Here is a 57,671-nt window from a genome sequence, read left to right on the forward strand (position 1 = left end):
TAAATACGGAGTTTTGGGTGATGCGAACCGGCAGCCCTCTGATTCTTTTATTATGGCAGGGTTGTTAAACAGGATTACCTATCCAACAGGAGGGTATACTACATTGAAATTTGAACCCAATAAATATATAAAGTCCTGGACGAATACTGTAGATACCTCATTAGGGATATTCAAAATATATGGAGGGGGCAGACTTGCTACAACCACTCAGACGATCAATTTTAAAACGGTTTCACCTACCGGTGCGTCAACGGCCTGGGCTACTATTCATTTTACGCTTTCTCCTTTTTCTGCAAATCCAGTATCAACAGCACAGTTGGTGACCTTTAAGGATTCAACGACAGGTACAATTATACAATCATGGAGTTCGGATACTTATTCTGATTATCAGAATGCGCATGTTATCGAATATCAATATGAATGTAATACAAGTCATGTATACCAATTAACCGCAACGGTAAAGGATCTGGTTACGACTTATATTGATGCATATGTAAAGGGTACTACAATTGAGTCATCCATGCAATTAAATTCCGGGGGAGGAATAAGAATACAAACAATTTCATCTTACAATACAGATAGCACACTTCAGAAACAGGAAGTGTATAAATATGCAGCCGGAGAAACCGGTATGGGTAGTATGCCTTTCAGCCCGGAGGAGATAATCTATGGCAACTTTTATGGACATGCTACTGCTGAAGCTAAGCCGGGGCCAACAGCATGTACAATTCAGACTGGTCAGAAAATTACATTTGTTGGCCCGCCGGTTTATTCTAATATCAACTTCCAGGGAGCCAATGTATTATATCCATACGTGACTAAATATGAGTACGGAAATAATGTATCTAACGGTAAGACGATCTATCAATATAATCTTCCTAATGATTATGTTGTTATTCCAACTCCGGGTAGTCTGGGAGGAAAGGAAAGGATTAATAATACACTGTTTGATGAGCAGTTGTATACAGTACATACTTATAAATACAATGTTGGGGATAGTTCATATCGCCTGTTAAAACAGGTGACCAATAGTTACGGTTTATACAATTTCAATACAGAGAAGGGATACCAACTATGGAGTATACTAGAGTGGCTGACTTTAGAACATTGCAATGCTGAACAGGCTACTGATTTTAATTATATGATGTATAATATAAAAAGTGGGGGATATCGTCTGACTGCTACGAAACAACAGGAATATGATGATAATGGTATAGTCCTGGAAGATAGTATTGGTTATACCTATAATAATTATGCGTTGCCCTCAAAAATATGGCACATGAACAGCAAAAAGGATTCTGTATATGATATCATGTATTATCCAGGTAATCATGCGCTGAATGATCCTAATGCGGGTATACTAAATCAGATGGTCCGCAGAAATATGATCCGGCAGCCATATTGGAAAGGCAATTATAAAAATGGCATATTACTGAGTTATCAACGTACAATGTATGATAACCTGTGGGGAACAAATGATAGCCTTATAGCCCCTAAAACAGACAGTATATGGGGATATGGGGGGAATGATGGAGTACCGGTAAGTACAGTTTCATACCAGGCGTATGGAAAGTATGGTAACATCATGCAGATGACTGATCCAAAAGGAGTTCCTTCAAGCTATACCTGGACAACTGACGGTACTTATCCTGTATCACAATCTATAGGAGCCAATATTAATGAGGTATTATATAATGGCTTTGAAGAGGCAAGTAACTGGACAGGTGTTACAAGTGATGCAACACAAGTATATTCGGGTCGTTATGCTGGTATGATAACAAATGCAGGTACTGCAACCTATCCGGGCTGGATTAATGTTTCTCTTGCAGCAGCTACGAAGTTTAGGTTTTCCGGCTGGATATATAGCAATGGCCCCGGTGCCACTATCAACCTGATGATGAAAAAGAGTGGTGAAACTGCTGCTTATTCCTACATAGACAACATCTCTACCGCCCAAACAGGCAAGTGGGTATATGTGGAGAAAGAGTACGCTGTTCCCATCGATGTAAAAATGCTAAGTATTCGTGTTGATAATAATGGTACTGGTAAAGTATGGTTTGATGATATAAAATTGCGCCCTTCTGTAGCTCAGATGAGTACCTATACGTATACTCCATTGGTAGGAATGACCAGTAAGAATGATGAGGGGAACCATATTGTTTATTATGAGTATGATGGATTGGGCAGATTAAAAGTGATCAGAGACAAGGACAGAAACATTTTAAAAACCTTTTCCTATAACTATACCATTCAATAATATAACGATGAAAACTAAATATATGAAAGGGTTTTTATTCATACTGTGTATATGCCTGTCTGGTATTTATACGGATATTATGGCACAGGTGCCCACGACAGGAGCAAGAGTTGCTGCTACTCCTGGGGCCTTGCCTGCTGTGGTTTCCTCGAACAATTTTGTTCGTACTTGGGAGCCAAGCATGCCTTCTGCAGATCAGAATACGGTGCAGAATGCTGTCCGTACTGTAAGTGAAGTAAAACAGACTACTATTTACCTGGATGGATTAGGACGTCCTTTACAGACTGTTACCAAAAGGATCAGTCCCGAAGGGAAGGACCAGGTTTCTCCTGTTGTATATGACGCCTATGGGCGTGAGCAATATAAATATCTACCCTATGTGCAGCATACAGATAGCATGGATAATGGGAATTTAAAAACCAATCCTTTTTTAGGACAAAAGAGTTTCTATGGAGATGCTAACTATAATCCGGGTATTGCCGGCGAGCATATTTATTATAGTCAGACAGTGTATGAAGCATCCCCACTTAACAGGGTGTTAAAGACATATGCTCCTGGAGACAGTTGGGCCAGTGAAGGTGGCAATCATCCTGTGCAATATCAATATCTTATTAATACAGTAGCCGATTCTGTTCGCATCTGGAATATCAGTACATCACTTCCAACCAGTACTGGTACGTACGCTGCCGGAACACTACGGAAAAATATTGTAATAGATGAGAATGGTAATCAGAGTGTAGAGTATAAAGATAAGGATGGTCGCGTTGTTTTAAAGAAGGTTCAGTCAGCAGCTACTGCGGGTACTGCTCATATAGGCTGGTTGTGTACTTATTATGTGTATGATAATCTGGATAATCTGCGTTTTGTAATACCACCCTTGGCAGTTGAGAAAAGCATGATAGCTGCATGGAATGTAAGTGCTGTTGCTGATGAGTTATGTTTTCAGTATCAGTATGACAGTCGCAAACGAATGACTGCAAAGAAAGTACCTGGTGCAGGGCTGGTATATCTTGTTTATGATACGAGAGACAGGCCTGTATTTACACAGGATGCCAATCAACGCTTAAAATCTCCGCAGGAATGGCTGGTGACTTTTTATGATGGTATTAACCGTCCGACTATGACTGCTATTTATAAAGCAAATACAACCCAGGCGGCTCTCCAGACAAGTTTGAATAGTATAACCACTACGCAATCCATAAATTATGTATTCCCTGGTATTGCAGATCTGGTAGTAACTGATTACGATGGCAGTAGTAGTTATACTGCTACCAATACTGTTTCTTTAGTGGATAACTTTGATTCAGGTGTTGGGGCTGATTTCATTGCAACGATTGATCCAGCACTGACAGGTGGGTCGACTACTATCAATGCGACTAATCCTTTGCCTGCAATTTCTGCAGCAGCACTAACTCCTCTTACTTATACATTTTATGATGATTATAGTTATGCGGGAGCTTCTGCTTATCAGACAGGGGATTTAGCTAAACTCCTGCCGGGTATAAATCCTTATCAGGAAGCATTATCTAATACTCCCAGTACCTTAACTAATGGAATGGTAACTGGTACTAAAGTAAGGGTACTTGATACAGAGCAATGGTTAACAACTTCTACTTATTATAATGATAAAGGACGTGTAATTCAAACTATTGCTGATAATGTAACAGGAGGGAAGGATATTGTTACCAACCTCTATGATTTTAGCGGTAAGGTATTAAGCAATTATCTCCGGCATAGCAATCCACGTAGTGAACAAACCCGAAAGACAACAGTACTTACAATGATGGAGTATGATGCTGCGGGACGGTTAACCAGTATTAAGAAGAGGTTGAATGATGATAGTAGTCAGGATAGAATTATTGCAGTTAACAGCTATGATGAATTGGGAAAGCTCAAGCGCAAGCGATTGGGCGTAACAGGTGCTTCATCTCAGTTGGATACCCTGACTTATACTTATAATATCCGCGGATGGTTACAGGGTGTGAATAAATCTTTTGTAAATACATCCAGCAGTGATAACTGGTTTGGCGAGGAATTGAATTATGATTACGGATTCAGTGTTAACCAGTACAATGGTAACATTGCGGGTACCAAATGGAAAAGCAAGTCTGATGGTACACCTCGTGCATATGGGTACAGCTATGACAAAGTGAACCGTTTGACAGGAGCCGATTTTACCCAACAGAATACTACTGGTGCAGCATGGACGATTGATAAAGTAGATTTCTCTGTCAGTAACCTGGCTTATGATGCAAATGGGAATATTAAAACCATGACACAAAAGGGGATGGCTGGAACTGCCATCAGTACAATAGATCAGATGATTTATTCGTACACTTCTTCAGGAAGTAATAAATTATTGGGTGTATCAGATACCTGTAAGACGGCTTCTGCCAAACTGGGTGATTTTATCAATGGGACGAATGCCGGAGATGATTATAGGTATGATATCAATGGCAACTTGACAAAAGATCTAAATAAAGGCATTGATACGATTAACTATAATCACCTGAATTTGCCTTCGCTGGTTAAGATCAGAAGTAAAGGAACTATTACTTATCAGTATGATGCTGCTGGTAATAAATTGAAGAAAACAGTTGTAGACAGTACAATAAGTACACCTAAAACAACGGTCACAGATTATGTTGGTGGTTTGGTTTATGAACAGGATACTTTGCAGTTTTTATCTCATGAAGAGGGACGAATCAGGCCTGTATACAAAACTGGTCAGGCGCTAAGTTTTACCTATGATTATTTTGAAAAGGATCATCTGGGTAATGTAAGAGTAGTTTTGGGTACACAGAGTGATACCAGCAAATATGCAGCTACTATGGAAACTGCTGTTATTGCTTATGAAAATGCGTTATTCAGTAATATTGATAATACACGTACCCTCATATCTTCTATAGCCGGTTATCCCGCGGATAATACCACTAACCCGAATGCTTATGTCGCCAAGCTGAATGCTGTAAACGGGCAGAAGATAGGGCCTTCATTGGTATTGCGTGTAATGGCTGGTGATACTATCCAATTGGGTGTAAAAGCTTTTTACAAAAGCACAGGAACCAGTACATCAAGTACTACATCCACTAATATGCTGGCGGCTTTATTACAGGCCTTCAGTGGAGGTAGTGTAAGTGATGGGGCGCATAATGCAACAGGTACTGGTTCTCCTCTTTCTACCAGCTTTAGCACAACAGATTATGATGCGTTAAAACAGAAAGATCCTACTCAAAACCTGACAGACAAACCTAAATCCTACCTGAACTATGCCTTGTTTGATGATAGATTCAGCGTGGTAAATGAAAACAGTGGTGTGAAGCAGGTCCAGGGCAGTCCTGATCAGTTGCAGACGTTGGGTACAGACAGAATGGTAATTAAGAAAACAGGATTTCTGTATATTTATACCAGTAATGAGAGTGGAGAGGATGTGTTCTTTGATAATCTGGTGGTTGTGCATAATGGTGGGCCTTTATTGGAGGAAACGCATTATTATCCATTTGGGTTGACGATGGCGGGAATTTCGTCCAAAGCACTAAAAGGGATGAATTATGCAGAGAACAGATTAAAGTATAATGGGAAAGAGTTACAGAGTGGCGAGTTTAAGGATGGCAGTGGATTAGAGTTGTATGATTATGGCGCCAGAATGTATGATGCTCAGATAGGAAGGTGGGGAGTGATTGATCCATTAAGCGAAAAAGGTAGGAGGTGGAGTCCTTATGTGTATACATTTAATAACCCTATCCGGTTTACTGATCCGGATGGAATGTGGCCTGACCTTGGAGAATATCTGAATAAATTGGTGAGTTCAGCTATGACTTCTGCAAAGAATTATGCAGTTAAAAGGATGAAACAAATGGCAGTAAATGCAGTTAATACCTTAGTTCAAAGTGGGAAGGATGAAGCTAGGGAAGTTGTTAAAAATACTTCAGTAGATATAAAGGGATCAATGACTGTTTCAGTAGGTGCGCAAGGAGGTTTTGAAGTTAAAAATGCACATGGAGGAATGGTGAATTTCCTTAGTACAGATTTATTTTCAATAAAAGTAGGAACTCAAAAGCCAATCGGTGAATTAAGGCTAAAAGATGCTTCTGGTCTGACCTACATTGGAGAGGATGGCAAAGCGAATCTTAAAAGCTCACTTAGTTATAATTATATGTCACCTATGGGGTTGGGTGCAGGTGCAGAGGTCTCAAAAGAAGTAGGCTTTCAATATAAAGAAGGTAAAGTAGACATACAATCGGATGTGAGTTCAGTGTCAGGTGGTCCTTCGGTTGGGGCTTTTAACATAAATGCCGGTCAGGAAACTGATAAGATAAGTGGTGATACTTATCGCAAGGCATCTATTGGTTTTGGGACTGAACGCGCTTATTTATTGGGTATAAAACTAGAAGTAAACGCAGAAATTAAATATAAAAAACATGGAGATGATTAAGTATATATATGGATCTGTAATAATTATTTTTTGCACTTTAAGTTGTAATTACAAAAAAGAAGTGAAAGAATATTATGAAGGCGGGGAGATTAAGAGTCGGGTGATAGCTGATAAAGCTCATGTCAAATGGATTGGATACTATAAAAATGGTCAGATTGAAAGCGAGGGAGAATTACTGAATGGAAGTCGTGTAGGAAACTGGACTTATTATTATGAGAATAAGACTTTGAAGGCCCAGGGATATTATGATGATGGACTAAAAAAAGGACCATGGCATTACAATATTAAGGATAGTACTTATCAGATAGAGTGGGATGTCTTTTATAACAGGTTACTAAAAATAAATGTACCTGCCGATTGGGTAAAAAAGGAACAACTTGGTGATAATGTACCTCTGGCTGCATTTAATACTGATAGCAATGGTGATGCTAATTTTAATATTATGATTTTCAGTTATGATCATAGAAATCTTGATAGCGTCATCAATGAAAACATCAGAAAGTCGAGATCTAATCTGGGATACAAAATAGAAGTCTTATCTTTAAAGGAGGTGGATGTAAATAATATAAAGGGGAAGGAGGTTATGCAGCATGTCCTTGCTGAGGGTAAGGATCTAACCGTATTGCAGTATAATCTCGTACATACAGACTCATTATATCTTATATCGTTTTTTATAAATAAAAATAAGTATCCTATTTATGAAAATTTAGTTAATGAAGTTATATCCAGTTTTGCATTGAAGTAATATTTTAAAGTTGATTTAATTTCACTTGAAAATAAATGTTATAGTGAAAGAAAGAGGAATTTATTGCGACCAGACTTTTTACTATTTCTTTTTCAGATGTACTAAAATGAACTTCCATATAATCAAACTGTTTAGCAGCCATCGCGAGAGACATACGGCCTATAAAAACATGTTTTTTCCAGGAAGGAACCGGTGGGAGCCCTAAAGGCGTAAATTGATCATCAGTATCTTCCAATGAAATGAACTTGTAATTGTATTTTGCCAATTCCTTACGGATGTTTTTTGTTATGAGAGCTTCATCGACACCAATCTTGGCAATACCAAGAAATAAGAAAAACAGAAAGGGAACAATGATAAAAGCAACACCCATTTGACGTTATTATTTTATTAAAAGGAACTATGAAAATTAATGAAATTTATCCAGAGTTGATAATTTCAATAGCAGAGGGTTTAAATATGGAATTTAATTATTAGTTAAGGATAATGAGCACATTTACATTTTTTGAAATAGGCTTTTCCTTATAATGGTGATAATCAGTTTCTATTATGCATTAAGAAATAGAATTGTATTAATATTTTCTTAGCAAAAGCCGCAGGATTTATCCTGCGGCTTTTTACTTTACTTACGACAAACCCTCATCGCATACCCCACTACTACCACCGCAGCCCCTGTATTATTCTTTCCATTCACATCTCCTTTCTGAATTTTCACAAACCCATAATTCCCGCCGCCTTCAACAAATATGCTGCTATTCTTTAAATGATAAGCAACCCCTATATGCCCGTCAACACCCGCATTAACAGAATGCAAATCTTTCTTGATATTCTCCGTTCTATCAAAAGATTGTTCTCCTATAGGAAGAGGTTGTGTGTGTTGTTCATCGAGGTAAATAGTGCTGCTGCCACTGGTGATATTTTTAGCATTCAGTACGAAACTTACAAAAGGGCCGGCCGCCGCATATACATCCCAATGATTACGTAATAAGAAATGATATTTCGCCAGGATAGGGATCATGAGGTAGTTGAATTTAGCAGTGCTTTTGTAATCAGCATAGAGGTAGGGGGGAACCTGACCATCCGGGAACATAGCGGCTAATTCAGGTGGAGTAGAGAAAGCCTGGTTGCCATTCTTCTTGCCACCCTGAGAACTGTACTGTACTTCAGGCTGGATGGAAAAACGTCTGGTAAGATGGAACTCTGCCTGTAAAGAAGCATCCGGACCAAGCCGCGAGCCATAACCTTTATTAATGGGGTTTGCAGAATTACCGGAAGTGAGATTGGGAATACTTAGACCAGCTTTGATTCCGATATCGGTCTGCGCTATGGCGTTTATAGAAGCCACCAGAAGCAGGAGAATACATGAGTATCTTTTCATGATGTGAAAGTTGTGTTGGATAGAAGAAATGGGATAAACAAGGGCTACCTTATAAAGTTACGATTATCAGCATATAATAAAACATATGAATGCAGGATAATGTTGTCTTCTTTATTGATATGATGTTCACAATGTCTGGTAGATTATTGTTGAGTGGATTTCATTTTAGCATTACATTGCTTATTTTACCCACTTAATCAATGTTACAGGGACAATGAGAAAAATGTTAATCATGAGCGCTGTCGCTTTGCTTTGCTGTATAGTCATGGTACAGGGGCAGGCTAAACACTCCTTTGCGCTGGGGAAAACAGCTTTTTTACTGGACGGGAAACCTTACCAGATCATCAGCGGGGAAATGCATCCTGCACGTATCCCGAAAGAATACTGGAAACACCGTATCCAGATGGCGAAAGCGATGGGATGTAATACCATCGCTGTATACGTATTCTGGAACTATCACGAACAGGACCCCGGTCAGTTTGATTTTACGTCGGAGAACCGGGATATAGCAGCGTTTATTAAGCTGATACAGGCAGAAGGGATGTGGGTATTGTTACGCCCCGGGCCATATGTATGCGGAGAATGGGATTTCGGTGGATTACCACCTTACCTGCTACGCACCCCGGATATTAAAGTGCGTTGCCTTGATCCCCGTTATATGGAAGCCGTAACACGCTACGCCAAAGCCCTCAGCGAACAGGTGAAGCCATTACTGGTCACCAACGGCGGACCAATCCTCATGATGCAGGTGGAAAATGAATACGGCAGCTTCGGCAACGATAAACAATACCTCTATAAGCTGAAACAGATCTGGGAAGAGGATGGCATTAATATCCCCTTCTACACCGCAGACGGCCCCGTAGCAGCTTTACTGGAAGCCGGTGGCGTACCAGGAGCCGCAGTAGGTCTCGATTCCGGTAGCTCTGAAGGCGACTTCACCGCTGCTCACAACTACAACCCCGATGTTCCCAGCTTCAGCAGTGAATCCTATCCAGGCTGGTTAACACACTGGGGGGAGAAATGGGCCCGTCCTGATAAAGCCGGCATCCTGAAAGAAGTGAAATTCCTGATGGACACCAAACGTTCTTTCAACCTCTACGTAATTCATGGTGGTACTAACTTTGGCTTTACTGCTGGTGCCAACTCCGGAGGTAAGGGGTATGAGCCGGATCTCACCAGCTATGATTATGATGCACCTGTAAATGAACAGGGTTGTGCTACTGAAAAGTATATAGCATTACGTGAACTGATCGGTTCTTACACTAAAAAGAAATTACCCGCTATTCCGGCACCAATACCAACCATCACTATTCCGTCTATACAGTTAACTCCATTCACCAGTATATGGGCACATTTGCCTGCTGCCATGCAGAGTATACAGCCTAAGCCTTTTGAGGCTTACGGACAGGATTATGGCTTTATGGTTTATAAAACCGTACTGATAGGACATAAAAGCGGAAAACTGGACATTACTTCCTTGCATGATTACGGCACTGTATTTTTAAATGGACAATACATTGGTAAAATCGATCGTCGTCTTGGTGAACACAGCATTGAATTACCTAAGTCAGACGTAAAAGATCCTGTATTGGAAATATTAGTGGAAGGTATGGGCCGTATCAATTTTGCACAGGAATTGATAGACCGTAAAGGCATCACTGATAGGGTTACACTGAATGGTATGACCCTCATGAATTGGGAAGTATATGGTTTACCCATGAAGAACGATTTCATTACACAACTGAAAGGAAGCGATAAAACGGACAGACCTGGTCAGTTCTTTAAAGCCAGCTTTAACCTGACAGCTACAGGAGATACTTATTTAGACCTTTCTGCCTTTAAAAAAGGGATAGTATGGGTGAATGGGCATAATTTAGGCAGGTACTGGGAAATAGGCCCGCAGAAGCGTTTATACTGCCCTGCTACCTGGTTGAATAAAGGGGAAAATACAATTGTAGTATTTGATCTGCATCAACTGGATGTGGCATCTGTGACAGGAAATAATTTACCGGAGTAAGATGAGAAAGGTAGATTTACGTGGGCTTATAAATGAGACTTTGTGAAATTATTAACTAATTGCATTTTTCTATTTTTCCTGGTCCCCTGTGTTTATGGACAGAAGATCGACTATTCTGCTATAGATGCGCGGGTATGGGCAATGAAGAACGATCCTTCGATTGATCTGAAAAAGCAGGTAAGTGAACTTACAAACGGCCTTGCGAATAATTTTTTAAAGACAAGAGCTATTTTCGATTGGGTTGCACTAAATATTAAATACGATTGGGAAACTTATAATAACAAAGAAAATGAACAACCCGGTTATGTATTTAAGTCACCTGCAATGGTCTTAAACCAAAGAATAGGTATTTGTTCAGAGATCAGTGGTCTGGTGAAAGAAATGTTCACTACCGCAGGAATTGAATGTGTAATAGTGGAAGGAACAGCTTCCGGAATGCGTCCAGGTGACATAGATGCACATGCCTGGAATGCGGTTAAGTTAAATAATAAATGGTATTTAATGGATTGTACATGGGCAAGAACGATGCCGATGAAAAATGCGGAGGTAGAGTTTTTTTATTTCCTCACACCTCCAGAACAATTCATTGCATCTCATCGTCCACAGGATAAAAAATGGAGTTTACTTGATCAGATGATTTCAGTTGACGGGTTTTCTGCTTTACCTATTATCGATCCATACTTTTTTAAGTATTCCAGTAAATCATATCCATTAAAATCCACGCTTAATGTAAAGAATGGCAAACTGGTTGTTGATAATTATGTAAAAGCAGATAGTAAACAATATATTCAGATAGAAAGCGGAAATGACATTATCTCTGATTACATGGGTACGAGTCAGTCAACTAGTGCTGACAATACTACTGTTTCGTATGATTTAAAAGAAATACCCAAAGGAGAATATTTATTGAATGTTGGAGTATACGTTCCGGCGGAAGGTGAAGATGGTTTAGATGAGATAAAAACAATGTTGGTATTTAATCTGATCATTGAGTAGATAAATTAATCAGGAAGAGGCTGAAAATCTCTTCCTGATTAATTCCTTTTTCTTCAGGCATGTATGCCGGAAAACATCCCCAAAAAAGAAAACAGCACATAGTGCTGTTTTGCTAAAAATCTTTATCAGTCGTAGAATTTGTCAGGTTATTAATTAGACAGCAATGCAGTAGCACACCATAATATCGGTGCCTGTCCCTGCAGATCACCTACAACACGGTTACGGTTGAGGTAGTATTGTTTATCGTTTTTCTTGGTAGTCGCTTCACTTACTTCTTTGATATCACCGGCTTCATTGATATATTTTACCAGGGCAATCCAGGCGTTCCTTGCTGCAGGGCCATATTCTTTTTCGTCCAGCCAGCCTTTCTTCACACCTACTATCAGTGCATAGGTGAACATACCGGAAGCAGATGTTTCTGCCCAGGCATCCGGTTCATCCAGCAGCTGATGCCACATAAAGTTTTTGTCCTGTGTTGCTTTCAGGCCAGCCATCATCTTTTTATAAGCATCCAGTATACGTGGTCTGTTTGAATTGTCGATAGATAATTCGAGCAGTAATTCGGTCATACCGGCAGCTACCCAGCCATTACCTCTGCCCCAGAGGAAAGGAGCATCCTGTGCGTGGTAGAAAAGGCCGTTCGACTGCTGCAGACCCAGGTAAGCTACCATTTCATTGGCAGCGTTCTCCATGTATTTTTTATTGGCAGTAGCGCGGAATGCCTGTACCTGTAACAGGGTGATCAGGTATGTGTCTTCTATCCACATACGGCTCTGCCAGGATAAGCCCTGGTTGCTGTATTTCTGTTGTTCCGGACGGATGGTCTCAGGCTGTTCCCATTGCTGGTCGGCAAAAGGTTGTCCAAGCGCCAGGTACCTGTTCTGGTTGGTTTGCAGGTATAGTTCCATGGGTACAACACCAAATACGCTGTGGTCCACATTGTCTGCTTTAGGTACCAGACTCTGGGATTGTGCCAGCAGCGGGTCAAAACGTCCAACCAGTTTTTCCAGCAGGTTTTTGTTGCGGGCAACTTTGGCAAATCTCAATGCCCCGTACCAGGTGCATACTTCGGGATAGGTGATACTTTCCGTAGGCGTGGAAGCTCCAAAGTTGTCGAATTGGGAGGTCGCATAGTGGTTAGCTACGTAACTCCCAATAGCAGCAGGATCTGTGCCGAGAGGCCAGTCTTTAAAAATTTTCTGCGATTTCACAGCTCCAAATGGAAGCAATATCGCTACAGCAGCAGTTATTACAGATTTCATTGCCCGTTTATTCGTCCTCATGAAAATAATTTAGAGTGCCTACATTGTACCTTTTATGTAAACTATTGCGTAAAGTAATATATAAAAATACGTTATGCAAGATTTCTTATAGAAATTAATAATGATTTGTGCCTGGATTTCTCCTTTTTTATCCGGTTTTAATATCTTAACTTAGGAAACACGGTAATCTATTCTTCATTTTTAAAGTCCTCGTTATGGGAACAGTACGTGATATCCTGCAGGTTAAGGGCCATGCAGTCTACTCTGTCCATCCGGACAACACCGTTTATGAAGCTTTAAGCGTATTGGTGGAAAAAAATGTGGGCGCCCTCATGGTGCTAAACGACAATGATGAGGTAGTAGGCATTTTTTCAGAACGTGACTATGCCCGAAGAGTAATCGTTAAAGGACGCGCATCCAAAGACACCCTGATCAGCGAAATTATGACAGAAAACCCCTTTACTGTCACTGAAAAGGATTCCATTGAAGATTGCATGGTGAAAATGACGGACAAACATATCCGTCACTTACCAGTTACAGACGAACGAAACCGGCTGCTCGGTATGATCTCTATCGGCGACGTGGTAAAACACATTATAGACGAGCAACGCTTCATCATTAACAACCTCGAAGGATACATCAAAGGTACCCGCTAGTTACCCGTCCTGCGTTGTTCTTCAGACGTGCCCGTCTGCCGTTCCCTTGCGCCTTTTACTGCGCTGTTGCCAAAGTTCCAGGTAACACTGAAATTCACTCTCCGGCTTTGCCAGCGATTGTGGATATTGATATCCAGTGAGTTGTACCTGGCAGTTCCTCTGAACTGCTCTCCATAAAAGATATCGCTCACATTCAGCTTAAAGATGGCTCTTTTGTTAAACAGCGATTTTTGTACACCGGCACCAATGTTAAAATTGGAACGGCCTTTGAAAATCCCCCATACGAAAGGGGAATTGTAGTAGCCATTCAGCTCCAGCTTCCAGTTATCCGGAAGAGTAAACGTATGGGTAGACTGATAATTAAACGCTACAATAGAACTGGCGAGATTGATGGATGTATCCTTAATATGATACTTGTTATAATTAAGGTTGATGTTATTGGTGATGCTCCACCATTTTGTGGGATCCAGGGGTAAAATGATGGTAGCATAGTAACCATTACTGCGTTCAAAATTCTTTTCATAACTGGTGGTTACTTTGGTCACATCATCCTGGTCCAGGTATTCCAGTATGACATGGTTGGTAACGTTGTATCCAAGAGTGGCTATATACTTTTGTTTAAAAGTATAACTCAGCTCTGCCGTATTGGTATACTCAGGGTTCAGATAAGGATTACCCTTGCCATAGGTATATTTATCAAGGAAATAAACAAAGGGATTGAGATTATCATAATCCGGCCGGTTGATACGCCTGGAATAGGAGATCCCCATTTTGTGTGATTCATTAAAAGTATAATCGGCAGACATGCTGGGAAAGAAATCGAGATAACTTCTTTTTACCCTGCTTTGCAAAGTAACAGATTCTCCATCCGAATTTGTTTGCTCCATTCTCAAACCTAGCTGTACATCTGTTCCTTTAAAACTCTTTTTGATAGTAGCATAAGCCGCCAGTACATTTTCTTTGTAAATAAACTGGTTACTCTGTGATAATGCCGGCTCATATTTTCCCTGTCGCAAAGAGTCGTATAGCAGTGTGTTATCAGTCGTTACAAAACTACCTTTTACTCCTGCTTCCAGTTTTAGTGTTTTATTAAATGGCAGTACCAGGTCCGCTTTGATACTTTTTATCGTGATGTCTGTAAAAGTATTATTACGGATAGCATGGGGATCATAATTAGAAGGATCTTCAGGATGATACATACTATCATTCAGGTGTACATTCCTGTGGTAATGAAATTTTGCCAGATCTGCATCCATACTGATTTCCGTTCCCATCGTATCCAGTTGTCCCTTGTAATTCAGGTTAATGGTGGTGTTACGGAAACGGTCATTATTATTAGTATGGGTTTGTAAAGCAGAATCCAGTTTTTCACCGGTACCCGTAATCGATGTTTTGTTCCATAAGTTACTATAAAAAGCATTCCGGAAACCATTTACCAGTACACCAACCGTATGTTTCGGGGTAATGAAATAATCCAGTCCTGCTTTGAAACTGTTACTCGTAAAATTCCTTCGTGCAAATATATCAGAGGTAAAAGTCTGTGGAATATCTCCGGTTATATTTCTAATAAACTTACGGTTATTAAAGAACTTCCTGTTACTGTAATCATAGCTGCCAAACAGATTAAATTTCTCTGTACGCCAGTTGAAATTCGTTCCGGTATTATAGAGGGGATAACGTCCGGCACCCACACCGGCAGTAACAGAACCGTTGATACCTGTAACAATCCCTTTTTTAGTTTTTATATTGATGATCCCGCTGTTACCTGCAGCATCGTATTTGGCAGAAGGACTGGTAATAATTTCTATCTGGGAAATGGTTTCTGCGGGCATGCTTTTCAGCAGATTGGCCAGCTGTTCTCCTGTCAAATACGTGAGTTTCCCGTCCAGCATAATGGTGACACCTTTTTTGCCTTTCAGTAATACATTATCGTCCTGATCTACCTGTACTCCAGGGGCTCTTTGTAAGATATCCAGGGCTGTACCGCCGGAAGCAGCCACACTGCTTTCCACGTTTAGGATAGTGGCCCCGTTTCGTCTTTCAATAAAAGGCTTCTGTGCAGATACAGTAACGCCCTGGAGGCTTTTAGAAGCCTGCTGTAATACCAGCTGGGAAAGTTTAATATTCTTATGTTCCGCGTCAACAGAAAAAGCAGGTGTAGATGTTGTTGTATACCCCATCAGGGAAGCCTGGATAAAATAACGACCATCGCTGATCTTATCGAAATTACAGATGCCTGATGCATCACTTAATTCTCCTTTTACCAGAGAGGAATCTTTTACGTGTCTTAACAGTACACTGGTGTAGGGTAATGGTTGTCCCTTACTATCAGCAATACTAATATTTATCTTCTGCGCATAAGTGATCCCTGTACTTACAAATGCAAGCAGTACGAGTAAAATTATCTTCTCCATAAGCAAAACCTTCGACGGGTTATAGAAGTTAGTTGTTGGCTACTTTAATTCAAAGACGGTTCGAAGGTAAAAAGGTTGCAGATGAAAACGGAATTATTTTAGCAGTCGCTGTATAGTGACAGGAGAACGTTGTTCCAGCAGTACGGTTCGGTCTTTACTCAGCTCTTCCAGTAATCCGTCTTTATTATAACGGACCGTGAGCAGTTCCAGTCCTTCGAAATAAGCCACCTTAAAGTCATTATGCAATGCTTTCATCAGCAGTTCTATCTTCTCAGAGCTGTTATCGATACAGCAGGAGAAACTGATAGCGGCATTCTGCATCAGGTTGATCTTTATTTTATGCTTATGGAACATCTCATAAATATCACTGATCCTATCCTCTGTTATAAAGGAGAAATCCCTGGAAGTTATCGTGAGTAATACCTGGTTCTTTTTGAGAACGATAATAGGGGGGAGTTGTTTTACATCAATATCTTCCCGGATAACCGTACCCGGCAGGTCTTTATTAAGGAAGCTCTTTACATACAGTGGTATCTGCTTGAGATAGAGCGGTTTAATGGTTTTAGGATGGATTACCTGTGCGCCATAATAAGCCATTTCTATCACTTCGCTGAAACTGATCTCAGGAATATTGATAGTATTAGGGAAGAGTTTGGGATCTGCGTTTTTCAGTCCTTCCACATCTTTCCAGATGGTCTGGCTTTCGGCGTTCAGTAAATTGGCAAATACAGCGGCAGAGTAGTCACTGCCTTCACGGCCCAGGGTTACGCTTTCGTTCTGGTCTGTGCTGCCAATAAAACCCTGTGCTATAACGATGTTGGTATGTTTAAACAGGGGGAGTACCTGCCCGGTTACATTGCGCTGGGTCCAGTCCCAGTCTATATTTGCATCCCGGAAGGTATCGTCTGTGCGGAATATATCACGTACGTCCAGCCAGGTATTGGATACCCCGGCCAGATTAAAGTAAGCGCTCATAATAGCGGTACTGAGCAGTTCTCCCAGACTTACCAGCTGATCATAGTAATAATCGTACTGGCGCAGGGGTTTCTCTCCCAGGGTCCATTCAGCCTCTGTAAAGAATTGCTGTAACTGTTCAAATACAGGGTTTTCGCGGTTGCCCAGCAGTTTTTCTGCAATGTCCAGGTGCTGTTGTTCTATGTTATGGAGTAGCTGGGCGGCTATTTCACGTTTGCGCATATAGAAATTCTGCGCTACCTTTTCCAGTTCATTGGTGGTTTTCCCCATGGCTGATATAACGATCAGCAGTTGCTGGTCGGGGAATGACTGTATAATCGCTGTTACCTGTTGTATGCGTTCAATACTTTCTAAACTTGCACCACCAAATTTGAAAACCTTCATATGAAATAATCTTCCGTTAAAAAAATACGGAGCAAAGTAAGTTAACTTTGAATTCGTTTTAAAATTTGTTTAGAATAAAATGACAGTTCTATTAAAATAACCCGATTTCCGGTAAATTAGCTTACGGTTCCATTTGGAAAACTAATCCATTATATATGAATAATAAAAGAAGAGTAATGACGCTGGATGAATTTACTATCCAGGAGCTAAGGAATTACCCGGGCGCAACAGGCCAGTTATCAGGTTTGTTAAGGGACATTGGACTGGCATCCAAAAGAGTGAATGTGGAGGTGAATAAGGCCGGCATAGCCGATATCCTGGGTGATGCCGGGAGAATCAATGTACAGGGAGAGTCTGTAAAGAAGCTGGATGAGTTTGCAAATGACCAGTTCATCGGGTCGCTGCAAAGCAGTATTTACTGTTGTGGGGTAGCTTCTGAAGAAAACGAGGACTTTATTGCTTTTGATGATGAGCATTCCCGTAACTCCAAGTACGTGGTATTGCTGGACCCACTGGATGGTTCAGGAAATATTGACGTGAATGTATCAATTGGTACCATCTTTTCCGTTTATAAGAGACTGACGCCTATCGGTAGTCCCTGCGAGCTGGAAGATTTCCTGCAGCCGGGCTATGAACAGATTGCGGCAGGGTATATCATTTATGGGTCTTCTACTATGCTGGTATATGCTACCAGACGTAGTGTACAGGGCTTTACACTGGACCCGTCCATAGGGGAGTTCTGTTTATCGCATCCTAACCTGAAATGCCCTACCGAAAGTGATATTTTCTCTGTAAACATTGGTTATTACCACTTATACGAAGAAAAAGTGCGCAAGGCCATCGATTATTTCCTGGCTAAAGACGAATATGGTAAGATCTACCGCCATCGTTTTGTGGGTTGTATGGTGGCAGAGGTACATCGTACGCTTATCCAGGGTGGAATTTTTATGTATCCGTCTTTTGGAAAATATGCTGGGGGGCGTTTACGTTTATGTTACGAGTGCAACCCAATGTCGTTTATCATGGAAAAAGCCGGTGGGGTGGCAATGGCTACAGGCCGTCAACGTCTGCTGGAGCTGAAACCATCCAAATTACACCAGCGTATTCCTGTCTTCCTCGGTTCTAAGAACATGATGGATGTATGGCAGCGGATAGTAAATAGTTAAGCAGAAAAGTCATATAAAAGGTTTTTGGTATAACTCTTGCTAATCTTGTACTAGTGCTTTCAATCTAATTTTAAATTATTTATTATTAAATACACTATGACTCGCAAGCTTACTTTATTACTACTAACCTGTTTTACGACTTTTCAGATAATGGCTTGTACCCGTACTGCTGTTCCTAAAAAGGATTCTGTAGCGGCGGCCAGGGTATCGGGGCCTGTAGCAGGAACTGCATCCGGGAACATGAATGACCAGATCCTGTATTACACTAACCAGTTCCGTGCATCCAAAGGATTACCGCCTTTAAAAATGGAGATCAATTGCAGCTTACTTGCGGAAAAACATAGCCAGGACATGGCTTCCGGTCGAACGGGATTTGGTCATGAAGGCTTCGAAGTACGTGCTGCTGCTATAGGCAAAGTGCTGGGGGGAATGTCCGGAGCTGCTGAGAATGTAGCTTATGGTACCCTGGATGCAAAAGGAGTGGTGGATGGATGGATCAACAGCCCCGGTCACCGGAAAAACATGCTGGGGAATTTTAACCTGATCGGTATCGGATATGCCCAGGGCAAAGGACGGATCATCTATTTTACACAGCTATTTATTAAACATTAGATACTGAAAAAGCCGGCTTCCACAGAAGCCGGCTTTTTTATTTGCTTAAAACTTTATCCGTTTTGTGTAATTTAGTCCTATGGAAAAGAGGAAGATAATCGAAGTCAGGGACCTGGTAAAGAAATACGGAGATTTTACGGCGGTTAAAGGCATCAGTTTTGATGTATATGAAAATGAGATCTTTGGCCTGTTAGGCCCCAATGGTGCAGGGAAATCCACTACGCTGGAGATCATAGAGACATTGAGAGAGAAAACATCCGGGACAGTGATTGTAGATGGCATAGACCTCGACAAAGACCCGGAAGCCATTAAGAAATTAATAGGTGTACAGTTACAGAGTTCCGGTTATTATCCGGGATTAAACCTCACAGAACTGATAGACCTCTTCTGCGGATTATATAACCAGAAAGCAGATGCCAAAAAACTACTGGCAGTATTTAACCTGGAAGATAAAGCCAAAGCTAAGTTCAAAGAACTTTCCGGCGGACAAAAACAACGTTTTTCCATCGCTACTACGCTTATCAACAAGCCTAAAATTATATTCCTGGATGAACCCACTACAGGGCTTGATCCACAGGCACGCCGTAACCTCTGGGATTTGATTCAGGAGGTACGTTCCCAGGGTACTACCGTGGTCATCACCACACATTACATGGACGAAGCAGAGTTTTTATGTGATCGCTGCGCGATAGTAGACAGTGGTAAGATCATTGCCCTGGAATCTCCGGATACACTGATCGATCAGTTAGTGGCGGGTGGATTTGAGAGAAAGAAAGAAGTGAAGAAAGCCAATCTGGAAGATGTATTCATTCATATGACAGGAAAAGAACTCAGAGAAAACTAAGCATAATGGATGATCTTGAACAACTGAAATATCCGATAGGACGCTTCACTCCACCAGAGAATGTTTCTGCTGCACAACTGGACAAATACATCAACGATATCCGGTATTTACCGACCTCGGTAGAACTGGCTGTGCAGAAGCTTGACCAACATCAGCTGGAAACACCTTACCGCCCCGGTGGCTGGACAATCAACCAGGTAGTACATCATCTGGCCGATAGCCATATGAACGCCTTAACGCGCTTTAAACTGGCGCTTACAGAGGATAGTCCTACCATCAAACCTTATGAGGAAAATTTATGGGCAGAATTACCTGATGTAAAGAACACGCCCATCAATGTATCCATCACTTTGTTATTTGCACTGCATACACGCTGGGTAAACCTGTTAGACAATCTGACAGAAGAACAATGGGCGCGTACATATACACACCCTGCCAATAAAACCACTCCTACGCTGAAAGTTGTAGCAGCTAACTACTCCTGGCATTCGAGACACCATCTGGCTCATATAGAAAATCTGATAGAAAGGAATAATTGGTAATTTAAACCGGATAGTATGTCATCATTAGACTGGAAAACACTTGAATCAGAATACCTTTTCAAAGACAACTGGTTAACTGCACGTAGAGACAAATGCGTCACCCCACAGGGTAAGATCGTATCTCCTTATTACGTGCTGGAATATAACGACTGGGTCAACTGCGTAGCTATTGCAGATGATGGCCGTGTGATCATGATCCGGCAGTACCGTCAGGGAATAGGTAAAACAATATTAGAGATTCCCGGTGGTACAATGGATAATACAGATCCTGATCCGGAGTTTGCCATGCGCCGTGAGTTACTGGAAGAAACAGGATATGCTTTTGAGAAACTAATTCCTTTAGGGGCAGTAGCACCTAACCCGGCATCGAGTAATAACCTTACTCATATGTTCCTGGCAACAGGGGGAAAGAAAGTGCAGGAGCAGCACTTAGATGATAATGAAGAGATAGAAATAGTGATGATGGAGATGGAAGATGTGGAAGAGTTACTGAAAGAGAATAAGCTGTTACAGAGCTTACACGTAACCTGCTTATTTTATGCATTGCTTAAATTGAAAGAACTACAGATACTATAGGGTGCAGGGCGAAGCCCTGCAAAACCCCTTTTAAATTTTGTGATGGTGCGAAGCACCATCACAAAATTTTACATCGCCTCCGCTACTATAAAGAAACTACCACACACCAGCACAATATCTTCTTCATGCGCCTGCTGTTTCGCAGCCATAAATGCCAGTTGCACACTGCTATACGTATGTCCCCGTAATCCTTTGGCAGCAGCCATCTCCGCCAATACATGCTCATCGAGCGCGCGGGGGATCTGTGCCTTACAGAAATAATAAGTAGCAGCAGGAGGGAAGATAGATAACACTTTATCTACCTCTTTATCTTTTACAAAACCTGTTACAATATGTAAGTGCCGGTATACCATATGCCGCAGCTGTTCTACAATTTCTGTAATACCCGCTTCATTATGTCCGACATCTAAAATAGTGACAGGATGTTTACTGATCACTTCCCAGCGCCCGCGTAATCCTGTTAGTTTTTTAACATGAGATAATGCTTCCACCACACCTGCATCCGGTAGTTTCCAATCCTGCTGTTGCAGTACTTTTACGGCACTTAACACCCCCATGATATTTTTCACCTGGTATTGTCCGCTGAGGTCTAGGGAAAGGCGTTTCATATAGCCACCTTTGTGAGGAAGAATACCTAATTGCAAATGACCTGCTGATAATTCATTTTCCTGTATGATCCATTCCTGGTCTGCGAAGTGAATAGGTGCATGTAATGAAGCTGCTTTATCAGTAAAAACAGATTCAATTTCAGATTGAGTTTGTGATATTACTACAGGAATACCTGCTTTAATAATCCCGGCTTTTTCTGATGCAATTTCAGGTAAAGTATTACCCAGTATATTCATGTGATCATAACTGATATTCGTAATCACAGAGAGTTCTGGAGTGATGATGTTAGTACTGTCCAAACGCCCGCCCAGTCCTACTTCTATGATAGCGATATCCACCTGTTCCAAAGCAAAATACTGGAACGCCATTGCTACGGTAAGTTCGAAAAAAGAAGGGTCCAGTTCTTCTATGGAAGACTGCATCTGTTCCACGAATTCCGTTACAAAAGTAGTGGATACCATCTCTCCGTTTATCCTTATCCGTTCGCGGAAATCTTTGAGATGAGGAGAGGTGTACAATCCTGTTTTATAACCGGCCTGCTGGAAGATAGCTGCCAGCATATGACTGGTAGAACCTTTCCCGTTAGTACCGGCAATATGTATTGATTTGAACTTATGCTGAGGGTTGCCCAGCTGTTCACAGAGCGCTATGGTATTATGCAGGTCTTTTCTGAAAGCGGAGGCGCCCACCCGGGTAAACATGGGGAGACGCTCGTATAGATAGTCCAGAGTTTGTTGGTAGTCCATATACATTGAATGCGGGACAAATATAGGTAGAAAAGAGAAAGGGAGAAAAGGCATTGCCCTTTCTCCCTTTACTATCAGTATTTTGTATTTGTTTAGAATTGTGCAGCAGGGCATCCCAGTTTGGTCTGACCAAAGCGGATAGGTACAATGCGCAGGGCAATGAATCCATCCATGCGGTTCTTGTTCTTCTGGAACAGGTTGGATAACATGGTAGAAGAACCAATTACCAGCGGTCCGGCCCGGAAGCCTACACCTGCATCAAACTGGCCATGAGCATTGATTTCCAGTGGCAGATAAGCCCCGAAATGCTGACCATCGATACGCGGAGTTATCTGTAACTGCGTCATTGCGTATGTTTTGCTGGGGTCAGATTTGCCGGAAGTTAAGGCCATCACACCTTTAGCATTCACGAAGATGCGGCCATCTACGTTATAATCCAGCATTACATTCAATGCAGCTGGCGTATTCATGGTGAACTTATCACTAGAAGCAATAGGAGTGAAGTACTGACTGATACGACGGTAATACTGTTGCCAGCCTTCGCCTTTCTTTATGCCAATATTTGAAGGATCTATACCGGTAACACGGAGATCCAGATCTTTACTGTTTGGGTTTTTCTTATAGGTAATACCTCCCAGGTCGGTGATAGACACGCCTAAACGCATTCTGTAATCGTCTGCTTCAGGATTCCACTGGTCGTCATCATATCCCTGTAAACCATCTACTTCGTCGCGCCATTCGTACACGATACCCAGGTCCATACCAAAGCCCAGGTTCCCGAACATCTTGTAGTTGCTGAGGGTAGGCTTTTCCCAGTCGTTCAGACCCTGGCTGTAACCCATTTTCATGGTACCACGGGTGATGTCTGCGGAGTGGGCGGCGTTCATTACAAAAGAAGAACCTTCTACCTGTGCATAACCGGCAGCGATACCGGAGAGCAGTTTAAGGGTCACACCCCCTTTCAGGCGGTGTTCACCATCATCCTTGATCACAGAGGCATAGGTAAAGCCAAACTCATTCCACCAGTGAAAGCTGCCATTTGCCAGCTCCATATCATAATTCTGACCTATCAGTTGTTTGTTAGGGAAATCCAGTCCGAAGAAGTTGGCAACATCTGTCTTTACATTCCCTACATTACCCATTGCACGTACCCGCCATGTGAAGGCAATAGATTGATTTTCATCTATTGAGTACAATACAGAAGGCATCATTACATCCATATTACCCCAGCCAAACTGTTTCTTGTTTGGATTAGCAGCGGAATCAAGGAAATAATTCACATTACGTTTCATCCCCCCTGTTGAATCAGGAGGATGTAAAAAGGTAGAACGGGGAAAGCGTGCATATGTATTACCAATCGACCCATCCAGGCCAGCGATATTCACATCCCATTTGTAATGAGTGGCTGCTGCTGATGCCGGATTGGAAGGTACACCGTGAATACCGGCGTAGTTGCTGTTCGCATATCCTCCAAAGGGCAACTGCGCCTGCACCTTATGGGGCTGCAGTATAGACATGGCAATAATACATAGGAAGCCTGCGGCTCTTGATAGCATTACTCTAAAAGGCATAACTCTGATTAGTTGGCAATTCGGTTTCTCCCCCCTATAACGCAATAAGTTGCCATATATTGGCGGGCACTACAAAAGAATAACAAGTGCAAATATATTCAAATATATTATTTACTTTAGAATAATATATAATAAGTGGGGCTTATCTTATTGAAATACTGGATTTACTGTACTTTGAAATAGAATCTTATCAGTGCGAACTGCACTTCGGGAGCATCGCCGTTTACATTATATTTAAGTTCTCTGGCAGCTTTTTTAGCGATTTCTATGAGACGGGAGTTATTAAGGGTAGATCCTTTTAAAGAGTGGGTAGCTTCTATTACATTTCCCTGTCTGTCAACTTTTATATTGACAGCAATATAACCGGATTCATCTCCGTCATATGTGAGGGAAGGACGACTTAACAGCGAACGTCCGTTCAGGCGGAAATCAGATTTACCGCCGCCTAATCCGCTGCCTGTATAACCACTGGCGTTAGGATCACCATTGATGGAACCACGGTCGCCGGGTTTGCCGGTATTACCTTCTCCTGTAGAAGTATTGGAACCATTTGCACTGTTACCACTGGCGCTGCTGTTGGAAGTACCACCTGTGAAAACCGCTTTGGGTTTAGGCGCAGGAGGGACCGGAGCAGGTGGTGCTTCAGTTGGTTTCTTTGGTGTTTTGGCCGGTTTAGGCTCTATTGTTTTAGGAAATTCTTTAGGTTCTACTACCGGTTTTGTGGGCTTGGTAACTTCAGGAGCATCTTCTTCATCCTGTGTGGCAATATCCTGCTGGGGAGCATTGGTATTGGCAACGACAGGCTCCGCCTGTGGCGTGGAAGCCGTAGCAGCGCCGCTGCTTGGCGGATTCGGGTTCATCGGTTGTTCATTACCCATGCCTTCATCCGAAGTACCTAAATTCACTTCCATTCCCAGGTCCTGGTTCGGTAATGGTGGCGGTGCAGAGAAGCCAACAAGGAACAGTACTACTAACACTAAAGCATGTACGGCAATAGTCACCCCCAAGGCTTTGATCTGTTTATCTGTATTATTCTCTTTTTTCTGCATACTTCAAAATTAAGATTTATTTTTGTCTTTTGAAATCTGAGACCCATATCATGAACTTCCCGCTCGTTTCCTTGTACAAAAAAGCTTATACCGGATTGTCTGCTTCTACCTGGCTATTATCTGTTGTGTTATTAATTAACCGTAGTGGTACTATGGTGATCCCGTTTATGACGGTATATCTTACACAACGGTTACATTTTACTATAGAACAGGCAGGATGGGTGATGGCCTGTTTTGGTGCAGGCTCCGTAATAGGCGCTTTTATCGGCGGAAGATTATCTGATAAGATCGGGTTTTACCAGGTGCAGTTCTGGAGTTTATTTCTGCAGGGATTGTTATTTATGGTGCTGGGGCAGATGGAAACGATGGCCCAGATCAGTATCTGTATTTTTATATTAAGCTCTGTGGGAGAGGCTTTCAGACCTGCTAACTCCGCCGCAACGGCACATTACAGCTCAGAAAGCAACCGTACCCGCTCTTATGCGTTAAACAGGCTGGCCGTGAACCTGGGATGGTCTGTAGGCCCCGCTATCGGAGGTATCCTGGCCAGTTACAGTTATCATTTATTGTTCTGGGCAGATGGAGCTACCTGCATCCTCGCTGTATTGATCATGCGTATTTTCCTGCCACCCATGAAGGCATATAAAGGAGAAAAACATGTAGCGCCGGTAAAAGTAAAAGGAGAGAGTGTGTATAAAGATGGCGTTTATCTCATTTTCATTGTACTGACAACAATATTCGCCATTGGCTTTTTCCAGTTATCCAATATTGTACCGCTGTACTTTGCCAAAGTACTGCACATGAAGGAAGCAAGGATAGGTATCACACTGGGAATGAACGGGTTGATCATTGCTTTCCTGGAAATGGTGATGGTATATAAACTGGAAGGGAAAAGACACCCATTAGAGTTTATTACATGGGGGGTATTGCTGGGCGGACTCTCTTATCTCTGCCTTAACCTGTTCCCCTCTGCCTTGCTGGGGCCTGCTATATTTATACTGGTATGTACAGGCGGAGAAATGCTTTGCCTGCCATTCATGAACTCTTTCTGGATCAGCCGCAGTAAAACACATAACCGCGGGCAATACGCTTCCCTGTACACCATTGCTTATGCGCTTTGCACCATCATAGGGCCCACCTTAGGCGGGTATATGGTAGAGCATTTTGGATTTACCACCTGGTGGTATATGACAGCCGCGATATGTGCATCAACAGGGATTGGGTTTTACCTGTTATTCAGGAAACTTACAGATGCGCAAAATCCTGTGCATAATCCCCTTTAATCCTTTCAATAGGTGGATTGAAATAGCCATATTTCAGGTGAGGGAATTCTTCATGGATCAGGTCCTGTAATTGTTTAATGCCCAGGCATTCTCCGGAATCAGTGATACCAAGACGACCCATGTACCAGTCGGGATCAATATTGAAATTGCGCCACTGTATCATGTTGAGGTCTGTATCACGGATCAGCTTACGCAGTGCTTCATATTCTTCCACACTGTCTGTCATTCCCGGGAACACGAAGTAGTTGATGGACGTCCATCCACCAAATTCACGTACTACTTTCAGGCTTTCAACGATGTCATCAAAAGTGTAGTTATTGGGACGATAGTAAGGAGTGTAGATCTTTTCACGGGCAGAGTTGGTACTTACACGGATACTGTTAAGACCTGCTTTGCACAGTTCTCTTACCGCATCGGGTTTACTGCCGTTCGTATTAATATTGATACTGCCTTTAGGCGTATGCTTGCGTATTTCTATAATAGATTCGCGGATGGTTTCCCACATTAACAGTGGTTCCCCTTCACAGCCCTGACCAAAACTCACGATCGGGAAAGGCGCTGTTTCCAGGTGAGGCACGGTATATTCCACGATCTCCTGTGCAGTAGGCTTAAAACGCAGACGGTCCTGGGTAGATACAATGCTTTCTTCTTCCGGCTGGAAAGAGATACAACCAATACAATTGGCATTACAGGCCGGAGAGGAAGGGATCGGGCATTCCCAGCGTCCCATAAAATAGTTACGGGCAGCAGGGCAGTGGTAAGTAAGTGCGCAGTTGTCTGCCAGATGTTGCACCAGGCGGTTATGCGGATATGCTTCCACCAAGGTTTTCACACCTTCCTTTACCTTCTTATCGTCAAAACCACCACATTCCTGGCGGATATCGGCTTCAATACGGGTAGCAGGCACATAAAACTTACCATCTAACCAACCCACTGCTGTATAACAGAACAGCGGCAGGGTAGGTGCATCCGGCATGGTTTCGTAGGCTGCCAGGTAAAACCCTGTATGAGCAGGCGGGATGAAGGCCGCTACAGCCCATCCTTTATCGCACAGTTCCATTTCGCCGGTTAAGGCGTTCAAACCAATCCCACGACGGCCGGGTAATTCATAGAGAGAACCACCTTCAGGCAGTTCTATCCATTCATCCGGATCAATAGGCCATGCATCCCAGCCACTACGGCCGGTGGTGTGCATAGTAAGGTCTTCGAAAATATTCCCTTTCCCGTCTGAGTATAGTATGTATGGAGACTGTTTCAAAATGAGTTGATTCGTTTAATGTTATCAGAGCCTGCTTTTGAAGAACGCATTCATTTCTTCCGCTGTTACCAGCCCTGTTTCATCCAGGACTTCCAGCTGCATTACTTTGTTGTTCTTAAAGTCCAGCGTTAGCAGGTCATCCCGCAAAATTACGTTATTCAGTTGGTTCCAGCCAATCAGGCGCTCCGAAAAAGTAGTTGGCAGGGTAATACCCATCATATCTATCCTGGCAAAAGCAGGCTGGAAGATCTTATATTCTGCATAACCGATATAGGCCGATGCAGCGCCTGTAAGCAGCAGCAGTAAGCCTATAAGAGGTTCTTTGTTCTCTAAAAAGTAAAGACATCCGGTAAAACAGGTAAAGGCCTGTATCATACGGGTAAGGCTGTTGGCCGCCTGTATATTACTGAACCTTTTCATGAAAAAGGGGAATGCGATGCTGGCAAATCCCAGTATCAGGAAAAACACGGCCATGCTCCAGTTGGGGGTAGGGCTCTTATAGATACCTATCCCGTTTAACAGGAACAGGATGCCTATCAGCATATGCATTACCGGTTGCAGGCGCAGCCTGGTAAGCGTGTTTGGATGAAGTATACGTAATTTGTACTGTTTCATTATTTATTAGAATATACAAGCAGATTACACAGTTTAAAAAGCACTCTTGCGCCCACGTTGGCATCCCATTCATCATGGGAAGTGCTTACCTCCATCAGATCGAACCCGATGAGTTTGCGACCACTGTCTATCACTTTTTTGAACAGGTAGAACATCTGTTCTGCTTCAAAACCGCCGGCTACCGGGGTACCGGTACGGGGGCAGAGTTTAGGATCTAATCCATCAATATCAAAACTGATATATACCTGTTCCGGCAGGCCGGAAATGATATCGTCGCAGATGGCTTTCCAGGTTTCGCCTTCGTACTGACGGGCTTTAATATCTTTATCGAAGAAGGTCTTTACCTTCCCGTTGCTGCTTTTTACGTAATCCAGCTCTTCCTCACAGTAGTCGCGCACACCTACCTGTACCAGCTTTGTCAGCTGAGGCACTTCATTCAGTGCATTATACATAATGGAGGCGTGAGAGTACTGGAATCCTTCATATCCGTTACGAAGATCGCAATGGGCATCTATCTGTAAAATTCCGAAATTACCTTTCTTTTCACCAATAGCCTTGAAGAAACCCAGAGGAGTACTGTGATCTCCGCCAACCAGTCCAACCAGTTTTCCTTTGTTCAGCAGTTCAATTGTCTGGCCATACACCCATTCGTTCATGAGCTTAGTACCGGTATTTACATCTACCAGTGTTTTCTTCAGGAATACATTTTCGGAGATATTCCCGCCTTCTGTCAGAAATTTGAGATATAACTCAGCTTCTTTCCTCAGGTAATCGCTGCGCAGCAGCATATGTTTATCCTGTTCCCGCATATAAAAGCCGCTTTTCCAGCCGTCTTTTACATCCGCATCATACAGGTCTACCTGCAGAGAGGCCCTGAAAATCTGTTCCGGACCCCTTGCCGTTCCGTGGGTATAAGAAACAGTAACTTCCCAGGGAACCGGCACCAGTACGAGTGCCGCATCTTCTTCAGAAAAAGGTAAACCAAAGACGTTATTGGATACCAGGCTTACCGAATTGGGATCGAATTGAGTTAAATCAGCCATGATATTGTTGTTCTATTCAATATTTCGGCGGCAAAGATAGTACTTTATAGGTTCAACACCTTGCTTTTCGGGTTCCGCAAGAGGCTGTCATATATTAAATGATAAGAATCATGTTTCCTTTTATATAAAAAATGACTTCCGAAGGTCATTTTGAGTTAATTTTGCGCTGCGAAAGATAAGAAGCTTAATATTTTTACGATATGAAGAAATCAAACATTGTTTTGCTGGTGTTGATTGCTGTAGCCATAGGAGTGATTGTGACGGTGGCTGGAGATTTCAGTACTTATGAAACATTTGCTACGGCACGACAGAAAGAAGGAAAGGAGTTCCAGATCATCGGGAAGCTGGATACAACACAGACTATGCACTATGATCCCATCAAGGATGCTAATCTGTTTAGCTTTTATGTAAAAGATAAAACGGGAGAAACCCGTCGCGTAATATTCTATGGTACCAAACCTACTGACTTTGAAAAGGCAGAAAGTGTGGTACTGACCGGCAAAATGGCCGAAAACGGTGAGTTCAAATGCAGTAAAATCCTGATGAAGTGTCCTTCTAAGTATAAGAACGATCAGGTAGTAACAGGCAATAAAGTATAATCAGCCTGTAAAATCACCCATATTTTAACTTATTAGTGACTTCGTATTGGAAACAAAATACATAGGGGAACATTTATTACCCGGACAACTTGGACATTTTTTCTCCGTGCTGGCATTCGTTGCCTCCATGGTAGCAACTGTGAGCTTTGTAGCAAGTGTGCAGAGCAAAGACATCGCTTCACAAACCTCCTGGAAAAAACTGGGCCGCTGGGCTTTCGTTATCCAGGCAGCTTCTGTATTTGCTGTATTCACCAGCTTATACTTTGCCCTTTATAATCACTACTTCGAATATAAATATGTATGGCGTAACTCTTCCCGCAGCCTGCCGGTAAGTTACCTGTTGTCCAGTTTCTGGGCCGACCAGGAAGGTAGTTTCACCTTATGGTCTATCTGGCAGAGTATCCTCGGACTGATAGTGATGCGTACCGCCAAAAAATTCGAAGCACCGGTAATGGCTGTGCTGTCTTTGGCACAGGTTTGCCTGTCCAGCATGATCATCGGGATCTTCATCCTCGGATACAAAGTAGGTAGCAACCCTTTCCTGCTGCTGCGTTTTGCAGAAGAGAACCAGGGTCTGCCATGGGTATCCCGTCCGGATTACCTCACCTTTGTAAAAGACGGTAATGGCTTAAACCTCTCCCTGCAGAACTACTGGATGGTAATCCATCCACCTATATTATTCTTAGGTTTTGCTTCTACTATTATGCCATTCGCCTTTGCTTTCGCTGGCTTATGGACAAGAGAATATAAAGAATGGATCAAAGCGGCCCTGCCATGGTCACTGTTCTCTGCTATGATGCTGGGTACGGGTATTATGATGGGTGCAGCCTGGGCATATGAATCACTGACCTTTGGCGGTTACTGGACATGGGACCCTGTAGAGAACGGCTCTCTGGTACCCTGGCTGACGCTGGTAGCAGGTATCCATACCCTGCTGGCTTTCCGGGCTACCGGTCAGGCTTTAAAAGCAACTTTCTTTTTCTTCTTTATCTCCTTCATCCTCATATTATACTCTACCTTCCTTACCCGTAGCGGTATCCTGGGAGATACTTCCGTACACTCCTTTACAGATTTGGGAATGAGCGGACAGCTGCTGGTATATATGGCGATATTCGTAATCCCTGCTTTCGGTCTGATGTTCATCAGACGTAAAGAGATCCCGACTATCGTAAAGGAAGAAAGTACCTATTCAAGAGAATTCTGGTTGTTTATCGGCGCACTGATATTACTGGTAGCCGCTATCCAGATCAGCTTTACTACTTCTATTCCTGTATGGAATACACTGCTTAAAATCACCGGTCTTAAGAAGTTATTCAATATAGATCATGATATTGCTCCTCCTTCCGATCCTTTATTCCATTATAATAAGATCCAGATCTGGATCGCTATTGTACTGGGCCTGCTCACCGCTGTGGTGCAGTACCTGAAATATAAGGATACGCCAAGAGGAGAGATGACTAAAAAATTAGCCATTCCTACTATCATCAGCCTGGTAGCTACAGGATTGATCGGCTGGCTTGGACATATCACCTATGATACATATGGTGCCGGTTTCCTGGTGGCTATTTATCTCATGCTGTTTGCCAGTGTGTATTCAGTGATCGCTAATGTGGGGTATATCTTTATTGTGCATAAAGGGAAACTGAAAGTAGCGGGTGCTTCTGTGGCACATATCGGTTTCGGACTGGTATTACTGGGTATCCTCATCACCTCTTCCAAAAAAGAAGTGATTTCTATAGACAGGATGAAGATGCTGGACGGTGGTTTCTTCGGCAAAGACAGCAAGGAGAATCCCCGGGAGAACCTGATGCTGCCTACGCACTTCCCTGTACAGATGGGCGATTACCATGTTACCTATGCAGGTGACTCTACGGCTGAAGGGGATGCCAAAACCTATTACCTGGTACGTTACGAGCGCCGGGAACCATCCAGCGGTAAAGTGATTGAAAGCTTTACGCTGCATCCGGATGCCTTCCTCAGCAACAGGGGAGAACAGGCGCTGACGCCTAACCCGGATTCGAAACATTATCTTACTAAAGATATCTTTACCTATATCACGGCTGTACCTATTAAAGATGATGCCAGCGATACTGCGCAGTATACATCGCATGAAATACAGCCGGGTGACTCCGTATTTTTCTCCAACGGGTTCTTTATTCTGGAATCCCTGGTGCCTCAGCCGGGCAATCATAACTATGTTGCTGAAAAGGGCGACCTGGCTGTGGGGGCAAGACTGAAAGTCTATACCAAGAACAACGAGCAATATACCATGGAACCGGTGTATTATATCCGTGACAGCAGTTATCAGTACAATGTACCTGATACGGTATCTCCGCTGTCGCTGTACGTGCGTTTCAACAAAATACTGCCTAAAGACAATAAGATCGAGTTGCAGGTGAAAGAATCTGCCACATTTAAAGATTATATTGTAATGAAAGCATTTGTTTTTCCGTTTATCAATGTATTGTGGATAGGAGTGCTGGTAATGATCGCAGGTTTCCTGATGAGCATTTATCAGAAAGTGAAGGCGTTAAGGAAGAAATAACGTTTTTCAAATATATCCCCTATGAAACGTAAATGGCCCAGTATATTATTGATGGTGGTGTCGGTCCTGGTAATTATCTATTACCTTGGTCCCCGCCCCAAAGTACCGGTGTATGACTCTATTCTTCCTGTTGTACCACAGGAAGCTGGTTTGCTGGAACAATATGTTAGCAGCAAAGAAGCGCAGCACAAGCTGAAACCGGACAATGAAGCTCATATTGTGTGGTACGATTCCGTTCCCCGCAAAACAAAGTACAGTGTAGTGTACCTGCATGGGTTCTCTGCCAGTCAGAAGGAAGGTGATCCCGTTCACCTGAACTTTGCCCGGCGTTATGGCTGTAACTTATACCTTTCCCGGCTGGATGCCCATGGCATAGATACCAGCGATCCTTTAGCAACAATGACGGCAGATGGCCTTTGGGCAGATGCCAAACAGGCATTGGCCATTGGTAAGGCATTGGGGGAGAAGGTCATCTTAATGACGACTTCCACCGGTGGAACGCTGGCATTGAAACTGGCAGCCACTTATCCCAATGACATCTTTGCTATCATTAATATGTCTCCCAATATTGAGATCAATGATAATCTTGTTTTCCTGACCAACAACCCCTGGGGCCTGGAGATTTCCCGGTTGGTAAGGAAGAGCAAGTTTAATGAGAGCAAGGGTGATGATACGCTCAGTGCAAAATACTGGAACCGCCGTTACCGGCTGGAAGCAGTAGGCGAACTGGAAAACCTGGTAGAAACAACCATGGACCCCGCCACTTTCCATAAAGTAAAACAACCCGTACTCAATCTCTATTATTATAAGGACCCGGAACACCAGGATAAAACAGTGCGTGTATCAGCTATTCTCCGGATGGAAAAGCAACTGGGTACACCGGATAGCCTGAAAGAAGCGATTGCGATACCTGAAGCAGGGGCGCATGTGCTGGGTAGTCCTATCAAATCTAAGGATGTGCCGGGTGTGGAAAGGGCGATAGATGCTTTTGCGGAGAAGAAATTAAAGCTGGTCCCTGCTGTACTGTAAAGAAGTCGCATCTAGCATAAAAACCTTAACTTTAGCATAGTTTTATGAAAGGTTTAGGAATATTTTAAGAACTATGCGCCGTCTGATATCTGCTATTTCCTTGCTTACCATATTGTTATGCATCCTATGCTGTGTTGGGGCCAATGCTCAGACACGTCATGGTCTGGATAGCATCCCTGTCAGTGCGATTGTAGTGAATGGGGATACGATTCCTTCTATTACACTCAGGATTGTAGAGGTGGTGGACCAGTTGCCTAAGAAATTCCGCAAACAGCGGGAACAATGGACAAGGTTGAGGAATGCCGTGTATGTAACCTACCCTTATGCAAAAGCAGCCGCCAAGATATTAAAAGATGTAAACAGTCACCTGGCTTCCCTGCATGATAAAAGGGAACGCAAGGCTTACCTGGCTACTATAGAAAAGCAGATGAAAGCGCAGTTTGGAGATAAACTGGAGAACCTGTCTGTTTACCAGGGAAAGATATTAATGAAACTGATTAACAGGGAAACAGGGGAGAACTGTTATGAGATCATAAAAGAATTAAAGGGCGGATTCTCTGCCCGCGTATGGCAAACCGTCGCGTTCTTCTTTGGCGGTAACCTTAAAAGTGAATATGACCGGGATGAGGATAAGGATATTGAAGCCATTGTACAGGAAATAGAAATGTATCGCGGTTCGCGGGCATATAACTAATCAGCCACTTACTTTATTTGAAAGGCTCCTTCGGGAGCCTTTTTTGTTTCTGCAAACACGGGGCTCCTTTAGGAGCCCTTTTACTTTGCTTCATAGCTATAGGTAGTCTTTAGGTAGATTATCCCCGGAATAACAGGGTTTTAACCCCTATATAAGCCCACTCTAAATAAGGTAGGCTTGTATACAAGTTGTAGTGGACTTATAGTGGTCTTATATAGGGCTTATACCCTTTCAGCCTTAATGGCAGGACCTTTCAGCCGACTAGCTTTTTCGGCTTACTTTTAGCTAACTTTAGGGATGCAATTCAGAATTATTCTCTCCTGCCTTCTTTTAGGAAGTATTACCTGCGTAGGGCAGGATTTATCATCATTAACGCCCCCGGATAGTACCCTTTTTTATGTAGATAGCGTGGAAACAGTACCCAGTACAGCTGGATTAAATCCCGACAGGATAGCTTTCATCAATGTGGTCAGGTTTAAGAAAGTGCCGGATAAGTATATGGCAAGAGGTATCAGCAATATTATTTACATAGAAACCAAGCCATTTGCCCATGCACGTTATAACAGGATGTTCAGTGAGATTTCTCCCGCTTACGCAGAAGCTTTAAAGAAATATGGCAGTGACAGCAGTTTCCAGTACATCCTGGACGGGGCTGTACTGACAAACAACGTTGAATCTTCACTGGCAGCGCTGGAAAAGAAGGGGATAGCTGATATTTCTGTCATCAGCCCTAAGATCCTTAAAAAACAATATAAGGTAAAAGGCATGAAGGTCGGAGTGGTAATCCGGTCTAAATAGATATTATCTTTGCACTCCACCAAAAGACAGGAATTTTCCGATGAAATTAGATATACTGGCTATAGCAGCTCATCCTGATGATGTAGAGCTTGCCTGTGCAGGTACCCTGATGGTACATGCTGCCCAGGGCATGAAAGTAGGAGTGCTGGACCTCACCCGCGGAGAACTGGGTACCCGTGGCAGTGCTGAGATAAGAGAAGCAGAAGCAGCCGCTTCCGCAAAAGTAATGGGCCTGGCTGTCCGGGATAACTTAGGTCTTGCAGATGGGTTCTTCCGCAATGATAGACCGGAACAAATGCTGTTAATAGCAGCTATCCGCAAATACCGGCCGGGCATTGTACTGGCCAATGCATTTGTAGACCGTCATCCGGATCACGGGCGTGCTGCACAATTAATATCAGATTGCTGTTTCTTATCAGGTTTAAGGAAGATAGAAACGCTGGATGAGGATGGAAAGCCGCAGGAAGCATGGCGTCCCCCCCAGGTATTCCATTTCCTGCAGGACAGCTTCACGCACCCCGACTTTGTAGTTGATATCAGTGAAGTGATAGAGCGCAAGAAAGAGGCTATAAAGAGCTTTAAAACGCAGTTCTTAGCGCCCGCAGCAGACAATGAGCCCAAAACCTATATTTCTTCACCGGCTTTCTTTGAAGGTGTGATAAGCAGAGATCAGACGATGGGTAAGATGGTAGGGGTAGCGTATGCAGAAGGGTTTACGACTGTAAAGATGCTGGGAGTGAAGAGTTTTAAAGATTTGATCGGTAACGTTACCTGATCTGTTAACAGGGGAAGAATACTATGGGCCAACTGAGAGGTTGGCCTTTTATATTATAGTGCAGACAATAGTAGTCCTGCTTCCTCTGAAAGGAAGGGTACACACGAGATATTTTCTACAATTGGATTGGTCAGCCACTAATTACGCATTAAATGAAAAGATCCTGTGTAGCATCAAATTCATCGCTTTTGCTAAGGCTGTTTTTAATAAATGGGATAAGTGCCAGTCCGATTGTGAACACAACTAATAGTACATTTCTCAGTTTCATTTTTCTAATCGTTTTTTAAGTATCGTATATGACTATATAACTAAATACTGTGCCAAAATGTTACGGTTTTCTTCATAAATCGTTAAGATTATATTATGACTACTTCTTTAAAGGATAAAATTGGCCAAAATAGCTGTCACGCGCTGATTTTGCAGTTGTATAGAGTTTTTCAATATGCGGCGTGGAAAAAATCTATTTGATTTATAGGTCATTCAATATAATATTTGCACCCGAATAACAAGATTAAGGCACAATAAATCAAAATTTGACATACGATCATGAGAAATGTAATTTTATCTGTAGGCTCAGAATTTCCTGAGTTCAAAAAGACCGCAGTAATATCTATCGAGAAAGGCAAGGAATTTTATGAATTGTCATCTGAAGAATTAAAAGCTTCTGGTAAATGGGTAGTAATGTTCTGGTGGCCTAAGGATTTCACTTTTGTTTGTCCTACTGAAATAGCTGAATTTAATAATCACTACCAGGATTTCGTTGATCGTGATGCTATATTGATTGGTGCTTCTACCGATAGCGAATTCGTTCACGCTGCATGGAGAAGAGATCATGCTGATCTGCGTGGTTTGCATTTCCCAATGCTGGCTGATACTTCCAAGTCTCTGGCAACAGAACTGGGTATCCTGGAAGGAAACGAGAAAGTAGCTTATCGCGCTACCTACATCGTTGATCCACAGGGTATTGTACGTTGGGTTTCCCTGTACGACCTGAGCGTAGGCCGTAATGTGAAAGAAGTAATCCGTGTACTGGATGCACTGCAGACAGATGAGCTGTGCCCTTGCAACTGGGTGAAAGGTGAAGCTACACTGGCTGACTAATTAATCTTTTTCCGGGTCCATAGCTGCTAGTCGTTTTACAGGCTGCCGGCTATGGGCCTTTTCTTTTAAATAATACTTATTATGTTCGCAACAACAAATCAGGATACGGCTATACAGTTATTACAGGTAGTAGGGTTAACAGAAGCGCAGCTTTCCTCGCGTTTACGTTCCCTGGCTGATACCGATGCCCGTTACCTGAAAGACCTTAAGATAAACGTTACCAACTCCCTCACAGCTACTACTTTATCAAAGAAAGAAGCGTACCTGTTGGGACTGGCAGTAGCTATAAACGAGAAGCATGCAGATTTACAGGCTTCCTTCGAAAAGCTGGCTACCCAGGAAGGAGCTACCGCCAAAGATATTGCTGAAATTATCAGCTGTACGTCCCTGATGAATGCCAATAATGTTTACTACCGTTTCCGTCACTTTGTGAATAAGGAATTTTATACGGCTACACCAGCTGGTATCCGCATGAGCATCATGGCTAATCCGGTACTGGGTAAAGAGTTCTTTGAACTGGTAAGCCTGATGGTTTCTGCCCTGAACGGTTGTGAAATGTGTGTGACTTCTCACGAAGAAGCATTACTGAAACATGGCACTGAGCAACAGAGAGTTTTAGAAGCTGTAAGATTAGGCGCGGTATTAAGAAGTTTGGTTGTACTTTTGTAGGGTAAACCACCTTTTTGTGTAAATAGTGGCGATAATAGGGGATGTGGATATCTATATTATAAATGGCAAGTAGCCCTTATAATTAAATGAAGATCAGCAATTTGTGTTATTTCATGCAATCACAAGATTTGCACATTAGGTTATTGTTAATAAAATCGGGGTGTAAATATTTGCATTAATCAATAATAAATGCGACTTTTGCAGTCCAAAATTTTTGTATCATGGCAAGAGTATGTCAGGTGACAGGAAAGAAGCCGATCACGGGTCACCATGTTTCCTTCTCCAATATTAAGACTAACAGGAGATTTCTGCCTAATCTGCAGAAAAAGCGTTTCTTCCTGGCGGAAGAAGATCGTTGGATTTCTTTGAAAGTTTCTGCTGATGGTTTAAGAACTATCAACAAGAATGGTTTGTATGCAGTTGTGAAAGACTTGCGTGCAGCTGGTCAAAGCATCTAATTATAAGCATTCACTTTAATTTGTATAGACAATGGCAAAAAAAGGCAACCGGGTGCAGGTGATATTAGAATGTACAGAGCATAAGACTTCTGGTCTGGCTGGTACTTCACGTTATATCAGCACCAAGAACAAAAAGAATACTCCGGAGCGTCTGGAGCTGAAAAAGTTCAATCCTATAATGAGGAAAGTAACTGTTCATAAAGAAATTAAATAATTGTTGAGTTGTTGTATGGTAAGATGGTTGTAAATGCAGCTATTTGTTCCATACAGCCATGAAACCATAAAACAATAAAACAATGGCAAAAGGATCTTCAAAGAACGCGAAAGTAAAAGATACTAAAGCGGCCGCTGATTCAAAGGTGTGGACGAAAGTGATCAAGGCGGTTCGTTCTCCTAAAACAGGTGCTTATACCTTTAAGGAATCAATCGTGCACAAGGATAAGGTGCAGGAATACATGAGCAAGTAATTGGCTTTACTGATAATACTATAAAAGCTGTCCTTACAAGGGACAGCTTTTTGTGTTGGTAGCCCCCGCCATTTTGTCTGTCCGGTTTGCCTTGGCATCCTTTGTGCAATAGCTGGTGCGGATCACTTGTACTTTAAATTCAGTAACTTGATGCTCCGAAATTGTACTGTGGCCCTGTCAGGCCCCAGACTCAAAATAAACAACCATGAGTTTTTTCAATAAGTTATTTTCAAGGGAAAAGAAAGAGAGCTTAGACCAGGGATTACAGAAGACGAAAGAAAACTTCCTGACAAAGATCGGTCGTGCCATCGCCGGCAAATCCAGTGTTGATACAGAAGTGCTGGACAGCGTGGAAGAGGCACTGGTATCTGCGGACGTAGGTGTAGATACCACCGTTCAGATCATAGACCGGATAGAAAAGAGAGTAGCTAAAGATAAGTATCTGGGAACCAGCGAATTGAACAAGATGCTGCAAGAAGAGATTGCAGCATTACTGGTAGATGCACCAGACAGCGGCTTCCGCGATTTTGACGTACCGGCTGGTAAAAAGCCTTACGTAATCATGGTGGTAGGCGTGAATGGTGTAGGTAAAACTACCACTATCGGTAAACTGGCATATAACTTCAAGAAAGCAGGCAAAAGCGTACTGTTAGGTGCCGCGGATACTTTCCGCGCAGCAGCAGTAGACCAGCTCACTATCTGGAGCGAGCGTGTAGGTGTACCCATCGTTAAACAGCAAATGGGATCGGATCCCGGCGCAGTGGCTTTCGATACAGTACAAAGTGGGGCAGCAAAAGACGTGGATGTGATCATTATAGATACCGCCGGTCGTTTGCATAACAAGGCACACCTGATGGATGAATTAAGCAAGATCAAGCGTGTGATGAAGAAGGTATTACCGGAAGCGCCTCATGAGGTATTACTGGTACTGGATGGTTCTACCGGGCAGAATGCCCTGGAACAGGCCCGTCACTTTACCGCTGCTACCGAAGTAACTGCCCTGGCTATCACCAAGCTGGATGGTACTGCAAAAGGAGGGGTGGTACTGGCTATCGCCAATCAGTTTAAAATCCCGGTTAAATATATTGGTATAGGAGAGAGAATGGAGGATTTGCAGGTGTTTAACAAAGAAGAATTCGTAGATTCATTATTTAGTGTAAATAGTTGATTTTCATAAATATTACAACGTATGTTGATAGATTAGGTTCGGGGATATTCCCCGAACCTTTTTCATTTGAGGATGTTATATAGCATGCCAGCGGCACATTTCTTGTGTTACAGGGTCCATCACTAATTGTTTAACATACTCCTTAACAAAGCGTTGTATATGCACATTACCTCCATTGACCGAGTTGAGAACATTAGCCCCGAAGACTTCAAAAAGAACTATTACGACAAACGTAAACCCGTTATTATCACCGGACTCAGTAAAACCTGGCCTGCTTACACTAAGTGGACCTGGGACTATTTTAAGTCTGTTGTGGGGAAACAGACGGTAGGATTATATGACAATTCCCGGGCAGGGGCCAGGACCCTGGTAAATGGGGCGGATGCTTATATTCCTTTCGGGGATTACCTGGATATGGTAAGGAAAGGGCCGGTACAGTTGCGCATCTTCCTGTTTAACATCTTCCAGCATGCTCCGCAGATAGCAGAAGATATCATCTGGCCGGACGAGTATACGCCCCGCTTCCTTAAAAAGTACCCTATGTTATTCGTAGGGGGAGCAGGATCGGTGGCGCACATGCATTATGATATCGACCTGTCGCATATCTTTCACACCCAGTTTATAGGACGTAAAAGGGTACTGCTGTTTGATAACCAGCAATCGCCTTATATTTATAAGATGCCACTGACAGTAGAAAGCGCTGCCAGTTTTGTAAACTGGAGCGAGCAGTTGGATACGGAACATTTCCCGGCCCTGGAACATGCCAGAGGGTATACCACCATTCTGGAACATGGGGATACGATGTTCATGCCTGCCGGTTACTGGCATCATATGGAATACCTGGACAGTGGTTTTGCTATGAGCCTCAGGGCAATGGACCATACTTTGTCTGGCAAGTTGAACGGGTTATACCACCTGGTAGGGTTAAGAGGGATGAATAACCTGCTGATAAAACTGGCGCCGGAGTGGTGGTACCACTACAAACGGAAGGTTGCAAAGAAGAGAGCGGAACGCATTTTAATTGGGAGTTGACATTTCGTAATTAATTAGTTACCTTTGCAATTCTTAAAACAAATAACCCCCACTAAGGCTCATAGTCACTAAACAGTAAGTCTGCTGTTCTCTTCGTTCGTGTCTGGATGTCTTCGTGGCGGTAAGTAAACAAGCCAAAGGCTGGTTTACCTATAAAACAAATCGCGCTTGAAGACAAAAACTTTAAAGAAAGATAAGGTTAATATAATTACGCTTGGGTGTTCCAAGAACATGGTTGATTCTGAGGTCCTCAGCGGACAGTTGCTTGCCAACGATATCGATGTAGTGCACGAAAGTGGTCGTAAAGATCACAACATAGTGGTTGTGAACACTTGTGGCTTTATCGATAAAGCAAAAGAGGAATCAATCAATACCATTCTTGACCAGGTAGAACTGAAACAACGGGGTCGTCTGGATAAGGTATATGTTACCGGTTGCCTCAGTGAACGCTACAGGGGAGACCTGGAAGCGGAGATACCCGGAGTAGATGCCTGGTTTGGTACTATGGAGCTGCCACTGATCCTGAAACAATTTGATGCCGATTATAAAGCAGAACTGTTGGGTGAGCGTTTGCTCAGTACCCCTACACATTATGCTTACCTGAAGATAGCTGAAGGCTGCAACCGCACCTGCTCTTTCTGTGCGATCCCCCTGATGCGTGGTAAACACGTATCGAGGCCCATAGAAAGCCTGGTAGCAGAAGCAGAAAAGCTGGTGAATTCAGGCGTAAAGGAGATCATGCTGATTGCACAGGAACTTACTTATTACGGTCTGGACCTGTACAAAGAACGCCGTTTGTCAGAACTGCTGCGTGCTTTGGCCGGTATTAAAGGACTGGAATGGATCCGTTTACATTATGCATATCCGCATAAGTTTCCGATGGAGATCCTGGATGTAATGAAAGAGTTCCCGAACATCTGTAATTACATAGACATGCCTTTACAGCATGCGGCCGATAATATGCTGAAAGCCATGAAACGCCAGATCACCCGTGTGGAAATGGAAGAACTGGTAACAGCTATCAGGGAGAAGGTACCGGGCATTTGCCTACGTACCACACTCATTACCGGCTTCCCGGGCGAAACACTGGAAGACGTGGAAGAAATGAAAGCCTTCCTCGAAAAAATGCGTTTCGACAGGGTAGGAGTATTTACCTATAGTCATGAAGAAGGTACTTCTGCACATGACCTGGAAGATGATATTCCTGCGGAAGAGAAAGAACGCAGGGCCCAGGAGATCATGGAAGTACAGCAGGAAATTTCCCTGGAGAAGAACCAGGAGAAAGTTGGCCAGGTGTTCAGGGTAATAGTGGACAAGAAAGAGTCCGGCCGTTACCTGGCACGTACAGAGTTTGACTCTGTAGAGGTAGACAACGAAGTGATCATCAACACCACCAAACGCCTGAAACCAGGAGAGTTTGTAACCGTAAAGATCACGAAGGCTTTTGATTATGACCTGGAAGGGGAATTAATCTGATTACTAAGAATTAAATCAGTTAATACGACTGATGATATACAACGGCTCCCGACGGAGCCTGAACAAAGCAAATCAATGATAACATTTGAATCACTCGGCTTACAAGAGCCAATTTTAAAAGGAATCCTGGATCTTGGATTCATCGCACCTACACCCATACAGGAAAAAGCAATTCCAGTGTTGCTTGGCGGCGACAGGGATTTCGTAGGACTGGCCCAGACGGGCACGGGTAAAACAGCAGCTTTTGGCCTGCCGTTATTACAGCAGATAGATTTGAAACAGCGTCACCCGCAGGGGTTGATATTATGTCCAACACGCGAACTGTGTTTGCAGATCACCAATGACCTGAAGAATTTCAGTAAACACCTGGGTGATGTGAGCATAGTAGCAGTTTACGGTGGATCAAGCATTGTACAGCAGTTACGTGATCTGAAAAGAGGCGTACATATTGTCGTTGCTACTCCCGGCCGTTTACTGGACATTATAGAGCGTAAGGCAGTTAACTTTACCAACGTTCGTTATGTAATACTGGATGAGGCAGATGAAATGCTGAACATGGGATTCCAGGAAGACATCAACAATATATTATCCAACACTCCGGATGAGAAAACCACCTGGTTGTTCTCTGCCACCATGCCACAGGAAGTTCGTCGTATTGCTCAGAAATACATGAAAGATCCTTTTGAGCTGACGGTAGGTAACAAAAACAGTGGTAACGTAAACATCGAGCATGAATACTACGTGGTGCGTCCGCGTGAGAAATATGCAGCGCTGAAACGTATTGTGGATTACAACCCCGATATCTTCGGTATCATCTTTACCCGTACTAAAATCGAATCTCAGGAGATTTCCGAATCCCTGATCCGCGATGGCTACAATGCAGATGCCTTACATGGTGATCTTACGCAGCAGCAGCGTGATAAGGTGATGAAACGTTTCCGCGACAGATCTTTACAGGTACTGGTTGCAACTGACGTTGCTGCCCGTGGTATCGACGTGGATAACGTTACACACGTAATCAACTACGAACTGCCTGATGACGTTGAGAACTACACACACCGTAGCGGCCGTACCGGTCGCGCAGGTAAGTCTGGTATCTCCATCGCTATCATCACTGGTCGTGATATAGGAAAGATTCGTCAGATTGAAAGAGTATTAGGTAAGAAGTTTGTGAAAACTGAAGTACCTGATGGTTTTGCAGTGTGCGAAAAACAACTGTTCGGCCTTGTACATAAAGTACATAACGTAACCGTAAACGAAGAACAGATCGAACCATACCTGGAACGCATATATGAGCAGTTTGCTGAAATGAGCAAAGAAGAGATCATTAAGCGTTTTGCTTCCCTGGAATTCAACGAATTCCTGGAGTACTACCAGGATGCACCTGATCTGAATGTAAAAGAAGAAAGACGTTCACTGGATGGTGGCGCCGCCGGTGCAGACCGCGGTAGCAGAAGCAACGGGAAATTTACCCGTCTGTTCATCAACCTGGGTTCTGTAGATGATTTTACCCGTGGCGATATGTTACGTTACCTCTGCGATACCAGTGGAGTACGTGGCAACAAGATCGGACGTATTGACCTGAAAGGTGTGTATTCATTCTTCGAAGTAGAAAACGATGTTGTAGCGCAATTTCAGGAGGTTTTCAAAAAGGCAGAATATAACGGCCGCAGCGTACGTATAGAAATGTCTCAGGATGGTGATAAACGTCCAAGGTCCGGTGGCCCGGGCGGTTCCGGTGGCGGTCGTCCTCCACGTGAAGATGGCGGTAAACGCTGGGAACGCAGTGGTAGCGGTGGCGAAAGAAGCGAAAGAGGTGCTGGTAGCGGCAGAGCTAAACCAGCGTACAAAAAAAGATACTAATTATTAGTAGATATTTTAGAAGGGTTCCGGTATTATTACCGGGACCCTTTTTTATTTTGGTATTTTGGGTGCAGGGCGAAGCCCTGCAAAACCCCTTAATTTTTTGTAATGGAGCGAAGCACCACTACAAAAAATTTTAATTGGCCGGATACTTGCCCTTATCCTGTGTCCAAAATAGCTTGATAGAGCGGCAAATCTAAAATTTAAGCTATCTTGTTATTTCTAGTGCATTCCTTGTTATGACAGAAGAAAAACAGCAGACATTATCATCAGTAGTACCCTTTTCATTGTTCTCCGCAAAAGACATTGAACTATTTCAGGCAGGTACGCATGCACACCTTTACGAGAAATTCGGGGCTCACGCCATGGAATACGAAGGGGTAGCCGGTACATACTTTTCAGTATGGGCGCCAAATGCTGCTTATATCTCAGTGATAGGAGAGTTTAATGAATGGGACCATTACCGCCATACCTTATACCCACGCTGGGATAAGTCGGGCATATGGGAAGGGTTCGTTCCCAATGTGAAACAAGGCACACTATACAAATACTTCATCCGTTCCAACTCCGGGGAAGAACTACAAAAGGGAGACCCGTACGCCAATTACTGGGAAGTACGCCCGAACACCGCTTCCGTTACCTGGCACCTGGACTATAAATGGAAAGATAAGAAGTGGATGGAACACCGCGGTAAACATAACAGTCTTACCAGCCCATACTCCGTATACGAAGTACACCTGGGATCATGGCGCCGCCCTGATCCATCCAACCACGAATTATTCTACACCTATAAAGAAATCGCCGATAAACTGGTGCCTTATGTAAAAGACATGGGCTTCACACATGTAGAACTGATGCCCGTAATGGAACATCCGTTCGACGGCTCCTGGGGATACCAGGGTACAGGATATTATGCGCCCACTTCCCGCTATGGCTCCCCGCAGGAATTCATGGCTTTTGTGGATGCTTTCCATGAAGCAGGTATTGGTGTAATCCTCGACTGGGTACCTTCACATTTCCCTTACGATGCGCATGGTCTGTTCCGCTTCGACGGTTCACATACCTATGAGTATGCGGATATGCGTAAAGGCTTTCACCCGGACTGGAACAGTTATATCTTCAATTACGGCCGTAACGAAGTGCGTTCGTTTTTATTAAGCAACGCTATCTTCTGGTTGGATAAATTTCATGCAGACGGATTACGTGTGGATGCGGTGGCATCTATGATCCATCTCAGCTATTCCCGTCCGGCCGGTACATGGGAACCCAATGAACACGGAGGACCGGAAAACCTGGAGGCTATCTCCTTCCTGAAAAATATGAATGAAACGATTTACAGACTCTTCCCCGATGTACAGACTATCGCTGAAGAATCTACGTCGTTTTATGGCGTATCACGTCCTACATTCATGGGTGGATTAGGATTTGGTATGAAATGGATGATGGGCTGGATGAATGATACCCTGCGTTATTTCAAAACAGATCCGCTGTTACGCAAGTGGGAACAGGACCGCCTTACTTTCAGTATTACCTATGCATTTACAGAAAACTTCATGGTGCCTTTCAGTCATGATGAAGTAGTCCATGGCAAATCTCCTATGCTGTATAAAATGCCGGGAGACGACTGGCAGAAATTTGCCAACGCACGCCTGATGTATAGTTACATGTTCACGCATCCAGGTACCAAACTCTTATTCATGGGAGATGAGTTCGGGCAGACATCTGAATGGAATTTCCGTTCGGAGTTGGATTGGTTCCTGCTAAAACATGAATCCCACCAGGGCTTACAGCATTTTGTAAAAGCATTGAATCATCTGTATACTTCCTATCCCGCATTATACGTAAAGCAATTTGAGTATTATGGTTTTGAATGGGTGATCGTATCTGATTATGATAATTGTGTACTGGCATATAAACGTAAAGGCTTTAAGCCGGAAGACGATCTGCTGGTAGTATTAAATATGACACCGGTACCAAGGGAGAATTACCTGGTAGCGATGGCAGAAGAAGGTACCTGGACAGAAATATTAAACAGTGATGATCCGCAGTTCTTCGGAAGCGGGGTAATGAATACATCACCTGTTACAACCCGGCAGCAGTTTTACAACGGGAAAGACTATACTTTAGAACTCCGGCTCCCACCTTTAGGGGCTGCAATCTTCAAAAAAAGCTAAGGGTGCAGGGCTTCGCCCTACAAAACCCCTTCGATTTTTGTGATGGTGCGAAGCACCTTCACAAAAATCCTCTTTGATCAAAATAAATTAACCCCGGTTTTAAAAGAGGCTGAATCCTAACACTTTAAAATATTTTCCACTCTGTTAAACTTTTGTTTATTTTTCCCATCTAAAGAATGCTTTACTTATAGAAGTAATAAAGATTATTAAAATACGTTAATAGTCGGAATACTTTGTAAATAAAGTATTTTTTATAAAACCATAAACCACACTTTATCATGAGAACCTATCTCCGAAACAACGGATGGTGGCTAGCCATTACCATGCTTTTAGCTGTCATCGTTTACTCCTGCAAAAAGGACGATTCTGCACAAACTTCATTGGCTGCTAACCAGCAGAGGCTGAATATCTATTTTACAGATAATCCTGGTTATTTCGACAATGTATTCCTGGATATCCGTAAGGTAGAAGTACTGGTTGATACCTGTACTGCCACTGGTGACACCGATTGGGGAAATGATTACAATCGTTGCTGGTGGGGTGAAGACCGTCACTTTGGTAAAGATACCTGCCAGGTATGGGATTCATTACCTATCCGTGCTGGAGTATATGATGTATTGTCGCTCCGCAACGGTACCGATACCTTACTGGGTAATGGTGTAGTACCAAGCGGTAAAGTAAAGAAGATCGTTATCACCCTGGGTGACAACAACTACCTTGTGAAAGACAGCGTAAATTATCCGCTGAAATCACCTTCCGGTCAGGTGAAACTGGTAATTCAGGTCCGTCCGGAAGAATGGGAAGAATTTGAAAGCGGTAACTTCCGCCTGTGGCTGGATTTCGACATCGATCGTTCAGTTATCCAGACAGGAAACGGCAAATTCATTCTGCGTCCTGTGATCCACGTATTTACTGCTAAACAGACCGGTAGTATTTCAGGTGTGGTTAAGCCTGCTGATGCATGGCCTGTAATCACTGTGTACAATGACACAGATACTGCTTATGCATTACCATGGAAAGATGGTCAGTATAAACTGAGAGGCCTGAAAGCAGGTACCTACAGTTTGTATGTAAATGCTTCCAATAACTACAAGGATACTACTATCACTGGTGTAACTGTAGTAAAAGGTAAGAATACAAGCGTAGATCAGATTAAACTGAGCAAGTAATTATAGCGGGACAAGCGCAATAAGATACGATTGAGGCCGGTGCATACTTTTGCACCGGCTTTTTTTTTGTTAACTTTGTGTCAAATAAACCTATGAGACAACTGTTCATACTATCTTTTTTACAATTAATGATGTTTGCAGCGTTTGCACAAGAGAAAACCAACCAGGTAGATGCGCAGAAACATAAGCAGGGCCCATGGTCAGAACAAATGCCTGAAGTGAAAGGAGAGCCCGGTTATACATGGGAAGGCAATTACGTAAATGATTTCAAGGAAGGAATGTGGAAGAAATATGCGGAATCAGGCGGAATAATCGCAGAGGAGACTTATAAACATGGAGTATTAAACGGTCATTGCCGTTATTTTTATTCCAATGGACTGGTAAGTGCAGAAGGATCATTCATAGCAGTAGATATAGACGGACAAAAAGACACCTATCGCGTAATAGACCCCATTACCGGAGAGGAGAGAATGGAAGAAATAGCACGAACTTCCAATTCCCTGAGAAACGGGATATGGAAAATATATGATGAAGAAGGACATGTGACCAAGGAATATTATAAGAGGGGACAACCAGTATCTCCGGAAGAACTGGATACCCTGGCCCCCAGCACTCCACAAAAAACAGCTCCTGTTAACTTTTTACCGCATCAGACTACCGGTGGAAAGAAAAGCAAACATTAAAATATTTTGATCAAAGAGTAATTTTTTTGTGATGAAGCTTCGCTTTCATCACAAAAAAATTGAAGGGGTTTTGCAGGGCGAAGCCCTGCACCCAAAAACTATCTAAAATTTATTACTCAGTGATCCCTGCCAGCCTTCTTTTTGCAGGAAGGGGAGGTTATCGAACCAGGAAATCCAGGCAATAGTTACACTTACCGCTACAAAAGAACCGGCCGTCACATCTTCAAAGAAGTGCTGGCTCATATACATGCGCGAATATGCCACCAGTAAGGCCAGGATCAGGTATAACCAGCCATAGCTTTTGCGGGGCGCGATGTACGTCAGCACTACAGCCCCTGTGAAGGCACATACCGTATGCCCGGAAGGGAAGCTGAAATGGTTGGACAATACTTCTATTTTAGGCACGTAGTAAATAGGGTGAGTAGAATTGAGAAAGTAAAGTTTGGGTCTGGGAGCCTCAAACAGCCATTTTAAGGGGAAAGCCACCAAAGCAGTAAGAATATAACCGGAAGCCAGTAATAAGCTCTTCCTGTAGCTTACAAACAGCAACAGCAGAGGCAGCACAATAGCAGTAGTGGTACTTCCCATTTCTGTTGCATAAGGAAAGAATATGTCACCTGCCGGAAAGTGCAGGCTGTTTATAAAGAAATAGATCTCTTCTTTGGTATAGATGAGCTTAATGACAATCGCTGCAGAAAGAATGAAAATGTAAGGGAATAACAGTGTTTTTATTCTTGAAGCAGTATTTTGATAGGGATACAGGGACTTTTGCAATCAGGATTAATTAAAATGTTAAAAAAAGCTGTTTTCACAACTGTTAACGATATGTTATCTGCAAAAGTATAAAAAATGGGATGGACTAACGAGTGACACCACAAATTAGCCAATCCCATTAAAAAGATTGAGTATGAAGAAGGTTAAAGAGAATTATCTTTTTTCCGTTTGTTATGGGCAGCTTCGCCACCTTTTTTTCCTATTTCAGCCATATGCTGTCTGTTTCTGCTGACAGCAACACCACCTTTACGGCCGGCCTCGCGGGCTTCTGTAGAGTTAAACTCATGAGCTACACCCTGAGCGTGTGCAGCACGTCCGCCTTTACTTGCAATTTGTTTCTGTAACTGTGCATCCATAGAAGCGAAGCCACGTTTGTCTTTACGGCTCGTTGTTTCTTCTTTGGTGTCGTTATTAGATTTGTGTTCCGGCGCTGTACCAGCGTGCGGGTGTTGATGCTCATTAGAATGTTCCCTTTCCTGCTTGTCACGTGTGAAGTGATTACTTTGTTCTGCAGCCATAAATTTCAATTTTGAAAGGTTTAAAAAATGGGTTCCATTTAACGTTATATAAATTGAGTTCGTTTCTTCTGTACAGTGTGGCACAACTACCATGCCGTGTCTGCCTAAGACGTTGTATTACAGGTTTTACGCTTTTTTGTGTCGCGGAGTGGGAAATTACTGTGGAGTATGCTTAACAATATGTAGCATCATAAGGACACAATGAATATTTAGTGAACCGGATGTTAATTTTTTCTGGAAAACAGCGTGTTAAAAACGCGTTCGTAACAACCAGTTAACAATATTGCGCTGTTCAATTTATATAGCGCTGTTCATTTTGTTCATTATTGGATTGGACCCCGCAAAGGCTTTGACTGTACGTTATAACGTGCTATTTTTGATCAACTCTAAAGTTGGCATAGGTTATGAAAAGGCACTAAGATCTCAATCTACAGTGCCCTTTTTTTTTGAAGTTTCTTAAGGGTTTAAAACGAGAAATCCCAAATTCAGGTTACGAATTTGGGATTTATATTTTGAAGATTTTTGACTTTAACTACTTAATAACAAGTGTTTCGAAGTTCCGTTCTACCACGATCTTTACTACACCTGCTGCAAAGTTGCTGTTATTCAGTTTGAATGTTTTACCATCCACCACGTATTGTGTGGCCTTGAATGGTAAACCATGCACCTGTACATTATGACGCCTGTAAGCAGCCTTGTATTGCCCAAAGAACTTCTTTCTCAGTTCGAAGTGTTGCTTGTCGGATGTTTGCTTAAAGCGGATATCATTATACAAACCATTTTTATATCCGTAATGATCTCCTGCATCTTCATACAAAGAACTGCTCACTACCTGATCGCTGTAATATACATGCAGAATCATCTCTTCAGATAAATCTCTCTGCTCTACATACTGGATCTTATCGTAGTTAGGGATCACTGCACCTGCTTTTACAAACAGTGGCATTTCATCCAGCGGGGTAGGAATGGTGATCAGCTGCTTACCTGTGTATACCTGGTCGTTGAAGTAGTAGTACCACTGGCCTTCCGGCAGGTACAATTCCTTTTCCTTCATACCGGGTTCAGATACATGGGTGATGAGCAATGAATCTCCCATCATGAATTCATGGGAGCGGTCCAGTGTTTTCTCATCATGCTGTGCAACGAACGACAGCGGGCGCAACATAGGTGTACCATATTTGCTGTATTGTCTGAAAGTAGTGTAGATGTATGGCAGCAACTGGTAACGCAGTTGTATGAACTTCCTGGTCAGTACTTCGAACTCTGCTCCAAAACTGAATGGCTCCTGGTTGAAACCTGTTTCATTACTGGCAGAGTGTGTACGCATCAGCGGATGGAATACCGCCAGCTGAATCCATCTCAGGTACAGTTCACCATCCGGTTCACCGATGAACCCACCGATATCACTACCTGCAAAGGAAATCCCGGAAACGGCCAGGCGCTGGCATTGTATGGAAGCCAGCCATAAGTGGTCCCAGCTGGAAACATTGTCGCCTGTCCACAGGGAAGACCAGCGCTGCGCACCTGCATAACAGGAGCGGGATATTACGAACGGACGGTTAGGCATCAGGAATTTCCTCATACCAGCGGCCGTAGCTTTGCTCATTAAATGGCCGTAAATGTTATGTGCTTTACGGTGGCTTACAGCTTCTCCGTCATAGTCGTGGCGTACATCTTCAGGGAAAGTACCCATCTCAAAAACGGCGGGTTCGTTCATGTCATTCCACACACCTCTCACACCCATTTCCACCAGTTCTTTGAAGAGGCCGGCCCACCACTTACGTACTTCAGGATTGGTATAATCCGGGAACACACATTTGCCCGGCCATACATCACCTTCCATGAGGGCGCCATCGGCACGTTTACAGAAGTAATCGTGTTGTGTACCCTGTTGATAAATACCATATTCAGGATCTACTTTAATCCCCGGATCTATGATCACTACTATCTTAAAGCCCTGGTCGGCCAGTTCTTTGATCATTTTTGCCGGTTCTGCAAATCCTTCTTTGCTCCAGGTGAAGCAGCGGAAGCCTTCCATGTAATCGATATCCAGGTGAATCACATCGCAGGGTATTTCGCGTTTGCGGAATTCAGCAGCGATCTCTTTCACTCTTTTATCAGGATAGTAGCTCCAGCGGCATTGCTGATAACCCAGCGCCCATAATGGCGGCAGTTCCGGAGTACCGGTGATGCTGGTATATGCTTCGGCCACCTTCATTAATTCGGGGCCGTAAATAAAGTAGTAATTCATTTCACCGCCTCTTGCCCAGAAGCTGGTAGTACCTTCTCTTTCCTTACCAAAATCGAAGATGGTGCGGAAGGTATTATCGAAGAAGATACCATAACCCATGCCTTTGTGCAGGCCGTAATAGAAGGGGATATTGCGGTACAGCGGATCGGTGTCTTTCTGATAACCGTAGGCATCAGTACCGTAGTTTTCTACACGTTTATCGAAGAGGTTAAGATCGGTAGGTTTATCGCCCATACCATAGAATTTCTCTCCTTCCTGGATCTGTTTGCTGCAATAGACAATCTTACCGCCTTTCTGCAGATAGTATTGCCAGTGGAAGCCCATCTCATCCTGATTAATGATACGTCCTTCAGGATCGGTGATGGTAAGGCGCATATCATCGCGTGCTATAAATACACGTAATGCATCTGTATATAATTCGAATGCTTCTTCAAATTCACGGAGCCCGAAATTTACAGGAGACTCTTCCAGGCGGTCACTTACAGCATATGAAAAATCACGTTGAAATTTGCCGTCGGCGGCATAGCGGAAGCGAATAATTTTATCTGATATGATCCTGATTTCAAGGATCGTTTCTAAGGTATAAAAATAGAAGTAATTACCTTCTTTTTTCCATTCTTTAATAGTATCCGGATAGTGTTTGGCCGAATATTTACCTGACGAGGTTGTTACTTGCATAGTGCGCTTTTAATAATACCCAAATCCCATGTTCGTGTCAGTATAACACATATGTACTGAGTTGAAACATATCTACTCCCGTTCCTTATCGAAACTCAAAATACTTAAAAAAAAATATTGTTTTAACATTGTTTTACGATAGACGCTGTTTAATCAGCGTTTACCTGTAAAAATAAGACATTGACCAAAATCTTGATACAAGCAATATAATCAGACATTATCTTGTTAGTAATAATATACTTTTTGCTTTAACCTAATTTTTACCGGGGGTGTTTTCGCAACACCCCTTACTTTTTCCCGGTAGCAACGGCCTCTGCTATTCTGGCTCTTCCTGCCAGCCACACCTTACCATTATAAGTAGTGATCACATTAAATCCCACTTCACTGATTTTCTTCCAGTGTAAGCCGCCATCTTCAGAAAGATCTGTACCGGAAGGACCTGTTGCAATCAGTATTTCAGACGTTATATATTTCACGCAGGACCTGTATCCGCATGGCGGCAGCAAAGGTTTTTTCCAGTGGAGGCCACCGTCTGTTGTCAGTAAACAATTATCAGTAGTTAATGTATCATTCATGTAGTCTCCGCCTACTGCTACTCCTTTTAACTGGTTATAAAATGCTACGGAAAAAGCGCCGGTGCCCGAACGACCCTGTATCATAGACCAGTTAACAGGTTTTTCTCCTTTGAAAAAACGACTGGCAGTACCACCTGTAACAAAGCAGGCTGTACCATCCGGCAGGGTAGTGATACTGGAATTACTGGCAGCGAAAATTGCTTCTCCTTCTTTTGCAACAGGTTGCTGCTTAGCCTGTTGCCACGATAATCCGCCATCATGTGTTGTGATAATGGTGAATTTCCCATTCAGGGGATCACCAATAGCCATCCCTTCCCTGGCATTTTTGAAGGTCATACCATCAAAGAAAATTCCTTTTGTATCGTTGTGATAAACTGTTTGCCAGGTTTTGCCAGCGTTGGTAGTCAATACGATAGATGCAGGTTCACCCGCATTTAACAGCAGCGCCCGCTCACTGCTGAAGGCGAAAATAGTACGCCAGTCGAGGGTATCATAACCAGGTACGCTGATCCATTTCCAGTCTTTACCACCGTTTGTGGTGATCCCGACTTTTCCTTCTGTTCCGGACACCCATACTGTGGAATCGTTTACAACGCTCATACCACGAATACTCTTAATAGGAGGGTTTTCCAGCATGTGTATAGAGTAGGTATTCTGTGCAATAGCATGTGTAATGAACAGGAAAAAAGCGATGGTAAAAAACAGATAATTTCTTTTATACATGTTTTTGTGATAATTTATGGTTAAGTTGTATGGGAAGAAAATTACAAAATCATTCGAAAGTGTGCCGTAGATTTATATATTTGCAAGCACTGCGTTTTTTTCGGACTCAGTTTATACTAATTACTAACCTCTATTATAATACTATTTAATCATTGCAATCGTCGGCGCAGATAACGAGAATTATATTATTATCTTTCCTATGCACCCTATCACTAACTGTGTTGCATGCACAGGAAAAGCCCTACATCTTCGACTCATATGGAGTAAATGAAGGACTTTCCCAAAATTCTGTGTATGACATCCTGGAAGATAACCAGGGGTTTATGTGGATAGCTACGCATGATGGAGTGAACAGGTTTGATGGTTACGTGTTTAATGAGTATCGCTTTAATCCCAGTTTACAGTCTATTGACGGGCATGGAAAGGGCAACCTGGGCGTTCGGTCCAATACCGGGGGAAGAGCCCTTATTAACCGCTTTGAGCTAAAAGGTTATAAAGGATATTCCCTGTACCGGAACTGCCGTCGTCAGCTGATCCTCACACATAACTACGGCATCAGTGTATATGACGAGTATAAAAACTCCTTCGAGAAAACAAAACTGGAAGATACTTTATGGGCCAATAATGCAGAACGTGACAGTGGTATTAAGTTCCGCATTCTGGGAGAGGATACTGTAGCTCATCTGCTGTGGGTATGGCGCCCGATGAAGGGATTATATGTGGTGAATGATTCCACGTATGCCATCAGGCGGGTGATCATGTATCCGCCGGCTATGACCCGCAAAGGACTGGTAGCACAGGCGGTGATGAAAGATGAAAATACTATCTGGATGAATTTTGAGCCGGGCGAACTGCATGCGATGGATACCAAAACATTGCGCCTCACTACTTACTGCCTGCCAGGTATCACTACACACCCTGTAATACGCAACCTTAACAAAGACTCCCTGATCATTGCCAGCAAAGGGCATATCATCATCTTCAATAAAAAACTGAATAAATACACAGACCTTCCCTTTGATCAGCAAAAAGAACAGGATGTCACTTTTGTGCCTTTATGCATGGAGCAGGACCATAACGGCAATGTGTGGATAGGAGGGAATAATGGCGTGATCGTGTATAATGTGCGCAGGAATGAGATCGTTAATCATATTGTAAGTTTCAACGGCTCTGAAGCACGTTCGTGGAATATTGTCACCTATCTGTACCGCGATGCTGCGGACAATATGTGGGTAGGTACTGATGGTGATGGTATCAAAAAATACTCTCCCAACAAAAAGGTATTTAACCTGTACCGCTCTCCTTTTACCACACACAACATGGTGCGTTCTGTTTACAAACATGACGACGGCAAACTGTATGTGGGACTGATGAATGACGGGCTGGATATTTATGAAAAAGGTGGTAAGTTCCTGGAACGTTTACCGAATGAAGAAAGACCTACACCTTTTCCCGGGGCTAACCTGAATGCTATCTGCCGGGAAGACTTTGAACATCTCTGGTTTCATTTCACAGATATGTCCATAGGGTTGTTTAATGTACATACGCGTAAGTTTGATGACCTCACAAAGATTGTAAAGGCATTGGGAATGCCCAGGCAGGAAGATAATTATCCATTCCTGTTCAAGCGTACCAGTGGCGAAGTATATTTTAACTATGGCTGTTATCTGCTGCAGATTATTCCATCAGAAAAAAACTACCAGGTAGCCATTGTACATGAATTCCCTGATGAAACACTGACCAGCTATTACGAGGATTTTCTGGGTAATAAATATGTGGGTACCAAGAGTGCTGTATATGTTAACAGAGTGAGCAGTTCCCGCTGGGAAATGATTACGTTACCACCTGGTACTATTGTAAAATCTATCAATAAGAATGCAAGTAAAAGATTGTTATTAGCTACATCCAAAGGGTTGTTCGTGATGGGTGAAAATAATCACATTCTCAAGCATTACAATAGCTACGATTATCCTTCTCTCATCAATGATTATTTCTACGGTGTATTACTGGATGATAAGGATAGAATATGGGTAAGTCATAATAAAGGATTATCCCAGATCAATCCTGTAGATGATGAAATTACTACGTTTAATTATGAAGATGGATTACAGTCAAACGAGTTTAATACAGGCGCATTTTTCAAATCATTAGATGGTGAATTGTTCTTTGGTGGTGTACGTGGTGTGAATGGTTTTTATCCGAAGGATTTTAAAAATAATCCTTCTAAACCAAAGGTGGTTATCATGAGGATGGAAGTGCTGGATAAACCTTATGAATCTGATACCGCTTTATCTTTATTAAAAAGAATAGAACTCCCTTATAATCATAATACGATCGCGATAGAGTTTGTACCACTGGAGTTTACGAACCCATTGAAAAATAAGGTGCAGTACAAACTGGATGGAGCGGATGAAGACTGGGTACAGGCGGGTGCTTTCCGTATGGCACGTTATACGAATCTGCGTCCTGGTACTTATACTTTTAATGTACGGGCATCGAATAATGATGATATCTGGAATTCAACACCTACTACTTTAGAGATTGTCATAAAGATACCTTTCTGGCAATCATTATGGTTCCGTTTTCTCCTGTTATTATTGTTGCTGGGAGTAGCCTATTATTTCTCTACTTTATACCTGGATTATAAGATCCGTCATGAGAAACTGAAGCTGGAAAAAGAACAGGCGGTAGACCAGGAAAGGGCGCGTATTTCCAGTGATATGCATGACGACTTAGGTTCAGGATTATCTACAATCCGTTTGCTGAGTGAGATCGCCAAACGCAAGTTGCAGGATACTTCCCAGACGAAAGAACTGGAACGTATTTCTGAAGCAGCAGGAGAGCTGGTAGATAAAATGAGTGAGATTATCTGGGCGATGAATTCTTCGAATGATTCACTGGAAAACCTGATCGCTTATATGCGCAGTTTTGCCGCAGATTTCCTGGAACATGCGAATATAAAACACCAGTTTTTTATTCCTGAAAATATCCCTAATATTAAATTAAGCGGAGGTACCAGGCGAAATATCTATCTGGCTGTAAAAGAATCATTGCATAATGTTGTAAAACATTCCAAAGCAACAGAAGTCGTGATACAGATAGAGATGCATGAAAACATGACTATCTTATTGAAAGACAATGGTAAAGGTTTTGATCAGGAAAAAGTTAGATTGTTCGGAAACGGTTTAAAGAATATACAAAAGAGAATGGAGTCTGTTGGAGGGCATGCAGAGATCACTTCTCATAACGGCACGATAGTTTTACTAGACATACCACTAAATTAGTATAGATTTGTGCAATAACATGGATGTGTTATTGTGAGAGCCTAAATAATAACAATACAACTGATACAAAATGACTGTATACTCAAAAAAGAAGCAGGATAACATGGATATCATTGCTGTAGCAATTGTGGAAGACAACTATGATATCCGTACAGCCATGGAGTTATTAATTAATGGCTCAGATGGATATGCATGTATCGGTGCCTTCAACAATGGAGAAACGGCAGTAGAACAAATTCCCAGCTTATTACCCAATGTAGTACTGATGGATTTCAATCTGCCGGGCGGAATGAATGGTATTCAATGTATTGCGAAATTAAAGGGCGAATTCCCGGACATGCATTTTATGATGCTGACAGTGTATGAAGATGATGATAAGATCTTTCAGGCACTGGAAGCCGGCGCGAGTGGGTATATCCTGAAGAAAACCCCTCCGGGTGAGTTACTGGAAGCTATCCGTGATGTACATGAAGGAGGTTCTCCCATGAGTTCACAGATTGCCAGAAGGGTAGTGGCCTATTTCCAGAAACAGGCAAAGCCTAATCCGGCACTGGAAGCACTGACTTCCCGTGAAAAGGAAATCCTGGACCAGTTATCTAAAGGTTTCCTGTATAAAGAGATTGCCAGCAACCTGTTCATCAGTATTGAAACAGTAAGAAGGCATGTACATAACATCTATGAGAAACTGCATGTACGCAGCCGTACGGATGCTGTAAATAAATATTACAATAGATAATA

The 57,671-nt window shown here is 42.8% G+C and carries 47 protein-coding genes (1 of these 47 running past the window's edge); 32 read left to right on the forward strand and 15 right to left on the reverse strand.

The genetic code is table 11. The annotated features are described in order from the left end of the window. The 3 genes in view from BMW86_RS23810 to BMW86_RS23820 are tightly spaced (at most 7 nt apart) and all read left to right on the forward strand, a layout consistent with a single transcriptional unit that may run on beyond the window. Positions 1-2,257: the 3' portion of a hypothetical protein gene (locus BMW86_RS23810; RefSeq protein WP_177189371.1), read on the forward strand. The gene continues 1,124 nt to the left of window position 1, outside the view; the window shows 2,257 of its 3,381 coding nt (coding positions 1,125-3,381); the start codon falls outside the window, past its left edge; the stop codon is at positions 2,255-2,257. Between the two features lie 7 nt (positions 2,258-2,264). Continuing rightward, positions 2,265-6,692, forward strand: a complete 4,428-nt coding sequence (locus tag BMW86_RS23815; RefSeq protein ID WP_218149207.1) for a DUF6443 domain-containing protein — start codon at positions 2,265-2,267, stop codon at positions 6,690-6,692. Next, on the forward strand, positions 6,679-7,437 hold the full coding sequence (locus tag BMW86_RS23820; RefSeq protein WP_089784648.1) for a toxin-antitoxin system YwqK family antitoxin: 759 nt from the start codon (positions 6,679-6,681) through the stop codon (positions 7,435-7,437). The genes BMW86_RS23815 and BMW86_RS23820 overlap by 14 nt, the downstream gene beginning before the upstream one ends. Before the next feature lie 4 nt (positions 7,438-7,441). Here the strand turns inward: BMW86_RS23820 and BMW86_RS23825 are convergent, their stop codons facing one another. Both BMW86_RS23825 and BMW86_RS23830 read right to left on the reverse strand, forming a co-directional pair. After that, positions 7,442-7,807 (reverse strand): hypothetical protein, encoded by a 366-nt coding sequence (locus BMW86_RS23825; RefSeq protein WP_089784650.1) that lies wholly within the window; start codon positions 7,805-7,807, stop codon positions 7,442-7,444. A gap of 249 nt (positions 7,808-8,056) precedes the next feature. Then, a complete protein-coding gene (locus BMW86_RS23830) occupies positions 8,057-8,812 on the reverse strand; it encodes a porin family protein (RefSeq protein ID WP_089784652.1) in 756 nt (251 codons plus the stop codon). Positions 8,813-9,026: 214 nt separating this feature from the next. On the opposite strand from BMW86_RS23830, the gene BMW86_RS23835 reads away from it, so the two are divergent. Together BMW86_RS23835 and BMW86_RS23840 are read left to right on the forward strand one after the other, a co-directional pair. Further along, on the forward strand, positions 9,027-10,829 hold the full coding sequence (locus BMW86_RS23835) for a glycoside hydrolase family 35 protein (RefSeq protein ID WP_089784654.1): 1,803 nt from the start codon (positions 9,027-9,029) through the stop codon (positions 10,827-10,829). 42 nt (positions 10,830-10,871) lie between these two features. Further along, the gene (locus BMW86_RS23840; RefSeq protein WP_143056678.1) at positions 10,872-11,825 is read left to right on the forward strand and encodes a transglutaminase domain-containing protein; all 954 of its coding nucleotides are present in this window, start codon (positions 10,872-10,874) and stop codon (positions 11,823-11,825) included. 149 nt (positions 11,826-11,974) lie between these two features. Here the strand turns inward: BMW86_RS23840 and BMW86_RS23845 are convergent, their stop codons facing one another. Further along, the gene (locus BMW86_RS23845; RefSeq protein WP_255372990.1) at positions 11,975-13,108 is read right to left on the reverse strand and encodes a glycoside hydrolase family 88/105 protein; all 1,134 of its coding nucleotides are present in this window, start codon (positions 13,106-13,108) and stop codon (positions 11,975-11,977) included. A 194-nt stretch (positions 13,109-13,302) separates the two neighbouring features. Here BMW86_RS23845 and BMW86_RS23850 point away from each other — a divergent pair, with 194 nt between their 5' ends. Next, complete coding sequence (locus BMW86_RS23850; protein WP_089784659.1) at positions 13,303-13,743, forward strand: CBS domain-containing protein; 441 nt, start codon at positions 13,303-13,305, stop codon at positions 13,741-13,743. Here BMW86_RS23850 and BMW86_RS23855 read toward each other — a convergent pair. Next, on the reverse strand, positions 13,740-16,157 hold the full coding sequence (locus BMW86_RS23855) for a TonB-dependent receptor domain-containing protein (RefSeq protein WP_089784662.1): 2,418 nt from the start codon (positions 16,155-16,157) through the stop codon (positions 13,740-13,742). The genes BMW86_RS23850 and BMW86_RS23855 overlap by 4 nt on opposite strands. 93 nt (positions 16,158-16,250) lie before the next feature. After that, positions 16,251-17,516 (reverse strand): aspartate kinase, encoded by a 1,266-nt coding sequence (locus BMW86_RS23860; RefSeq protein WP_089784664.1) that lies wholly within the window; start codon positions 17,514-17,516, stop codon positions 16,251-16,253. Positions 17,517-17,671: 155 nt separating this feature from the next. On the opposite strand from BMW86_RS23860, the gene fbp reads away from it, so the two are divergent. The 5 genes from fbp to BMW86_RS23885 all read left to right on the forward strand — a co-directional run bounded on the left by fbp (position 17,672) and on the right by BMW86_RS23885 (position 21,256). Beyond that, positions 17,672-18,682, forward strand: coding sequence for a class 1 fructose-bisphosphatase (fbp, locus tag BMW86_RS23865; protein ID WP_089784666.1), 1,011 nt, complete (start codon positions 17,672-17,674; stop codon positions 18,680-18,682). A gap of 96 nt (positions 18,683-18,778) precedes the next feature. Then, the gene (locus BMW86_RS23870; RefSeq protein ID WP_089784669.1) at positions 18,779-19,294 is read left to right on the forward strand and encodes a CAP domain-containing protein; all 516 of its coding nucleotides are present in this window, start codon (positions 18,779-18,781) and stop codon (positions 19,292-19,294) included. Between the two features lie 79 nt (positions 19,295-19,373). Then, positions 19,374-20,138 (forward strand): ABC transporter ATP-binding protein, encoded by a 765-nt coding sequence (locus BMW86_RS23875; protein WP_089784671.1) that lies wholly within the window; start codon positions 19,374-19,376, stop codon positions 20,136-20,138. A gap of 5 nt (positions 20,139-20,143) precedes the next feature. Then, the gene (locus BMW86_RS23880) at positions 20,144-20,680 is read left to right on the forward strand and encodes a YfiT family bacillithiol transferase (protein ID WP_089784673.1); all 537 of its coding nucleotides are present in this window, start codon (positions 20,144-20,146) and stop codon (positions 20,678-20,680) included. Positions 20,681-20,695: 15 nt separating this feature from the next. Beyond that, positions 20,696-21,256 (forward strand): NUDIX hydrolase, encoded by a 561-nt coding sequence (locus BMW86_RS23885; protein WP_089784675.1) that lies wholly within the window; start codon positions 20,696-20,698, stop codon positions 21,254-21,256. Between the two features lie 68 nt (positions 21,257-21,324). On the opposite strand, the gene BMW86_RS23890 is transcribed toward BMW86_RS23885, so the two are convergent. The 3 genes from BMW86_RS23890 to BMW86_RS23900 all read right to left on the reverse strand — a co-directional run bounded on the left by BMW86_RS23890 (position 21,325) and on the right by BMW86_RS23900 (position 25,231). Further along, positions 21,325-22,611, reverse strand: a complete 1,287-nt coding sequence (locus BMW86_RS23890; protein ID WP_089785779.1) for a bifunctional folylpolyglutamate synthase/dihydrofolate synthase — start codon at positions 22,609-22,611, stop codon at positions 21,325-21,327. A gap of 92 nt (positions 22,612-22,703) precedes the next feature. Beyond that, positions 22,704-24,182: a DUF5723 family protein gene (locus BMW86_RS23895; protein ID WP_143056679.1), complete on the reverse strand. Its 1,479-nt coding sequence runs from the start codon at positions 24,180-24,182 to the stop codon at positions 22,704-22,706. Positions 24,183-24,346: 164 nt separating this feature from the next. Continuing rightward, the gene (locus BMW86_RS23900; protein WP_089784679.1) at positions 24,347-25,231 is read right to left on the reverse strand and encodes a hypothetical protein; all 885 of its coding nucleotides are present in this window, start codon (positions 25,229-25,231) and stop codon (positions 24,347-24,349) included. Between the two features lie 29 nt (positions 25,232-25,260). On the opposite strand from BMW86_RS23900, the gene BMW86_RS23905 reads away from it, so the two are divergent. Further along, complete coding sequence (locus BMW86_RS23905) at positions 25,261-26,514, forward strand: MDR family MFS transporter (RefSeq protein ID WP_255372991.1); 1,254 nt, start codon at positions 25,261-25,263, stop codon at positions 26,512-26,514. Here BMW86_RS23905 and BMW86_RS23910 read toward each other — a convergent pair. From BMW86_RS23910 to BMW86_RS23920, 3 genes are read right to left on the reverse strand one after another with little or no spacing between them, the layout of a single operon-like run. Beyond that, positions 26,477-27,772: a radical SAM family protein gene (locus BMW86_RS23910; RefSeq protein ID WP_089784683.1), complete on the reverse strand. Its 1,296-nt coding sequence runs from the start codon at positions 27,770-27,772 to the stop codon at positions 26,477-26,479. The two genes, BMW86_RS23905 and BMW86_RS23910, sit on opposite strands and share 38 nt — an antisense overlap. Positions 27,773-27,796: 24 nt before the next feature. Then, the gene (locus tag BMW86_RS23915; protein WP_089784685.1) at positions 27,797-28,387 is read right to left on the reverse strand and encodes a hypothetical protein; all 591 of its coding nucleotides are present in this window, start codon (positions 28,385-28,387) and stop codon (positions 27,797-27,799) included. Continuing rightward, entirely contained in the window at positions 28,387-29,430 is a 1,044-nt protein-coding gene (locus tag BMW86_RS23920; protein WP_089784689.1) for an agmatinase family protein, read from the reverse strand. The genes BMW86_RS23915 and BMW86_RS23920 overlap by 1 nt, the downstream gene beginning before the upstream one ends. Before the next feature lie 200 nt (positions 29,431-29,630). On the opposite strand from BMW86_RS23920, the gene BMW86_RS23925 reads away from it, so the two are divergent. The 18 genes from BMW86_RS23925 (at position 29,631) to BMW86_RS24010 (ending at position 48,130) form a co-directional block, all read left to right on the forward strand. Beyond that, positions 29,631-30,029, forward strand: a complete 399-nt coding sequence (locus tag BMW86_RS23925; protein ID WP_089784692.1) for a cytochrome c maturation protein CcmE domain-containing protein — start codon at positions 29,631-29,633, stop codon at positions 30,027-30,029. Between the two features lie 46 nt (positions 30,030-30,075). Continuing rightward, entirely contained in the window at positions 30,076-32,574 is a 2,499-nt protein-coding gene (gene ccsA, locus BMW86_RS23930) for a cytochrome c biogenesis protein CcsA (RefSeq protein WP_255372992.1), read from the forward strand. Positions 32,575-32,595: 21 nt separating this feature from the next. Beyond that, on the forward strand, positions 32,596-33,603 hold the full coding sequence (locus tag BMW86_RS23935) for an alpha/beta hydrolase (RefSeq protein WP_089784694.1): 1,008 nt from the start codon (positions 32,596-32,598) through the stop codon (positions 33,601-33,603). A 73-nt stretch (positions 33,604-33,676) separates the two neighbouring features. Continuing rightward, complete coding sequence (locus tag BMW86_RS23940; RefSeq protein ID WP_089784697.1) at positions 33,677-34,297, forward strand: DUF4294 domain-containing protein; 621 nt, start codon at positions 33,677-33,679, stop codon at positions 34,295-34,297. A gap of 297 nt (positions 34,298-34,594) precedes the next feature. Beyond that, a complete protein-coding gene (locus BMW86_RS23945) occupies positions 34,595-35,095 on the forward strand; it encodes a hypothetical protein (RefSeq protein ID WP_089784700.1) in 501 nt (166 codons plus the stop codon). 40 nt (positions 35,096-35,135) lie between these two features. Further along, positions 35,136-35,870 (forward strand): bacillithiol biosynthesis deacetylase BshB1, encoded by a 735-nt coding sequence (bshB1, locus tag BMW86_RS23950; protein ID WP_089784703.1) that lies wholly within the window; start codon positions 35,136-35,138, stop codon positions 35,868-35,870. A 558-nt stretch (positions 35,871-36,428) separates the two neighbouring features. Next, on the forward strand, positions 36,429-36,971 hold the full coding sequence (locus tag BMW86_RS23955; protein WP_410492571.1) for a peroxiredoxin: 543 nt from the start codon (positions 36,429-36,431) through the stop codon (positions 36,969-36,971). 81 nt (positions 36,972-37,052) lie between these two features. Continuing rightward, positions 37,053-37,640: a carboxymuconolactone decarboxylase family protein gene (locus BMW86_RS23960; protein WP_089784707.1), complete on the forward strand. Its 588-nt coding sequence runs from the start codon at positions 37,053-37,055 to the stop codon at positions 37,638-37,640. Between the two features lie 221 nt (positions 37,641-37,861). Then, positions 37,862-38,098 carry a 50S ribosomal protein L28 gene (gene rpmB / locus BMW86_RS23965; protein ID WP_089784710.1) on the forward strand — a complete coding sequence of 79 codons (237 nt, stop codon included), beginning with the start codon at positions 37,862-37,864 and terminating at the stop codon, positions 38,096-38,098. Between the two features lie 31 nt (positions 38,099-38,129). Beyond that, entirely contained in the window at positions 38,130-38,312 is a 183-nt protein-coding gene (rpmG, locus tag BMW86_RS23970) for a 50S ribosomal protein L33 (RefSeq protein WP_089784713.1), read from the forward strand. 82 nt (positions 38,313-38,394) lie between these two features. Further along, the gene (locus tag BMW86_RS23975; RefSeq protein WP_089784715.1) at positions 38,395-38,565 is read left to right on the forward strand and encodes a DUF4295 domain-containing protein; all 171 of its coding nucleotides are present in this window, start codon (positions 38,395-38,397) and stop codon (positions 38,563-38,565) included. Between the two features lie 205 nt (positions 38,566-38,770). Beyond that, positions 38,771-39,733 (forward strand): signal recognition particle-docking protein FtsY, encoded by a 963-nt coding sequence (gene ftsY, locus BMW86_RS23980; RefSeq protein ID WP_089784717.1) that lies wholly within the window; start codon positions 38,771-38,773, stop codon positions 39,731-39,733. A 159-nt stretch (positions 39,734-39,892) separates the two neighbouring features. Beyond that, positions 39,893-40,765 carry a cupin-like domain-containing protein gene (locus BMW86_RS23985; RefSeq protein WP_089784720.1) on the forward strand — a complete coding sequence of 291 codons (873 nt, stop codon included), beginning with the start codon at positions 39,893-39,895 and terminating at the stop codon, positions 40,763-40,765. Positions 40,766-40,933: 168 nt separating this feature from the next. Beyond that, the gene (rimO, locus tag BMW86_RS23990) at positions 40,934-42,241 is read left to right on the forward strand and encodes a 30S ribosomal protein S12 methylthiotransferase RimO (protein ID WP_089784723.1); all 1,308 of its coding nucleotides are present in this window, start codon (positions 40,934-40,936) and stop codon (positions 42,239-42,241) included. A 75-nt stretch (positions 42,242-42,316) separates the two neighbouring features. After that, positions 42,317-44,104 (forward strand): DEAD/DEAH box helicase, encoded by a 1,788-nt coding sequence (locus BMW86_RS23995; RefSeq protein WP_089784725.1) that lies wholly within the window; start codon positions 42,317-42,319, stop codon positions 44,102-44,104. 239 nt (positions 44,105-44,343) lie between these two features. Next, positions 44,344-46,278: a 1,4-alpha-glucan branching protein GlgB gene (gene glgB, locus BMW86_RS24000; protein ID WP_089784727.1), complete on the forward strand. Its 1,935-nt coding sequence runs from the start codon at positions 44,344-44,346 to the stop codon at positions 46,276-46,278. A 278-nt stretch (positions 46,279-46,556) separates the two neighbouring features. Then, positions 46,557-47,447 (forward strand): DUF4382 domain-containing protein, encoded by an 891-nt coding sequence (locus tag BMW86_RS24005; RefSeq protein ID WP_089784729.1) that lies wholly within the window; start codon positions 46,557-46,559, stop codon positions 47,445-47,447. 92 nt (positions 47,448-47,539) lie between these two features. Next, positions 47,540-48,130 carry a toxin-antitoxin system YwqK family antitoxin gene (locus BMW86_RS24010; protein ID WP_143056680.1) on the forward strand — a complete coding sequence of 197 codons (591 nt, stop codon included), beginning with the start codon at positions 47,540-47,542 and terminating at the stop codon, positions 48,128-48,130. Between the two features lie 102 nt (positions 48,131-48,232). Here the strand turns inward: BMW86_RS24010 and BMW86_RS24015 are convergent, their stop codons facing one another. The 4 genes from BMW86_RS24015 to BMW86_RS24030 all read right to left on the reverse strand — a co-directional run bounded on the left by BMW86_RS24015 (position 48,233) and on the right by BMW86_RS24030 (position 53,649). Then, entirely contained in the window at positions 48,233-48,904 is a 672-nt protein-coding gene (locus tag BMW86_RS24015; RefSeq protein WP_089784733.1) for a phosphatase PAP2 family protein, read from the reverse strand. Positions 48,905-49,047: 143 nt separating this feature from the next. Further along, positions 49,048-49,422, reverse strand: coding sequence for a KGG domain-containing protein (locus BMW86_RS33070; RefSeq protein ID WP_218149208.1), 375 nt, complete (start codon positions 49,420-49,422; stop codon positions 49,048-49,050). Positions 49,423-49,954: 532 nt separating this feature from the next. Further along, entirely contained in the window at positions 49,955-52,351 is a 2,397-nt protein-coding gene (locus tag BMW86_RS24025) for a glycoside hydrolase family 31 protein (protein WP_089784736.1), read from the reverse strand. Between the two features lie 287 nt (positions 52,352-52,638). Then, positions 52,639-53,649, reverse strand: a complete 1,011-nt coding sequence (locus BMW86_RS24030) for a beta propeller repeat protein (protein ID WP_089784738.1) — start codon at positions 53,647-53,649, stop codon at positions 52,639-52,641. A 218-nt stretch (positions 53,650-53,867) separates the two neighbouring features. Here BMW86_RS24030 and BMW86_RS24035 point away from each other — a divergent pair, with 218 nt between their 5' ends. Both BMW86_RS24035 and BMW86_RS24040 read left to right on the forward strand, forming a co-directional pair. Then, positions 53,868-56,933, forward strand: a complete 3,066-nt coding sequence (locus tag BMW86_RS24035) for a sensor histidine kinase (RefSeq protein WP_177189372.1) — start codon at positions 53,868-53,870, stop codon at positions 56,931-56,933. 70 nt (positions 56,934-57,003) lie between these two features. Beyond that, entirely contained in the window at positions 57,004-57,669 is a 666-nt protein-coding gene (locus BMW86_RS24040; RefSeq protein WP_089784743.1) for a response regulator transcription factor, read from the forward strand. Positions 57,670-57,671 lie beyond the last annotated feature (2 nt).

The sequence above is a fragment of the Chitinophaga sp. YR573 genome (assembly GCF_900110995.1).
In the GTDB taxonomy this organism is placed as follows: domain Bacteria; phylum Bacteroidota; class Bacteroidia; order Chitinophagales; family Chitinophagaceae; genus Chitinophaga.

Coding starts and splice junctions, on each gene's coding strand:
- BMW86_RS23815 (WP_218149207.1), top strand. CDS start 2,265: ATGAAAACTAAATATATGAAAGGGTTTTTATTCATACTGTGTATATGC.
- BMW86_RS23820 (WP_089784648.1), top strand. CDS start 6,679: ATGGAGATGATTAAGTATATATATGGATCTGTAATAATTATTTTTTGC.
- BMW86_RS23825 (WP_089784650.1), bottom strand. CDS start 7,807: ATGGGTGTTGCTTTTATCATTGTTCCCTTTCTGTTTTTCTTATTTCTT.
- BMW86_RS23830 (WP_089784652.1), bottom strand. CDS start 8,812: ATGAAAAGATACTCATGTATTCTCCTGCTTCTGGTGGCTTCTATAAAC.
- BMW86_RS23835 (WP_089784654.1), top strand. CDS start 9,027: ATGAGAAAAATGTTAATCATGAGCGCTGTCGCTTTGCTTTGCTGTATA.
- BMW86_RS23845 (WP_255372990.1), bottom strand. CDS start 13,108: ATGAGGACGAATAAACGGGCAATGAAATCTGTAATAACTGCTGCTGTA.
- BMW86_RS23850 (WP_089784659.1), top strand. CDS start 13,303: ATGGGAACAGTACGTGATATCCTGCAGGTTAAGGGCCATGCAGTCTAC.
- BMW86_RS23855 (WP_089784662.1), bottom strand. CDS start 16,157: ATGGAGAAGATAATTTTACTCGTACTGCTTGCATTTGTAAGTACAGGG.
- BMW86_RS23860 (WP_089784664.1), bottom strand. CDS start 17,516: ATGAAGGTTTTCAAATTTGGTGGTGCAAGTTTAGAAAGTATTGAACGC.
- fbp (WP_089784666.1), top strand. CDS start 17,672: ATGAATAATAAAAGAAGAGTAATGACGCTGGATGAATTTACTATCCAG.
- BMW86_RS23870 (WP_089784669.1), top strand. CDS start 18,779: ATGACTCGCAAGCTTACTTTATTACTACTAACCTGTTTTACGACTTTT.
- BMW86_RS23875 (WP_089784671.1), top strand. CDS start 19,374: ATGGAAAAGAGGAAGATAATCGAAGTCAGGGACCTGGTAAAGAAATAC.
- BMW86_RS23880 (WP_089784673.1), top strand. CDS start 20,144: ATGGATGATCTTGAACAACTGAAATATCCGATAGGACGCTTCACTCCA.
- BMW86_RS23885 (WP_089784675.1), top strand. CDS start 20,696: ATGTCATCATTAGACTGGAAAACACTTGAATCAGAATACCTTTTCAAA.
- BMW86_RS23890 (WP_089785779.1), bottom strand. CDS start 22,611: ATGGACTACCAACAAACTCTGGACTATCTATACGAGCGTCTCCCCATG.
- BMW86_RS23895 (WP_143056679.1), bottom strand. CDS start 24,182: ATGCCTTTTAGAGTAATGCTATCAAGAGCCGCAGGCTTCCTATGTATT.
- BMW86_RS23900 (WP_089784679.1), bottom strand. CDS start 25,231: ATGCAGAAAAAAGAGAATAATACAGATAAACAGATCAAAGCCTTGGGG.
- BMW86_RS23915 (WP_089784685.1), bottom strand. CDS start 28,387: ATGAAACAGTACAAATTACGTATACTTCATCCAAACACGCTTACCAGG.
- BMW86_RS23920 (WP_089784689.1), bottom strand. CDS start 29,430: ATGGCTGATTTAACTCAATTCGATCCCAATTCGGTAAGCCTGGTATCC.
- BMW86_RS23925 (WP_089784692.1), top strand. CDS start 29,631: ATGAAGAAATCAAACATTGTTTTGCTGGTGTTGATTGCTGTAGCCATA.
- BMW86_RS23935 (WP_089784694.1), top strand. CDS start 32,596: ATGAAACGTAAATGGCCCAGTATATTATTGATGGTGGTGTCGGTCCTG.
- BMW86_RS23940 (WP_089784697.1), top strand. CDS start 33,677: ATGCGCCGTCTGATATCTGCTATTTCCTTGCTTACCATATTGTTATGC.
- BMW86_RS23945 (WP_089784700.1), top strand. CDS start 34,595: ATGCAATTCAGAATTATTCTCTCCTGCCTTCTTTTAGGAAGTATTACC.
- bshB1 (WP_089784703.1), top strand. CDS start 35,136: ATGAAATTAGATATACTGGCTATAGCAGCTCATCCTGATGATGTAGAG.
- BMW86_RS23960 (WP_089784707.1), top strand. CDS start 37,053: ATGTTCGCAACAACAAATCAGGATACGGCTATACAGTTATTACAGGTA.
- rpmB (WP_089784710.1), top strand. CDS start 37,862: ATGGCAAGAGTATGTCAGGTGACAGGAAAGAAGCCGATCACGGGTCAC.
- rpmG (WP_089784713.1), top strand. CDS start 38,130: ATGGCAAAAAAAGGCAACCGGGTGCAGGTGATATTAGAATGTACAGAG.
- BMW86_RS23975 (WP_089784715.1), top strand. CDS start 38,395: ATGGCAAAAGGATCTTCAAAGAACGCGAAAGTAAAAGATACTAAAGCG.
- ftsY (WP_089784717.1), top strand. CDS start 38,771: ATGAGTTTTTTCAATAAGTTATTTTCAAGGGAAAAGAAAGAGAGCTTA.
- BMW86_RS23985 (WP_089784720.1), top strand. CDS start 39,893: ATGCACATTACCTCCATTGACCGAGTTGAGAACATTAGCCCCGAAGAC.
- BMW86_RS23995 (WP_089784725.1), top strand. CDS start 42,317: ATGATAACATTTGAATCACTCGGCTTACAAGAGCCAATTTTAAAAGGA.
- glgB (WP_089784727.1), top strand. CDS start 44,344: ATGACAGAAGAAAAACAGCAGACATTATCATCAGTAGTACCCTTTTCA.
- BMW86_RS24005 (WP_089784729.1), top strand. CDS start 46,557: ATGAGAACCTATCTCCGAAACAACGGATGGTGGCTAGCCATTACCATG.
- BMW86_RS24010 (WP_143056680.1), top strand. CDS start 47,540: ATGAGACAACTGTTCATACTATCTTTTTTACAATTAATGATGTTTGCA.
- BMW86_RS33070 (WP_218149208.1), bottom strand. CDS start 49,422: ATGGCTGCAGAACAAAGTAATCACTTCACACGTGACAAGCAGGAAAGG.
- BMW86_RS24025 (WP_089784736.1), bottom strand. CDS start 52,351: ATGCAAGTAACAACCTCGTCAGGTAAATATTCGGCCAAACACTATCCG.
- BMW86_RS24030 (WP_089784738.1), bottom strand. CDS start 53,649: ATGTATAAAAGAAATTATCTGTTTTTTACCATCGCTTTTTTCCTGTTC.
- BMW86_RS24040 (WP_089784743.1), top strand. CDS start 57,004: ATGACTGTATACTCAAAAAAGAAGCAGGATAACATGGATATCATTGCT.